Below are 57,671 nucleotides of genomic sequence, written 5' to 3' on the forward strand. Positions count from 1 at the left end.
ACATTATCCGCCAATGCACGCACCCGCGCGCCCATCGTCTCAACAATCTCCGACCGAGCCTCAACCGCCATCATCGATAACGCAATCCCAGCCGAAGGATGATTGGGTCGATCACAGATCGAAGCGCCTATGCAGAACATACCTTCGCGCAACTGGCCATCATCAACCGAATAGCCCCTCTTCTTTACGTCCGCTATTTCAGAACCAAGCTGCTTCAAAGATTGAACACTCGAAGGCGTAATAGGCGTCGGCCAATCGGAAGGTAGGTGGCGAGCAAGCTCCTGCTCAGACATTGCCGCCAACATCGCCTTACCCGTCGCAGTAAAGACAGCCGGTACGCGCATACCAATACGGAACGTGATACCAAGCGGTGCAGAAGAGTTGCGGCAGGACAGATAGATGACTTCTGGGCCTTCAAGGTGGGAAAGCGTCAATGTATATGCACCAAGCTCTTCCGCTTCTGCCACCGCTTCATGAAACGCATCCACAATATCGCTGCTTGCCAGAAAGACATTGGCCCAGCGAACCGACTGCGCGCCCATTGTAAAGCTTCCATCGCTATTGAGCTTCAATAACTTCAAATGCGCAAGAGTCTGGCAAAGACCGTGAACACTGCTTTTGGGCAGGCTGGTCTGGCGAACGAGATCGGAAAGTTTGATGCCTTCGCGGCTCTCGGCAACGCAATCAAGAATTTGCGCTGCCCTGACCACAGCCGGAACCAGTTTCAAGGAACTTTCTTCATCGAGTACGGTTTTGTCCATATGCCCTCTTTGACCAATCGACAGACGAATTGACTTTAGCGCTGTCGGCTGATTTATTCAGTATATCGTATGTCGTTCAATATAATGAACGACCGTCTGACGCAACATCGGGATGGAATATCAAATATGCTCGCTTTGAAAGACCCCTCACTGCTTAAATCGCAATGCCTTGTGGATGGAAACTGGATCGATGCAGCAGACGGCAAGACCATTGACGTAACCAACCCGGCAGATGGTTCTGTCATTGGCACCGTTCCTTCCCTCTCTGTCGATACTATTAAAGAAGCAATCAACGCTTCGAACAAGGCACTTCCGGCATGGGCTGCGAAGACCGCCAAAGAACGCGCTGGAATCCTGCGCAAATGGTTTGATCTGATGGTCGCCAATGCAGACGACATTGCCCTTATCATGACATCGGAACAGGGCAAACCACTCGCCGAGGCGCGTGGTGAAGTTCTTTATGCTGCATCTTTCATTGAATGGTTCGCAGAAGAAGCCAAACGCGTCTATGGCGACACAATTCCGGCAACACAGCCCGGCCAGCGCTTGACCGTCATCCGTCAGCCAGTCGGTGTGACCGCTGCAATCACGCCATGGAACTTCCCCGCGGCAATGATTACGCGAAAGGCAGCGCCCGCACTGGCTGCTGGCTGCACGATGATCGTCCGCCCGGCTGATCTCACCCCGCTAACCGCGCTTGCGCTTGGCGTTCTGGCTGAAAAGGCTGGCATTCCTGCAGGCGTTCTGCAGATCGTGACCGGCAAGGCCCGCGAAATCGGCGCCGAACTCACCAGCAATGACATTGTCCGCAAGCTTTCCTTCACCGGCTCGACCGAAGTTGGCCGCCTGCTGATGGCGCAGTGCGCCCCGACCATCAAGCGCATCTCACTTGAGCTTGGCGGCAATGCACCTTTCATCGTGTTCGACGATGCAGACATCGATGCTGCTGTGGACGGCGCGATGCTTTCCAAATATCGCAATGCCGGTCAGACCTGTGTTTGCGCCAACCGCATCTATGTTCAGCGCGGCGTTTACGACAAGTTCGCTGAAAAGCTGGCAGCGAAAGTGAAAGAGCTGAAAGTCGGCAACGGCACCGAGCCGGGCGTCGTCATCGGCCCGATGATCGAAGAAAAGGCCATCACCAAGGTCAAAGCGCATATTGAAGATGCGGTTTCAAAAGGTGCAAAGCTCATCTCAGGCGGCAAGGAACTGGGTGGCCTGTTCTTTGAACCGGGCATTCTGACCGGCGTCACCTCGGACATGCTTGTTGCCAAGGAAGAAACCTTCGGCCCGCTCGCACCACTCTTTGCCTTCGACACAGAAGAAGAAGTGATCGCTGCTGCCAACGACACGATCTTCGGTCTGGCTGCCTACTTCTATACCGAGAACTTCAGCCGCGCGATCCGCGTCAGCGAAGGCCTGGAATATGGCATGGTCGGACACAATACCGGCCTGATCTCCAACGAAGTCGCACCATTCGGCGGCGTGAAGCAGTCGGGCCTCGGTCGCGAAGGCTCGAAATATGGCATCGAGGAATATCTCGAAACAAAGTACATCTGCAGCGCCTACAAGCGCTGAAATTACGCTTAGCGACATTAAAAGGTGGCACGCATTGTTCGTGCCACTTTTTTTATTTATAGACGACGCAGACAATCCCTGGGTGCTTGCCCGCAAAAAATCCGGAAAACTTCATGCTGCGCCGACTCTATGACTGGACGATCTCGCTTGCTGCCCGAAAGTCTGCCGAATATTGGCTTGCTTTCATCGCTTTTGTAGAAAGCTCAGTGTTTCTGGTGCCAGCCGATGTGCTCTATCTGCCGATGGCGCTTGCCCGCCCGGAGCGAGCCTACCGCTATGCGCTCGTCGCAACCATTTTTTCCGTTCTTGGCGGCATAGCGGGCTGGTATCTCGGCTATCATGCCTATGAGCAGGTCGCAAAGCCTGTGCTTGAAATGTATGGCAAGCTCGACACGTTCGAGCAAATGCGCGGGACGACCAGCGCCGACATGATTCTGCTGATGCTCATCACATCAGGCCTCGCACATCTGCCGCCGATCAAGGTTGTCACCATTCTGTCAGGTGCTGCGGGCATCAATATCTGGCTGTTCATCGCATCGGCCATCATTGCGCGCGGCGCACGCTTCTTCTTCCTTGCATGGCTGTTGAAGCGTTATGGCGAACCAATCCGCGGCTTTATTGAAAAGCGCCTCGGCCTGCTGGCCGGTTTGGTTGCCGTCGTGCTAATTGCACTCTTTTTTGCGGTTAAGTATCTTCACGCCTGATTTTGCCTCAAGCCGGTCAAAATAAATTGCTTGGAGACGAAGCAGTATTTTTGATTAGTAGAGCGCATCCCGAAAAGTGGGAACCGGTTTTCGGAACAAGATGCGCGAAAAAATAGACAGAGCCAGTGTGGCGCAGGAAATTTCATATGGCATTTGCACTTAACAAACCGGTTGGCAAAACGCAGGCTTGGACCGCAGGCATCATGACGCTGGGCCTTGCCGCAACTGTTGGAACGGCTTTAGGCTTTGAGCATCTGGCTGGTTTCATGCCGTGCAAACTCTGCCTTGAAGAGCGCACACCTTATTATATCGGCGTCCCGGTTCTGGCTGCGGCCTTTATTTCCTATGTCTTGAAACTGCCACCGGTGCTGATACGTGGTCTCATCCTGATCGGCGCGCTGCTGATGACCTTTGGTTTAGCGCTTGCCATCTATCACACCGGCGTCGAACTCAAATACTGGCCAGGTCCGGCTGATTGCAGTGCGGCCACCATGAAGGTCACACTCGATGCAGGCAATCTGCTCGGCGATCTCAACGCGACCCACCCGCCTGCATGTGACAGCGCACCGGGCTTCTTCCTCGGCCTGTCATTTGCCGGCTGGAACGTCGTCGCAAGCCTGCTCTTTGCAGCGATTGGCTACTACGGCGCTTTTGCAAAAGGTGGGAAGTAAGAGCGAATTCTGAGGAAGTTTTTCTTTCTTCGCAAGAGCTCAAATATCTTGATCAAAAAACGGCAGGCCGTGGCGAAAATGGTGATTTTCGAGTACCGAAGCGGAGTGTACTTTTGGGTACATGAGCATCGGAACGCAGACCAATTGCCATTTGCAGACCGGCATGGCGACTTTTGGAACAGATACTAAGGCTCCAATTCGACATCCCAGTAAAGAAAGTCGAGCCAGCTGTCGTGGAGATGGTTGGGTGGGAAAAGACGCCCATTGTTATGCAGATCCTGCACAGTGGGCTGGACCGGCTTCTGGCGCGGCCACATATGCGCGCTTGCCGGCATCAAGCCGCCTTTGCGCAGATTGCATGGGGAACATGCGGCGACCACATTTTCCCACGTCGTCTCGCCGCCATGGCAACGCGGGGTGACGTGATCGAACGTCAGATCATGCGGTGAGCCGCAGTACTGACATTCAAAACGATCACGCAGAAAAAGATTGAAGCGCGTAAACGCCGGATAGCGCGGCGGCTTCACATAATCCTTCAGACAGATCACGCTTGGCAAACGCATGGAAAACGATGGCGAGGATACGACCTGATCGTATTCCGCCACGATATGCACACGTTCAAGAAAGACCGCCTTGATCGCATCCTGCCAGGACCAGAGCGATAAAGGATAATAGCTGAGCGGCCGATAATCCGCATTGAGAACCAGAGCAGGCAAACCACTGCTCGAAACGGTTCGGGGAGAGACGGCTACATTCAAGGGCGCACCTCCTTCAGAGCAACTCCGAAAGGAAAAGTGCGAATGGCTTTCCGTACGGAATTGCGCTCTTCATCGAAGCGCCGCGCGTCCATTCTGGGCGCAACCTACAACGCTCCAACCTTGTAATAGCATTCCCAGCAAAAGTGCGAAGCGGTTTTGCGTAGGATAATGCGTAGAAACAGATGGTTACAGCGGGGCCACCGCTGTAAGGCGGCAGTGCGATAGGCAGGATACCAAGTTTCTGCGAATCGAAATGCCGTCATTCACCTGATGCAAATAATGTAATCCCGACGTGACAGCATTGTGAAGCAGAAACGCATTTATGTCCCCGGAAACACGCAACTTTTACAGAAGGGGAGCCGCCTCCCGTCCCTTGATCGCAGCGTAATATGCCCAGAACAAACGTGCTGCCACACCGCGCCATGGCGCCCAGTCTTCCGCAAGCAAGCGAAGCGCCTTTGTATCCGGTCTCGTTTCATGCGCAAAAGCATGGCCGACAGCCGTTTGCAACGCCACATCGCCAGCCGGAAATACGTCGGGATGACCAGCGGCAAACAGCAGATAGACTTCAGCCGTCCATGGACCGATGCCCTTGATAGCGGTCAGCGCCTTGATCGCTTCTTCGGCAGGCAGATCGCACAGCCCATGCAGATCGATTGCTTCTTCTGCCAAAGCTTCACTCAAAGCAAAAAGCGTTCTCTGTTTTGGTCGCGAAAGCCCGGCAAAACGCCATGCCTCTTCCCCGCCTGCAATATAAGCCTCCGGTGTCATCGGATCGATCACCTGCTTAAACCGCGCCCATATTGCTGCCGCGCTTGCAGTTGAAACCTGTTGCGCAACGATAATCGAGGCAAGACTTTCAAAGCCCGGCTGAGACCTTCGAAGCGGAACAGCGTGGGACCGACTGCGGATATCAAGCAACCGTGCGTCGGCTAATCCCAGTGCTTCGAGCCCGGCTTCAATATCGTCCAATGTATCGATCCGCCGCATCGCCTGGCCTTTCATTTCAGTTAGAGCGCCGTGCGTCCTTTCGGACGCACAAAGGACGCTCTAAACTATTGAAACTACGCATCGTGCTTTCCGAAAATCGATTCCGATTTTCGGGCCGATGCTGTAACTGCAAAGTACCAATGCAATCAGATGACAATCAACTGACATGATCATGACCCAGCCCGTATATCGCTTCGCTCCAAGCCCCAATGGGCAATTGCATCTTGGCCACGCCTATTCCGCACTTCTCAATGCACAAATGGCACGGACAAGCGAAGGGCGCTTTCTGCTTCGCATGGAAGACATCGACACCGCCCGCTGCACACTAGCGCTTGAACAGGGCATCTACGATGATCTCCACTGGCTCGGGCTTGAATGGGAACAGCCGGTACGCCGCCAGTCAGAGCATTTCGGCGAATATCGCAACGCACTGACCAAGCTTGCCGACAAGGGGCTCGTCTATCCCGCCTTTCTGAGCCGCACAGAAGTGCGCGAGATCATCGGCGAAGCACATGCCAAAGGCCAGGAATGGCCCGCCGACCCTGACGGTACACCGCTTTATCCGCAGGGTGAACGAAACTTGAGCGAAAAGGAACAGATGGAACGCATCGTCTCCGGTGCCCCCTATGCATGGCGGCTCAATATGGAGAAAGCGCTCGAGATGGCTGGCGAAACGCTGTTCTGGAACGAAATCGGCACCCAAATCAGCACTGGGCCTATTGAGGCAAATCCTGCGCAATGGGGCGACGTGGTGATCGCCCGCAAAGATACCCCCACCAGCTATCATCTTTCCGTTGTGGTGGATGATGCGCTGCAAGGCATCACGCATATTGTCCGCGGATGCGATCTGTTTCATGCAACATCCGTGCATCGACTTCTGCAAAAGCTTCTGGGCCTGCCGGAACCGCTTTATCATCATCACGATCTGGTGCTGGGCGACGATGGTTTGAAACTATCCAAAAGCCGCAAGGATACGGCACTCAGCAGCTTGCGCGAACAGGGCTTTACGCCTGACGATATCCGCGCAAGACTGTCACTGTAAAAACTATTTTCGCCGCAGCGTCACAGATGATGTGCCCGCACGCTGATTGACGAAAGCGCGCTAAAGCGGTTCAAAGACAGCATGATAGCTGGCACTGAAGAGTGCTGGCGGTGATTTTGTTTATTTTGAAGGAGGCAGAGCCATGGTTTCTCAGAAAGCCGGTAACTACGTTGAGATAGAAGGCTTGCGCGTTGCCCCTGAACTGGTGGAGTTTCTGGCCAAGGAAGCCGCACCCGGCACTGGCGTTGAACCAGACGCCTTCTGGAAGGGCTTCGCCGCCATCATCCGCGATCTCGCACCGAAGAATCGCACCCTCCTCAAGAAGCGCGACGACCTGCAGGCCAAGATCGATGCCTGGTACAAGGACAATCGCGACAAAGGCTATTCGCAGGCTGATTACCAGCAATTCCTGAAAGATATCGGCTATCTCCTGCCCGAAGGCGGAGAGTTCAAGGTCTCGACCGCCAATGTCGATCCGGAAATCATGCATATTGCAGGACCGCAGCTTGTCGTTCCGGTCATGAATGCCCGCTATGCGCTCAATGCTGCCAATGCACGCTGGGGTTCGCTCTATGACGCGCTTTACGGCACCGATGCTATTTCTGAAGATGATGGCGCGGAAAAAGGCAAAGGCTACAACCCGAAGCGCGGCGAAAAAGTCATCGCATGGGCCAAGAATTTCCTCGACGAAAGTGCACCGCTCAATGCGGGCAAGTGGGCCGACGTCACCGGCCTTTCCGTCACGGACGGCAAACTCGCTGTAACGCTTGCCGACGGTTCGAGCACCGCCTTGAAGGACGGCAGCCAGTTCAAGGGATATAATGGCGATGCGGCGGCACCGACCAATGTGCTGCTGGCCAAGAACAACATGCATGTTGATATCGTAATCAATGCGGACAGCCCGATCGGCAAGACCGACCCGGCGCATATCGCAGACATGGTTCTGGAATCGGCCGTCAGCACGATCCAGGATTGCGAAGATTCGATTGCAGCAGTGGATGCGGAAGACAAGGTTGCCGTCTACCGCAACTGGCTCGGCCTGATGAATGGCAAGCTCGAAGACACCTTCGAGAAGGGCGGCAAGCAGATGACGCGCCGCCTTAATGGCGATCGCAGCTATAAGGCTGCCGATGGCTCTGAACTCAGCCTCAAGGGCCGTTCGCTGATGCTGGTGCGCAATGTCGGCCACCTCATGACCAATCCGGCAATCATTGATGCCGAAGGTCACGAAGTGCCGGAAGGCATCATGGATGCCGCCTTCACCAGCCTGATCGCACTGCATGATATTGGCGCGAATGGTCGCCACATGAATTCGCGCGAAGGCTCGGTCTATATCGTCAAGCCAAAGATGCACGGGCCGGAAGAAGTGGCATTCGCCAATGAAATCTTCACCCGCACCGAAGAGTTGCTTGGTATGAAGCCGAACACGCTGAAAATCGGCATCATGGATGAGGAACGCCGCACCACGGTTAACCTCAAGGAAGCGATCCGCGCTGCCAAGGAACGCGTCGTCTTCATCAATACCGGCTTCCTTGATCGCACCGGCGACGAAATCCATACCTCGATGGAAGCTGGCCCGATGATTCGCAAGGGCGACATGAAGCAGGCTGCCTGGATCGGCGCTTATGAACAGTGGAATGTCGATATCGGTCTTGAATGCGGCCTTTCCGGCCATGCGCAGATCGGTAAGGGCATGTGGGCCATGCCGGACCTGATGGCTGCGATGCTGGAACAGAAAATCGCCCATCCGAAGGCTGGTGCGAACACCGCCTGGGTGCCATCGCCAACCGCTGCAACACTCCACGCAACTCATTATCATCAGATTGATGTTGCAAGCGTTCAGGAAAAGCTGAAGAGCCGCCCACGCGCCAAGCTCGACGATATTCTGTCGGTGCCGGTCGCCCCTCGTCCAAACTGGACGCCGGAAGACATCCAGCACGAAATCGACAACAACGCACAGGGCATCCTCGGCTATGTCGTGCGCTGGGTTGATCAGGGCGTTGGCTGCTCGAAAGTGCCGGACATCAACAATGTTGGCCTGATGGAAGATCGTGCAACGCTGCGTATCTCGGCACAGCACATCGCCAACTGGCTCTATCATGGCGTGGTTTCGGAAGCACAAGTCATGGAAACGCTTAAGCGCATGGCAGCCGTCGTGGACAAGCAGAATGAAGGCGATCCGCTTTATCGTCCGATGGCCGCAAACTTCGACAAGTCGATTGCTTTTCAGGCCGCTTGCGATCTTGTTTTCAAGGGCCGCGAACAGCCGAATGGTTACACCGAGCCAGTCCTGCATCGTCGCCGGTTAGAGCTAAAAGCTCAGGGTTAATCAGGATTATTCAGACAGAAAGAATGCGGCGGGAGAAATCCCGCCGTTTCTGTTTTCGAAATCGCTTGACTCCATGATAATAGATATTAATTCTAAGATAATGGAAAATATAAATGAGCATCTAGACAACGCCATTGGCGAAAATCTGCGCCGCCTGCGCCTTGCGCAAGGTATGACGCTGGATACGCTTGGTGACGCGTCAGGTGTCAGCCGCGCCATGATCTCGCGGATCGAGCGTGGCGAAACCAGCCCGACCGCACAGCTTCTGGCGCGCATTTGTGCAGCGCTCGGCACATCGCTCTCAGCCTTCTTTGCCGATGCGGAAGCCCCCGCCTCTCCCTTGCTCACGCATGATCGCCAGCCAGTCTGGCGTGATCCGGATACGGGCTATATCCGGCGGTCTGTTTCACCACCGGCAACGGGGTCGAATGTCGACATGATCGAGGTCGAATTTCCCGCAGGCGCCAGAGTGACCTTCGCACCACAGGCGGCCAATGCAGGCATCACACAGCATTTGTGGCTCCTGAATGGGCAGATGGAAATCACCGTTGGAGCAACCGCCTATCAGCTCCATACCGGCGACTGTCTTTATATGCCGCTCGTTGAAGGCATCACCTTTCATAATCCCGGCACCTCGACCGCACGTTATACAATCGTACTCGAACGCCGCGGCAGTCTCTGAAAGTACAATATGATTCGTGTCCTTAACTACGAAGATGCTGGCTCCTCGCTTCTCCCACTGGCAGAAATCCTGACCGATTGCGTTAATGATGGCGCGTCAGTTGGTTTCATGGCGCCATGTGAATGGCAGGGCTTCATCCCGTACTGGAACCGCGTCTTTAATGAAGTAGAGCGAGGCGACGCGGCCCTTCTGGTTGCCGAACATAAAGGCGAAATCGTCGGTACGGTTCAGCTTGGTCTCACACAAATGCCCAATCAGCCGCATCGTGCCGATCTTAAAAAACTGCTGATCCATCGTAAGGCGCGCGGCCTTGGTCTTGCACGCAAGCTGATGGAAGCCGTTGAAGAAGAAGCACGTAGCCGACGCAAGACACTTCTCTGCCTGGACACCGCAACCGGCAGTCCGGCGGAAGCAATTTACACCCATCTCGGCTGGGAGCGGGTGGGCGTTATCCCGAATTACGCGCTTTATCCCGACGGAAGCCCCTGCGCGACCACACTTTTCTATAAAGGCCTCTGAAATGACCCTCACCATCCGCTTTGCCAACGAAGCTGACCTCCCTGCTCTGCTTGCGATCTACAATGATGCAGTCGAGAACACGCTCGCCATCTGGAACGAAACACTCGTCGATCTGGAAAACCGTCGCGAATGGCTCAAAGCCCGCAACCGCGACGGCTTTCCGGTTCTGGTGGCCGAACGCGAGGAACAGGTCGTCGGCTATGCGAGTTATGGCCCTTTCCGCCCGTTTGAAGGCTTCCGCCACTCATCGGAACTCTCTGTTTATGTGGCAAGCGATGCGCGCGGCGGCGGTATCGGACGCGCACTTCTGGCAGAGCTTGTGGAAGAAGCACGCGAGCGTAAAGTCCATGTGCTGGTGGCAGGCATTGAAGCAGGCAACACCGCATCCATCGCTTTGCACAAATCTCAGGGTTTTTCAGATTGCGGCACGCTGAAACAGGTCGGCCAGAAATTCGGACGCTGGCTTGATCTGACCTTCATGCAAAAGATACTCTAATCAGCACCGTGCAATAGAAAGCGCTGCGGGCCATTGCCCTGCTGCGCTTTTTTTGTTTATACAGGCGTATTCGCAAGGACCCGGTGAAAGCCCGGGTGGCTCTTCTGGCCGCCTATCCGCCAGACAACGCAACAACATCCCCCATTTTTACAATCGGCCATGTTGAATCGGACGGCTCTCAACGCCCGTCTTCTATTTGCGGAAAATTCAATGACAAGTCTTGCTGCCTACCGCCGCGAGTGGTTCTCCAATATTCGCGGCGATATTCTTTCCGGCATCGTCGTAGCACTTGCCCTTATCCCGGAAGCCATCGGCTTTTCGGTCATCGCTGGCGTCGACCCCAAAGTCGGCCTCTTCGCCTCTTTCGCCATTGCCTGTGTTTCCGCCTTCACTGGTGGACGTCCTGGCATGATCTCTGCTGCAACCGCTGCAACTGCTGTGGTGATGGTCTCGCTCGTCAAGGAACACGGGTTGCAATATCTCTTTGCAGCCACGATCCTGATGGGCATTCTGCAAATCTTTGCAGGCTTCCTCAAACTCGGGCGCCTGATGCGGTTTGTATCGCGCTCGGTCATCACCGGCTTCGTCAATGCGCTTGCTATCCTCATTTTCATGGCGCAGCTTCCGGAACTCATTCATGTTCCGGTTGAGACCTACTGGATGATCGCAGGCGGTCTCGCCATCATCTATCTCTTCCCGCGCTTAACCAAAGCCATCCCCTCGCCGCTCGTTGCCATTGCCGTGCTCACAACGCTTGCATGGACCAGCGGCATGGATCTGCGAACCGTTGGCGATCTCGGAGAGTTGCCATCCGCATTGCCGATCTTCGCGCTTCCACAAGTGCCGCTAACGCTGGAAACGCTGCAGATCATCCTGCCATATTCAATCACGCTGGCAGCTGTCGGCCTGCTTGAATCGCTGATGACGGCCCAGATTGTCGATGACATGACGGATACCAACAGCAACAAAAACCAGGAATGTCTTGGTCAGGGTACCAGCAATATCGCATCCGCCATGATTGGCGGCATGGGCGGTTGCGCCATGATCGGACAGTCGGTGATCAATGTGTCGTCCGGCGGTCGCGGCAGGCTTTCAACTTTTGTTGCTGGCTCTTTCCTGCTGTTTCTCATTCTCGTTCTCGACGATCTGGTGCGGATCATTCCGATGGCCGCACTGGTGGCCGTGATGATCATGGTATCGATTGGCACCTTCTCATGGCGCTCGATCCTCGATCTGCGCCGCAACCCGCCGTCCTCCTCCATTGTCATGCTGGCAACCGTCATAACGGTGGTTTCCACCCATGATCTTGCCAAGGGTGTTCTGGTTGGCGTGCTGCTTTCCGGTGTGTTCTTCGCAGGAAAGGTCGCCAAGATGTTCCGCGTGAGTGAAACAACGAGCGAAGATGGAACCGAACGCACCTATACCGTTCAGGGCCAGATCTTCTTTGCCTCGGCACAAAACTTCATTGCAGCTTTCGATTTTTCATCACCTGCAAAAAGGGTAACGATCGATGTCAGCCATGCCCATCTGTGGGACATCACCTCGGTCGGTGCGCTCGACAAAGTCGTGCTGAAATACCGTGCCAGCGGTACGGATGTTTCGGTGATCGGCTTTAATGAAGCAAGTAGCGATATGATCGACCGCTTCGCTGTCCATGATAAGGAAATCGGTGCCGCAAAACTGGCGGTACACTAGAGCATGTCTCCCAAAAGTGGGAACTGGTTTTGGTACAAAGACATGCTTAAAAACAAAGAAAAAGGGCCGCTTTTGCGGCCCTTTTTTATCAGTTCGGCTGTGGAACGGCAGTCCCGGTCGAAAGCTCGGTCAGACCGATATCACCTTCAACCTGATCGCTGCGGGCCATCAGGTAGAGGCCGAGCACAGAGGTCAGAACTGCGATGAACACCAGATACCAGGCGTGTGCCATCGGGTTGACCGCCAGAAGCGAGGTTACGATCACCGGCGTCAGTCCACCAAAAACCGCATAGGAAATATTGTAGGAAAACGACAGGCCCGAGAAGCGAACAGGTGCCGGGAATGCTCGCACCATCACATAAGGGACTGCGCCCACCATGCCCACCGAAAGACCCATCACCGCATAAAGCGCGAACAGAACAGGCAGGGAAACCGCCGCATAGGTGTAGAACACGAAAGTTGCAACACCGAAGAAAATGCCTGCAACCGCAAAGAAGCGGCCGCTTCCAATGCGATCAACGATCGCGCCCGCACTCACCGTTCCGAACATCAGAAACAGCGTGCCGAAGCTTGTGGCGGCAAGCGACTGCAAAGGCGTGTAGCCATAAAGCTTCTGCAGGAACGTCGCAGTCATCAATGTGGTGACGACGATGCCAGCCGACAGAATCCATGTCAGCAGCACGGAAATGATAACGCCATGCATGTGGTTGCGCAGAACAGTGCCGAGCGGCAGCTTATCTTTCAGAAGATGGCTGTTCTTCATCTCGGTAAAGATCGGCGTTTCAGCCAACCAACGGCGCAGGTAAACGGCGAACAGGCCGAAAATACCGCCGATGAAGAACGGAATGCGCCATGCGTAACCGGCAAGCTCTTCCGGCGTGAAAATCCAGTTGATGGCGGTCGCGATCAGCGAGCCGATCATGATGCCGAGCGTCAGGCCCGAGCACAGGAAACCACACGCCATGCCAACACGATTGGCGGGAACATGCTCCGCCACAAAGGTCCATGCGCCGGGGACTTCACCACCGATGGCAGCGCCCTGCAACATGCGGAAGATAATCAGCAGGATCGGCGCGCCAACACCAAGCGTTGCATAGGTTGGCAGGCAGGCCATGGCCAATGTCGAGATCGACATCAGAAACACCGAGAACGCGAAGACGCGCTTGCGGCCAAACTTGTCGCCAAAATGCGCCAGCACGATGCCGCCAATCGGGCGCACCAGATAGCCAGCTGCGAAAATGCCAAAAGTCTGGATCAGCACCAGCCAGTCCGGCATGTCGGGCGGAAAAAACAGATGTCCGATAACGCTCGCGAAAAATACGAAGATGATGAAATCATAAAACTCCAGCGCGCCACCCAATGCCGAAAGGCCAAGGGTGCGAAAATCCTGCCGGTTTAGCGGTCGGGGATTGATGCTTGTAGGGGAGTTTGTCGATGCCATCGATTCGTTCTCTTCTGATCGGGTATCCTGATATGAAGCCCTGTTGAAGGGCTTCGGTTTAATGCGCCAATTGTGCCTTCGCTGCAAGGCTTGACTTTAAGCCAACAAAACTTATTTTAGAATTATTCTAAACTATGGATTTGAGAAATGCTCAGCCGGTTCTTCAATAATGGTCGTCGCCCCTTTGATTCACTCTCCGAACAGGAGATTCTAGCGCTCGCAATTTCGTCCGAGGAAGACGATGCGCGCATCTATCTTGCCTATGCGGATGGGCTGCGCGACGAGTTCCCGCAATCGGCGAAAATCTTCGAACAGATGGCCGCAGAAGAGCATGAACATCGCGATGCATTGATTGAGCGGCACCGCGCACGCTTTGGCGACCGCATCCCGCTTATTCGTCGCGAACATGTCAGCGGCTACTACGAGCGCAAGCCGGACTGGCTGGTACGCCCGCTTGGCATCGACAAGGTGCGCGATGCAGCAGCGCAAATGGAAGAGCAGGCCTATCGCTTTTACATTGAGGCCGCAAAACATGTGACCGATGCACAGACCCGCAAGCTTCTGGGCGATCTGGCACAGCAGGAAAAGAAACACGAAGCCAAGGCTGAGTCGCTTGAGAACGAACTGACACCGAATAATGTGCAGGACGACGAGCGTGCGGCGGAACGCAAGCAATTCATCCTGACTTATGTGCAGCCGGGTCTCGCGGGATTGATGGATGGTTCCGTTTCCACCCTCGCACCAATCTTCGCAGCAGCTTTCGCCACTCAGGATACATGGCAGACGTTCCTCGTCGGCCTTTCAGCCTCGGTCGGTGCGGGTATTTCGATGGGTTTCACGGAAGCCGTGCATGATGATGGCAAACTTTCGGGCCGCGGTTCACCGATCAAGCGCGGCATTTCCTGCGGCGTGATGACGACACTGGGCGGCCTTGGCCACACCCTGCCCTATCTCATCAAGGATTTCTGGACCGCAACAAGCATCGCTGCAATCCTGGTTTTCTTCGAGCTCTGGGCCATCGCCTTTATCCAGAACCGCTATATGGAAACGCCGTTCTTCCGCGCAGCCCTTCAGGTTGTCTTCGGCGGCGCGCTTGTTCTGGCAGCAGGCATATTGATTGGTAGCGCTTAAACCCGCACTTCGTCACGAGGCTGAGAAACCGGGCCTTCAAAGACATCAATCGCAATGCGGCCCTGCCGGGAAACGGTGACGAAACTGTTTGCCGGCACAGCCATCCAGTTGGCAGCCTCACCGTCAAGCGGCTCGGATACAACACAGATGCCTGATACACTGCCCAGCGTCGCCGTATAAAGCGTCGGCGCAAAGGCATCGGTGGCATAACGGATTGCATAAAGCTGATTGCCATCCGAAAAAGCAGCCGTCAGTCGCAAGAATGGTGGCACCCCGGCGCGCACGGCCTCTTCCACGATTGTCCCGACCATGCGCTTCATAGCGAGAACCGGATCACTTTCGAGACCAAATTCCAGCATCAGCAGAAAGATCAGCTCGGAATCCGTTGCGCCATGCTTCTGAACATAAATCTCATCGCTCAGGTGGCTTTCAAGCCTGCGCCGCAGCCGGTCAAAATCCCCGATCTGTCCATTATGCATGAAGCTCCAGCGCCCCGAGACAAACGGATGGCAGTTGGAACGACTTGTCAGCCCACCTGTTGAGGCGCGGACATGCGCAAGAAAAAGGCGCGACCGGATTTGCCGTGCAAGGCTGCGTAAATTCTGATCGGACCAGGCGGGCAAAATATCCCGATAAAGCCCCGGCTCGCTTCGGTTGCCATACCAGGCGACGCCGAAGCCATCGCCATTGGTACGCGTTTTCGCTTCATGCGCGTCGTGGCTTTGCGCCACGAGCGAATGACATGGAGACGATATGATGTCTTCCAGATAGGTTTCAGGTCCGAGATAGGCGGCCCAACGACACATTTTCGATCCGGTGTTTACCGGCCCCGGTTATGAGTCCGCTCATAAAGCTGGCGAACGATTGTGCTCGCAGTCTTCTCGAACAAAAATGGCAAAATTGCATGAATGAGTGCGGCGAAGGCTGCACAAAAAAGCTTGAATGAAAAGCGACCAGCAAAGGCCATATGCTGAAAATAGGTTTCGTCAACTGACTCTGGATGTTCAGTAAAGAGGCGTGTGATGCGAGTGGTCATTGGAAATACTCCCGTCAATGAGCAATTCGTTCCCTTTTGTCCGGTGCTCTAAAGCGCCTTACTAGAAAATCATTCTAGCAAAAGCAGACGAGATGAAATCTCAATTTATCCTTGATAATTGACATTTTATGAGACAATCATCCCAATATGAAACTCAATTTAGACGAAATTGACCGCAAAATCTTGGATGAGTTGCAGATTGACGGCACTCTGTCTGTTGATTCTCTCTCCGAGCGCGTGCATCTTTCCCGCAATGCCTGCTGGCGACGGGTCAAGCGCATGGAAGACGCAGGGATCATCAAGGCGCGTGTCGCTCTGATTGATGCCGAGATGGCTGGTTGCGGCCTATCCGTCTTCATTCTGGTTCGCACATCGAGCCACGACCCCGATTGGCTTGGCAAGTTTCGCAGCGCCATGGCGCGCTTTCCGGAAATCGTCGGCGTCTACCGCATGACCGGCGATCTCGACTATGTGCTCAAAGCGCGCGTTTCCGACGTCAAAGCCTATGACCGCCTCTATCAGCGATTGATTGCCAGTGTACCCTTATCGGATGTATCAGCGTCTTTCGTCATGGAGGAGATCAAGGAAACGACAGCCGTGCCGCTCGATACGATTTGAGTGCTGCGCGACCGTCACGCAACAGCAAGGACATCCAGATGAGCCGGTTTCACAATAAGCGCATTCTGATCACAGGCGGAACGAGCGGCATGGGCCTGGCGGGTGCCCGCCGGATCATTGCTGAAGGCGGTCATGTTGTTCTGACCGGTATGAACAACGAACGAATTCACTCAGTCCGTCAGACGCTCGGTGAGAAGGCTGAAGTCATTCGCAATGACGCTGCCGATCCTGATGCAGCAAACAGTCTCGCTGAAGCGGTGAAAGCCATTGGTCCGCTTGATGGGCTTTGGCTGAATGCAGCCTTTGCTTCGCTGGGAGCGCCTGAAGACATCACGGCTGCGGATTTCGATGCCATGATGGCAACCAATGTTCGCGGGCCAATGCTCCAACTGGCCAGCCTTTCGCTATATCTCAATCATGGCAGCTCGGTCGTCGTCACATCGTCCAGCTCAACCTATGAAGGCGCTGCAGCCACCAGTCTTTACGCTGCAACCAAAGGTGCGGTCATTGCCATGACACGCTCCTGGGCGTCCGCGCTCGCACCCCGTGGCATCAGGGCCAACGTCATCGTGCCCGGACCAATAGAAACGAATTTCCGGCATTTTCTGCCCGATGAGGCGCGAAGCGGATTTGAACGTTTTGTCGTCGATCAGGTGCCGCTCGGGCGTGCAGGTACGGCTGATGAAGCAGCAGCCGTGGCTCTTTTCCTGCTTTCTGATGACGCATCCTATGTTACCGGCAGCCAGTATGCTGTGGATGGCGGGCTCATTAAATACTGATCCATCAGCAAAAAGCATGATCCTGTGCCGCACTATCATTGCAAAACTGAAAATAGGCGGTACACCTTTCATGTGTTTTCACGTATGAGCGTCGCCAATTTAACTTCACGTAGGAAAGGCCCCCTCATGACAGCACCAACGCTCGGCATCATTCGCCTTGAACATGCGGAAGGCCTTGAACTCCCCGCTTACGAAACTTCCGGTTCCGCTGGCATGGATCTTCGAGCCGCCGTTGCCGAAGACCGCCAGATCGTACTTCTGCCGGGTCGCCGCACTCTGGTGCCAACCGGTCTCATCTTTGAAATCCCGGAAGGCTATGAAGTGCAGATTCGCCCTCGTTCGGGCTTGGCTTTCAAGAACGGCATCACCTGCCTCAACACGCCCGGCACAATCGATTCTGATTATCGTGGCGAAGTGAAGGTACTGCTCATCAACCTGAGTGACGACGATTTCCGCATCGAACGCGGTATGCGCATTGCACAGGCCGTCTTCGCGCCAGTCGTCCAGCCAAAGATCGAAGAGCGCTCACAGGTCAGCGAAACCGCACGCGGCGCTGGCGGCTTCGGTTCAACCGGCACAGCCTGATTAGGCAATCCAACCATTATGATAAAAAGCCGGAACCTCGTTCCGGCTTTTTTATATGCACTCTCTAAAGCACCATTTTTAACAGAGCCCAAGCCTATGACCATTAGGCGCATGACAAATAATTAAGATGAATTCCTGAGTTGGTCGGCATAGATATCCGCAGAACACTATTTTTTATAATGAATTCTCAGGGGTTGCAGGGTGCTTAGATCCACCGATTCACAGGCCACAGGTCCAAAGACGACCGCATCAGGTAAACGCGCATCGCGTGGGCGTAACCGCTTGTGGGTCTGGCTGCCGATAGCAGCCATTGCCTTGGGTGCAGGCTGGTATTTCCTGAGCGGGCGAGAAGCCGGCAGCCAGAAAAGCACCTATCTGGCTGAAACCGTTGAACGCGGCAACATCGAAAACTCGATCACCGCAGTCGGCACCCTGAGTGCGCTGCGCAGCATCAATGTTGGCGCGCAGGTCTCGGGACAGCTGAAAAGCGTCAAAGTTGAGATCGGCGACGAGGTCAAGCAGGGCGATCTGATTGCCGAAATCGACCCATCACCGTTCGAAAAGAAGGTCGAGATTGCCAGCGCACAGCTCGATAATCTCAAGGCACAGCTTCTGAGCAAGCAGGCGCAGCTGACATTGAAAAAGTCCAATGCCGCTCGCCAGCGCTCACTGCTTGCGACCCGCAACGCATCGCAATCGACCATCGATCAGGCCGATGCCGATCTCGCCATGGCGGAAGCCGATGTGAAAGCCCTGAGCGCGCAAATCCGTCAACAGGAAGCACAGCTCGCCAGCGACAAGGTCGATCTCGGCTACACCAAGATCTACAGCCCGATGGTCGGCACCGTCGTCGATCAGAGCGCCAAGGAAGGCGAAACGCTCAACGCAGTGCAGAGCGCACCGACAGTTGTCACAGTCGCTGACCTCAAGGTCATGACCGTTGAAGCACAGGTTTCGGAAGCCGATATCAGCAAGTTGAAGCCCAATATGCCGGTCTACTTCACATTGCTCGGTCAACCAGACAAGCGCTTTACCGGAACTCTGCGTCAGATCAAGCCTACCCCGCAGACCGACAACAACGTCGTTCTCTACTACGCGCTGTTCGACGTTCCGAACCCAACCGGCGAACTCATGATCAATATGAGCGCACAGGTCTATTTTGTTCTCGACCACGCAGACAATGTGCTGATTATTCCAACTGCCGCGCTGAACCAGAAACGCGAAGGTACCGGCAAGCCACAAACGACCGTTCAGGTCGTGGATAAGAGCGGCGCAACCGCAGAACGCGTTGTGGAAATTGGCGTTCGTAATCGCGTGCAGGCAGAGGTTAAAAGCGGCCTTGAAGAAGGCGACAAGGTGGTCGTCACATCCGCATCTGCGACGGCAGGCTCAACCCAGCGCGGCCGCAGACCGGGCGGCATGTTCTTCTGATGAGCACCGCCATGAATGACGCGCCCCTCATCAGATTGCAGGACATCCGCAAAACCTATCACAATGGCGATTTAGCCGTTGAGGTGCTGCACGGGATAACGCTCGACATCAGGGCCGGTGAATTCGTCGCCATCAAGGGTGCGTCCGGCTCCGGCAAGTCAACACTGATGAACATTCTGGGCTGTCTGGACAGCCCCAGCGGTGGACAATATCTGCTCGATGGCGAAGACGTATCGACGCTTGATGCAGATGAGTTGGCAGCACTACGCCGCCGCACTTTCGGCTTCGTCTTCCAGAGCTACAATCTGATAGCAACATCGACCGCGCAGGAAAATGTCGAGGTTCCGGCTATCTATGCGGGTATGCCTGCCGCAGAACGTCACGAACGCGCAGCCGAGCTTCTGGGATCGTTGAAACTGGGTGACCGGCTGGACCATCGGCCCAATCAGCTTTCTGGCGGCCAGCAACAGCGCGTCTCGATTGCGCGCGCCTTGATGAATGGCGGACGCATCATTCTCGCCGATGAACCGACCGGTGCGCTCGATAGCCAGAGCGGTGAAGACGTCATGGCGCTTCTGCGTTCCATGCATGAGCAGGGTCATACGATCATCGTCATCACCCATGCGCGCGAAGTTGCGGAACGGGCTGACCGCCTGATTGAAATCCGCGATGGTCAAATCCTGTCCGACACCACCAAGCGTGAAATGCCGGATACTGATGCGCCTAAAACGCTGCAACAGATGACCCAAAGCGGCGCTGCTCATATCGCCGATATTTCTGAAGCGGTCAAAATGGCGATGCGTGCGCTGCGCGCCAATATTTTCCGCACGGTCCTGACACTGCTTGGCATCATCATCGGTGTTAGTTCGGTTGTCACCATGCTGGCAATCGGCACAGGGGCCCAGAACTCCATTCTGGATCGCATCAATGCGATGGGCACCGACCTTGTTCTCATTCGACCGTCGATGCCCGGCTTTCGGGGTTCTGGCTCCGTCGCAACACTTGTCCCAGCTGATGCCGATGCAATCCTGCAATTGCCAAATGTGAAGACAGCCGTCCCGGAAGTGACCGGCAGCGTAACCTTGCGGCGTGGCAATGTTGATTATCAATCGCAGGCCAATGGCACGGTTGCAGCTTTCTCTGAAGCCAAGTCGTGGAAAGTTACAACGGGTGACTTCATCACCGAACATGACATGGAAACCTATGCGCCGGTTGCCGTGCTTGGCTCGACTGTGGTCAAAACCCTGTTCCCTGATGGCTCGAACCCGATCGGCCAATATATCCTGATCCAGAAAATACCGTTTCAGGTGATCGGCACTCTGGAATCAAAAGGAGCAGGTTTCGGCGGTTCCGATCAGGATGACGTGGTTATCGTCCCGCTATCAACCGGCAATCTCCGGCTCTTTGGTCAGAAATATGTCCGCACCATCACGGTTCAGGTCAAAGATCCCGATCTGATCGACACGACACAGGACCAAATTCAGGAGCTTCTTGACCAGCGCCATAAGCAACGCGACACGATGATAACCAACATGTCGTCCATTCGTGACGATGCGGCAGCCATGGGCAGTACGCTCACACTGTTTCTGGGATCGGTGGCAGCAATATCGCTGCTGGTCGGCGGCATTGGCGTGATGAATATCATGCTTGTAAGCGTAACCGAACGCACCCGCGAAATCGGTGTCCGCATGGCCACAGGCGCGCGCCGGCGCGACATTCTGCTCCAGTTCATCACCGAGGCTCTTACAGTCTCTGCGATTGGCGGTGCGTTTGGCGTAATACTGGGTGTTGGTGCAGCAACCCTCATATCGCTTGCAGGCGTATCGGTAGCCTTCAGCGCAGGTCCTGTATTGCTTGCATTCACCTGTGCGTTCGCGACAGGTCTGGTATTTGGCTTCCTGCCAGCCCGCAAAGCTTCACGGCTGTTACCGGCAGTGGCACTGTCGTCTGAATAAAACCAACTGCATCCGGAACGTAAAAAGCCGGTCTGGAGACAGACCGGCTTTTTTATTGAGAGATTGCGTTGCTTACTTGAAAAGCAATGGCAGAGTAATCGGCATACGCGCTTTCGCTATTGCTGCAGGAGGTGCAGGAACCGGAGAGGCGCGGCGCGCAGCTTCCAGTGCCATCTGATCCACAGTTGGATCGCCCGATGACCCTGCAAGGCGCGCAGACAGCACGTTGCCCGACGGATCGATGACGAAAGTAACCTGCACCAGCCCCTTGGAATTTCTGCTCGCCTTACGCTGCAAGAACCGTACATTACGCGCCATATGGGCTTGCAGCTTGGAGGTCCACTTGGCGGAACTCACACCGGCTGAGGCATTATTCTCACCACGGCGATTGGCTGCAGCCCTGGCGCCGTTATCGGCATCCATACGCGGAGCGCTGGCCTGTCTGGTTTCCTTGGCTTTTTCAGCCTTTTTGGGCTTGGGTTTTTCAACCTTCTGCACCGGCTTAGGCTTTTCAGGCTTAGGCTTTTCAACTTTCTTTTCAGGCTTTGGTTCAGGCTTTTCAATCGGCAGCGGCACGGCCACTTCCGGCTTAGGCGCTTCAACCACATCCGGAACAACTTCTTCAGGTTCCTGAACAGGTTCTGGCTCAGGCTCCGGTTCCGGTTCCTTGATTTCTTCAGGTACAGGCTCAGGCTCGACCTGCTCTTCAGGCTCGGCAGCGGTTTCCTGCTGCGGTGCTTCTGATACCTGCTCTTCCATCGGCGCTTCGGGCTCGGGAGCAAGCTCAATCACCATCGCGGCGATCTGCGCGCCATCCGGCTGGTCTTCGTCCCTGGTCATATGCACGGCATAAGCGCCAGCCGCATGAACGCTGAGCACGATAATGCCTGCACCAAGCCAACGCCCTGCATCATGCCAAAAGGAATTATGATGGCTATCAGCCGACGCCACATTCTTTATTGGGGGATGTTCGGGCGGAAGCCTGCTCATTTTACTGTGCTCCCTGCGTCGCTGGAGCTTGTGTAGCGGGCGCTTGTGTAGCGGGAGCCGAACCATCGGGAGTCGTCGCTCCGAGTGTTTCAAGGCCCACCAGCGCAATCTTGAGATAGCCTGCTTCACGCAACAGGTTCATCACACGCATCAACTCGCCATAGCCGACATTTTTGTCGGCGCGCAGGAAGACGCGTGCTTCCTTGTTCTTTTCGGATACGACGTCGAGTTTTGGTCCAAGACCTTCACGAACCACAGTGTCGTTGCCAACGCTGATGCTGAGATCTTCTTTGAGCGTCACATAAATCGGCTTGTCAGGGCGCGGCGCAGGTGTTGCGCTCGAAGCAGGCAAGTCCACATTGATGTCAACCGTTGCCAGTGGTGCGGCAACCATGAAGATGATCAGCAGAACCAGCATGACGTCGATAAACGGCGTCACGTTGATTTCATGGTTCAGCTCCAGATCGTCGCCGCCGCCTTCGCGAATTTTGCCAGCCATATTGCTTACTCCGCAGCGTGTAGCTTGCCTTCAGACACACCAGCTGTTCTGAAGTCGAGATCACGGCTTACGAGGCGTTCAACGCCTGCCCCGGCATCAGCCAGCAGCGAGCGATAACCGGTGATGGCGCGGGCAAACACGTTATAGATCACAACAGCCGGGATAGCGGCAACGAGGCCAATGGCTGTTGCCAGCAACGCCTCAGCGATACCAGGGGCAACAACTGCAAGGTTGGTGGTCTGCGCCTGGCTGATGCCGATGAACGAGTTCATGATACCCCAAACAGTACCGAACAGGCCGACGAAAGGCGCGACCGAGCCGATGGTTGCAAGAACGCCCGTACCTTTGGAAAGGCGGCGGCCAGCCTTGGCTTCAATTCGCGACAGACGCGAAGAAACACGTTCTTTAAGTCCTTCGCCACCGGCGCGAGCCAGAGCAGGACCGGAGAGGCGCACTTCGTCTTCCGCCGCACGCACGAGGATTGCAGCAGGTCCTTTCGCACCTTCAAGCGAGCGAACTGCGTCTGACAGCGTTGCAGAATGTCCGATGATCTTCAAAGCGCGCTTGGCACGGCTGCGTGCGCCAGCCAGTTCGAGCGACTTGGCAACCCAGACGGTCCAGGTTGCAAGCGATGCAAGAGCAAGGCCGATCATGACCGACTTGACCACCCAGTCAGCCGCCATGAACATGCCCCAAGGCGACAGATCGTGTGGCAGTACAAATGCAGGCGCTTCTGCTGCAGGCGCAATTGGCTGCGCTGCTTCAGGCGCTGGCTGCTGTGCGGCGGCTGGTTCAGTCGCTGGCGCCGGATTGGCGGCAGGAGCCTGCGATGCAGGTTCCTGGGCAGCTGGCGCCGGGGTTGCAGGCGCTGGTGCCGGATTGGTCGGCGCTGGCGTTGCTGGCTCGTTTGCAGCGGGCGCTGCTGGTGCAGGACTGGTCGCAGCCGGATTATTGGTTGCAGGTTCAGGCGCGCTTTGCGCAAGTGCAGAACCCGCAAATGCCAGCAGCCCCACGCCCATCGCCGCAGCCGTGAAGCCTTTTCGCCAGAAACCAGTCATTTTGATCGCCTTTTGATTGTTCAGGTCCGAGCGCGCATAACAGATGGTCCATGCAGACCGTTGCGCCGCTTGTTGGGCCTTTTCTTACCTCTCATTAACATGATGATGCAAGTCATGTTTTGAATTTAGTGACAATTTCCCGCAGTCAGGAGCCCAAAATCTAGGTAGAGCACGTAAGAAATACCTATTGCATAAAAACTTCAAATCAGACGTGATATAGATAAGACGGACAGACCTGACATTTCTCATGAATTGCGCGGGTTTGCGTGAGGCTTGTGGAGGACATGCCAATGATGCTCAAGGATATTCAGGTGCTCGAAAATGCAGCACGCACAGCCATGGCAGGCAATGAAGATCCAATGCCTGTGCAGCAGCGCCTGCTCAAGCCAGCGCATTACGGTCTTGCAGTCATCACGATCCTCGGTGCTGCTTACCTGCTCTTCGCTTGATTAAAGCATTTCCAGCAAAAGTGCGAAGCGGTTTTGCGTCGGATAATGCTTAGAAACAAAAAGATAGAGCGGTTTCAATGATTCCTATTAAATGGAACCACTCTCAGTGAGCGCATCTGACGATATTTACCATGACTGATAGAAGGTCGTGCATTGAGTTGCTGTTGCGCCTCTTTGCATGCAACCATTGGGCCTGACCAACGTTATATTGGCTGAACAACAGATGTTGCAGACCAGTGATCGAACAGGAGGCCTGACATGGCGCGCGGAACAACCAATACGCGTAAGATCGAGGAAAAGATCGAAGAAGCACTGACCGATTCGACAACCGAAGACCTTCAGGCTCAGGTCGAACAGCTCAAAGAAGATATCGCAGCCATTGCTGCAACCCTGGCAAATCTCGGCACGCAGACGGTTCGCGACGCCAAGCGCACCGCCAAGGAAACCTATAAAAGCGCATATCATCAGAGCGAAGATGTTGTCGGCGACTTGAAGAACAAAGCGCAGGACGTCGAAGCACAGCTTACTGAAACCATCCGCGAACGCCCGATTGCATCGATAGCGACAGCACTTGGCGTCGGCTATCTTCTTGCGCTCCTCTCGCGCCGCTGATCCGCGCCATGCTGAAACTTCTCGCGCCAGTCGTGGCATCCCTTGCCGGTGAAGAGCTGAAGCTCCTCACCGGACGCGCCAAGCGCGCCGCTATTTTCGGTGCGGCAATCGCTGTCTTCGGCCTTATCGCGGTGGTGTTTCTTTGTGTTGCTGCTTTTCTGGCGCTTGCAGAGAATTACGGTGGACCGATTGCAGCGCTCATTCTGGCGGGCTTGTCGCTAATCCTCGCTCTGCTCATTCTCGCAGTTCTGAAAATTCAGGCTGCAGCTGAGGAGAAGAAGCGCAAACAACGCATCGAAGCAGATAAGTCGGCTTTGATGGCCACTGCAGCCATTGCAACTGTACCTTCGATTTTGAAACGGCCGATTTTGGCAGTCGCGTTACCACTTGCAGGTATTGCTTTGGTTAGTCTGCTTTCAGACAAAAAGAAGCGCAAATAATATCGGACGGCTATGGTCGATAATAGCCATAGCCGTCTTCTTCATTGCTAATCAATTTTACTTTGCTGTGTCTTCAGATTTCACGTTTGCGAGGGATGCGAGCCGCACGATGACGCGCGTGCCTGAGCCGTTCTCAGCCAAAGCATAGACCGGCTTTTCGCCAAACTGCATACAGAGCTGCTCGACAACCAGCGTTCCGAGACCCGTCTGTTCCTTAACATCCGCCGTGCTGTTCTTCTGCCAGCCCACGCCGTTATCCTCTACGATCAACGCAGGGGTTCCGGTATTGTCATCCAGCGTGAAGCTTACGGAAATCTCACCTTCGGAACGACCCTTGAAGGCGTGCTTGACGGCATTGGTTATAAGCTCGCCCAAAATGATGCCGATGGTGGTGACATCTCGCGCCTTCAGATCAAGCGGTGCAAAATCCGTATGGAAGCTGATCTTGCGGTCCTCGCCAATGGCATTGCGAATATCTTCGATAACAGTCTCGAGGAATTCATCGACACGGGTCGATTCCATATCTTCGCCAAGCCTTAGCCTGCGATGCGCCGTCGAAACGGTCTGAACTCGGTCGCGTGCAGCAGACAGCGCAGCGCGTGCTTCTTCACTCTGTGTCTGGCGCAATTGCAGCCCAAGCAGTGACGACACTGTTGCCAGCGAATTGCCGATGCGATGATTGGAATCCTGCAACAAAATCTCGACGCGCTTGCGCTCGTGTTCAGCGATGGCGCGTTCCTGTTCCAGTTCCATCGTCCGTTCTCTCACACGATCTTCAAGAAGCTCCTTCTCCGAGCGCAACACAGTCTGCCCTTCAATGAGGGCGCGCGCTGTACGCTGAACGCGTGTGAAAAGCAAAAAGCCCAGCATGACAGCCGATATCAGCGCAACGATCGACGCAGCGGTCATCCAGTAGCGCATCCGATCAATATGCGCGTTGCGTTCAGCCAGTTCACGTTCTTCGATATCGATAAACTGGGAAACGGTATCGGAGAGCTGGTCCATGAGGATTTTGCCCTCATCACCCCTCACCTTGTTGATCGCCTCCTGCACCTTACCGGCCTTGGCAAGATTAATCGTTTCACGCACGTCATCATGCGCGCGCTCGACCAGCGCTTTTATCTTTCGAACACGAGCATCCTGTTGTGGATTGTCCTGCGTCAGCGCCGCAAGATCGGACATGGTCTGATCGATGTTCACGATAGAGCGCTGATACAGTTCAAGATAGGTATCATCGAGCGTCAGAAGATAGCCGCGCCGGCTCATCTCGATGTTATAAGCAATTCTGGTCACGCGTCCGACTTGCTCACGCAGCTCGAAATTCTTCGATATATCAACGACCTGACTGTTAACGCCGGAAGAAAGAAACAGCGTTATCAATGCCGAAAGCAAAACCAGACTGAGCGACACGATAAGAGCAATCGGTCGCCATGACGGCTTAATAACACGGTTTGAAAAGGCTGCTGGCAAAGGTCGGTCCACGATAAATCTAATAGAGCATTTCCTGCTTTGATTGGATCATTGAAAATGCTCGATCCGTTTGTTTTTACGCGCATCTTGCTCCGAAAACCGCGTCGCACTTTTCGGAATGCGCTTTAAGCTTTGGCCTCGCGTTTCACGCATCCCTATCTGGTCCGCACGTCAACGTTTTGAAGCTGCAAACCAGCGCCAGAGAGCGTGAACGTTCTCTGGCGCTGGTATAGTTAACAAATATTAGTAAAGCGAAATCTTCAAGTCGATAAAGCCTACAGCATAATTCCTTAAACTTGAATCAGTTTAAGGTAAAATTATGCTGTAAATATAGGTGTTAGAGCGACCTTTGTGCGCCCAAGAGGGCGCACGGCGCTCTAGTGGCCGTTTTTAGTTCCAACATTTGCTCAGCGCATGAGCCGCAGGAGGCAAATGTTGAAGTCAGACGACGACTGTCAGGCAAAACTTCTCAAAGTTACGCGAGAGGAATCGGCATCCGGACCATAATCGCCATCGCCTTCGATCTTCAAAATCTCTTGCAGACGCGTACGGGCGCGGCTCACACGGCTCTTGATTGTGCCAACAGCACATCCGCAGATCTCTGCCGCTTCCTCATAGGCAAAGCCCGATGCACCAATCAGAATAATGGCTTCGCGCTGGTCATCCGGCAACTGTTCAAGAGCTGCCTTGAAATCCTGCAGATCTAGCGTGCCATATTGGGAAGGATGCACTGCAAGCTGTTCGCTGAAGATACCATCCGTATCTTGCACTTCGCGACCACGCTTACGCATCTGCGTGTAGAATTCATTGCGCAGAATTGTAAACAGCCAAGCCTTCATGTTGGTGCCCAACTCGAAAGAATCCTGCTTGGCCCAGGCTTTCATGATTGTGTCCTGAACGAGATCGTCGGCGCGGTCATGCTTACCGATCAACGATACTGCAAACGCGCGCAAGCTAGGCAAGGACGCGAGCAGTTCGCGCTTGAACTGCGCCAACTCCTCAGCCGACGGAACCAGTGTTCTGCTCACGCATACTCTCCTGTTCAACCTGATCGAGTTTTTCCAGCAAATCCAGAAAACGATCCGGAATGGTCTCGTCCTGTATCGAAGTATAAAGCGCTTTTAGTTTGAGACCCACTTCGCAGTTCGGACCCAAAATGTCCTTCCGGACGCGCCCGTTAAGCCGTAACCCGGCCCCGTTCGCATGAAGGTTTTTCTTTTCAGTCATCTCTAATTAAATCCAGGCATCAAGCCATGTTCCACTGTTACCAAGCCCCTGCTCGACAGCCTAAATGCACCCGATCTCAAAAAGTTCCCTAATTTATCGCATCTGCATGGAACTTTTTTAAATCCGTGGCGTTTTGAGTACCATAATGCCGCGCTCTATAACATTCTCCAGAAACTTTCGGGTTTCAGCGGTGTATGTAGAAAAACAAGAATTGCGGCAGTGAGGAGTCTCAGAATCATGACGTTATCGACGCGTATTGCGCCGCACCTTCCCTATCTTCGCCGTTTTTCGCGCGCCCTCACCGGGTCGCAGGCTTCGGGTGATGCATATGTAGCAGCCACATTGGAAGCCCTGATCGCAGATATAAGCATTTTCCCGCAAGCCTCCGCGGACCGGATCGCGCTTTATCGACTTTTCTGCAATCTTTACAAAACGGCCTCTGTTCAAATTCCGGAACCCGCTTCCGAGTTTGCATGGGAAAAACAGGCAGCGCGCAATCTCTCACATATTGCCCCCTTGCCGCGACAGGCATTTCTCCTCGTCGCAGTCGAAGGTTTCAACGATCGTGAAGCAGCCGAAATTCTTGAACTCGAAGATGGTGAGTTCGGGCGAATTCTTGCAGCAGCTTCCACCGAAATCTCGAAGCAGGTTGCAACCCGCATCATGATTATCGAAGACGAGCCGCTCATCGCCATGGATATCGAGCAGATGGTGGAGAGCCTCGGCCATGAGGTCGTGGGTATTGCACGCACCAAAGATGAAGCGCTTGAGCTTTATCGCAAAGAAAAGCCGCGCATGGTCCTCGCCGACATCCAGCTTGCCGATGGCAGTTCGGGTATCGATGCAGTCAACGAAATTTTGCAGGACGATACCGTTCCCGTGATCTTCATCACGGCCTTCCCCGAACGCCTCCTGACGGGAGAACGACCAGAGCCGACGTTCCTGGTGACGAAGCCATTTAACCCGGACATGGTCAAAGCGCTCATAAGCCAGGCTCTGTTCTTTGAGGAAGCTGCGCAGGTTGCTGCGTAAAGTTTCTGCACATAGAGCGACCTTTGTGCTGTAGCCGGTAAGTTAGCCCCCCCTGTAAAGATCCGCTCTTTTCAGGGGGATTGGCTTTAAAGCGCATAGCGAAAGACCTGAATTCGCTTTCTCATAGCTGCGCACGAGGCAAATAACCATCCGTTTGAAAAAGCGTGATTTTTTTGGGGGCGGGACCTGTAAATTGTCTATTTCGAGGAACCAAAAGCATAGATCGAACGTTTCTCTTTCAATCAGTGAAGAGGAGATTCAAAATGCTTTATTACGCTCTCGTTTTTCTCGTCGTAGCTCTGGTAGCAGGTGCTCTGGGCTTCGGTGGTATCGCCGGTGCTTCAGCAGGTATCGCCCAGATTCTGTTCTTCGTATTCCTTGCCCTGTTGGTCGTATCTCTGATCGCTTCGGCTATTCGCAAGGCGTAATAGACAGAAATCTGCTTACAGGCGGGGGGCGCTATATCGCCTTCCATAAGCCCAAAGAACCATCGCGCCGTTGTATGGCCTCAAACAACGGCGCGATTATTGGTTTTCATAACAAATCAAAACCTTTGAGTCCTATGACAGTCAGCATCCATCCAAACACAATGCCGAGTGTCGTTCATTTTTCCAGTACCAGCTTTTATAAATCACCAGTCAATTTTGATTCTAAAACGGGCGGCAGTTGAGGCATTCATGGCAGCATCACACCAATCCCTCAAAGACACAGAGCCCGATGCTTCACGTTTGCGCGCACTGCTGAGAGCTGTCCGTAACAGCAATGTTTGCGTTCTGTATCAGACGCCCGACCTTTTCTATGCCTGGGGTGAAAATATTCCATCCTACTGGCAGGAAAAATGGAGAGTTGGCGGTCAGGATTGCGATTTCATTTTCTCAACCTCCATGTCCCGGCTCGATCACGCCAAACGCACAGCGTTGGAAAGTGGAACCGCACAGAATGTCGAGCTCGCCATCAACGACGGCGACAAGCTGCGCTGGATAGAATTTCACATCGACTGCGATCGTGATTCTGAGGGCAATGTGCTCGGTCTTGTTACGACCGCACTTGAGATCAGCGAAATGAAACGCCGTGAGCAGGTGTTAAAAACACTGCTCCGCGAAGTCAGTCACCGCTCCAAGAATCTGCTCGCCATCGTGCAAAGCATTGCGAGCCAGACCGCTCGCTTCACCGATTCTGTTGATGATTTCCTTCTCAAGTTTCGCGGCCGCATACAGTCCCTCTCCTATTCACAGGACCTGGTGACGGATTCCAATTGGCACGGAGCGTTGTTTCTCGACCTCGTTCATTCGCAGATCGAGAAATATATCGACATCAATGATGACCGCCTGACTGTCGAAAGTGATAATCCCTATCTCTTCCCGGGCGCGGCTTTGCATGTCGGCTTGGCGCTGCATGAACTGATTATCAATGCGACCTCTTTTGGCGGCCTCTCTATCCCTTACGGTCGCGTGGTGATTTCTGCAAAAATCCACCGCTCCGAAAAAGGCGATGAAGAACTCGTCATCCATTGGGAAGAAACCAATCCGGCCATGCCAGAGGTTTATAATCATGACCCGCGCTTTGGCAGTGCAGTCCTGCAACGGATCGTGCCAGCAGCAGTCGGCGGCAAGGCAGATTACCGCGTTGATGGCGCAGGTGCCGTCTATTCCCTGACAGTGCCGGCCGAACAGTTCGATTCCTGAACTGCATATTTTAAACATCAATTATACCAAGGCGGCTCAAGATGCTGAGGCATCACGCGCGGAACAAGTGCAGTTGCCACTTGAGCTCGAACAAAACTCCATGAGTCATACTCGTGGAGTTTTTGCATTAACGCGCCTACCGGAAAGGGTTAAACGCGCTCTACGGCATAATTCCTTAAACTTGCATCAGTTTAAGGAATTATGCCGTAAATATAGAGTGTTAGAGCGACCTTTATGCACCCAAGAGGGCGCATGGCGCTCTAAAGCTGGATAAAAGAAAAGCCGTTATGGTCCTCACCACAACGGCTTTTCTTTGAATATGCGGAACGCCAGCTGCATAAACGGGGGCGTCTGCGCGGCATTCTCGCTGCCCACTTCATACGGGGAGATTGAAGCGGGCGATGAAGACCACTTGCGGGGCGGGTTGTGGTCTTCATATGCAAAACGCCGATGAGCGATTTTAGTTCCGTTAGGATTTTATTTTTTTACAATAAAGTTCGAGACGGTGATGAACGATCTCATAACCGAGCGTGCGGGCGATCTCTTCCTGCAGTTTTTCGATCTTGTCGGAGCGAAATTCGACGACCTCGCCACTGTCCATATCGATGATATGGTCATGATGGGCGCCACTCGCCTGTTCAAAGCGCGACGGCCCGCCAGCAAAAGCATGACGATGAATTGCGCCGCGCTCTTCCAGCAGCTTCATTGTCCGATAGACAGTCGAAAGCGAAATGCTGGTATCGATCTCGACCGCGCGCCGAAAAATCTCAAGCGCATCCGGATGGTCTTCCGTTTCGGTCAAAATATTGAGAATGATGCGGCGTGGCCGTGTAATTCGGACCCCAGCCTGCCGCAGCTCATACTCATAATCGGGTTTTTTGTGCGATTCACTCATAGCGCGATTATGCACCTCCCGAGCGCCAGTTGCAAATTTTCGCAACTGGCATTGGAACATCTCCCCAGACCATTTATCGCTCACGCCTGCTGAGGAACCCTTTTCATCGTGTAATCACAGATAGACAAGGGGCGAAAAGCTTAGAACCAGCCCTAGGAAAGCAACAGAGCTGCGCCAGTAAAACAGGCCCCAAAGACCAAAAAGGATCCCTACCGGCGCCGTATAAACACAGAAAATGACGAGGTAGCCGTCGCTACCCACGCCGAAGAAGACAATGTAATAGAAAATGAATGCCGTCACGGCCCCAAAAATCAGGGATATGATCGCCGCGAAGCACCAATTCCGCTTTCTGACAGATTTCGATTGGTTCATGCCCGGCCAGTTCCTCGATTAAGTTCCTGAGCAGAACATAACATAATGGCACGCCGGCAATATCAGCGGCTAAGGGGCACCCATCCGGAAATACGTGCCAGCCGCAGTGCCAAAGCCACCTGATGTTGTCTCATCGCAGAACGGTGTCGGAACATTGAGCGTGGCCCCGTCGAGACGCAACACCAGAGGGCCACCATCACCTTTGAATTCAGCCTCACTGGCTGATTTCTGCTCAAGCGCACCACTGAAGCTGCATACCCAGGTGCCGTTTGCCTGATCGGCAACATCAAGGCTCACGGTGAGCTTTCCAGATTGGTCCTTCTCGACATTAATGACGCCCCAGGCATTGCTCCATTTGCCTTCAAGCGAAGTGTTGTCGACAACCGACACCCAGTTCAGGAACTCTGCACGCATCTCTGTCCGGTCATGCAAGCCGGTCAGTCTGTTGTCCAGATTGGACAAATTGCTTTCAAATGCTTCAGACCGGGTCTTGATAAAGGCGGCCTGATCGTTGCGAAGCGCTGTCTTCAAGGCCGGGCTGGATCTCTCAAGCAGTGCAGAATAGGCCAGCGACATCGCGCGATCCGCTTCGGCAATATCCGGCTTAGAGCAAATTGCTTTTTCCGTTGCGCTCGAAGCTTTACCACAGTCGAACCCGGCCTGAGCCAGTGCCGGAACCTGCAAGGGTGCGTAAATTCCCAAAGCGGCGCTTAAGATAAAGGCGTATTTCGTAAGACGCATTTTTTCACTCTCAGTATTCTAGCGGTTCGACTTGTGTCGACCTGTCTTTAATCGGGAGTAGATTTGTCGCAAACATTATCAGTTACTTATTTCATTAAGCGACGTTGAGATGGAATGCTAGAGACATCAGGCATCTCAAAAAGTGCGCGTGCATGTTTGCCACAAATTGACGTCATATCAATTTGCAAGTCGATCGATTTGATTGAGGTTGTTGAAATGGCTGGTACGCCCAAGGGGAATCGAACCCCTGTTTGCGCCGTGAGAGGGCGCCGTCCTAACCGCTAGACGATGGGCGCGGAGCAAAAGCTACTGCCGATATAAGCCTGAAAAGGCCCGAGTGCAATCAAGAGCACAATAATATGATAAAATTGGAAAAGGCGGCATCGCTGCCGCCCTCAAACTCATCGATTACTCGACATTGCCGAGTTTAATACGGCCAACGATGCGAGATTCGCGATAGTCGTAAACGATAATTTCCGTGCCGCCATCCGGCAACAATGTTTCCAGCGAAAGCTGCTGACCAGAAAGGCTCTGTGACAACAGGCGTGTGCCCGGTGCAAGTTCGATCTGCGATTCGATCAACTTGACTGGTTCCGGCTGAGGGGGTGCAATTGCAGCCTGTCCTGGAATGTCGGAACGGGCAGCTTCGGTCTCTGTTGCGTCCGGAGCACGATTGATCTTGTAGACAACTGCGACAAGCACAGCCATAAGACCAATCAACATAACACCGATGGAAACCGCAAGCAGACGGATCATCTTGCGACGGACTTTCTCCATCGCTGGATCAAGCGGGGGTTCCGGCTGTTGCTCTTCCGGATAATAGCCCTGCTGATAGTCCTGATATCCGGAATCCTGCTGATTCTGATATCGGGGATAGTGTGGATCCTGCATTAAATGACTCCGGTTCATGCACCCGCGTGGGCGCGTGATAACGAAGGGAAGAGACAATTGAAAGAACTAATTGCCGACCTCGATGCTGCAGGCAAAAGATTAGACCAGTGGCTGGCCGCAGCATTGGGGCCGGAACTCTCCCGCAGTCGCGTCCAGTCCCTGATTGCTGATGGCCATGTGACCATCGATGATGTCCCTGCCAGTGGTGCAAAGCAAAAGCTGCGCGAAGGTATGAAGATTACCGTCGTGCTGCCAGAGCCTGAACCTGCCGACCCGCAAGGCGAAAACATCCCGCTGGATATTCTCTATGAAGACGATGATCTCATCGTCATCAACAAGCCCGCAGGCCTGGTTGTCCATCCGGGCAACGGCAACTGGACGGGAACGCTCGTCAATGCCCTCATATATCATTGTGGCGATAGCTTGTCCGGCATCGGAGGAATCCGTCGTCCGGGCATCGTTCACCGTCTCGACAAGGATACCAGTGGCGTCATGGTCGTTGCCAAGAACGACCATTCCCATCGGCATTTAAGCGAGCAGTTTGCCGATCATGGCCGTACCGGCGATTTGGAACGCGCCTATCTCGCACTTGTCTGGGGCATGACCGAGCGTCCGCAGGGCAATATCGACGCCCATCTTGGCCGCTCGCATCGCGACCGCACCAAACAGGCAGTCGTCAACGAAGAACGTGAAGATGCGCGCCATGCCATCACACACTATTCGACGATTGAAAAATTCGCCCCGCGCGAAGATGCGACAGCCTTGGCCTCGCTCGTCGAATGCCGCCTTGAGACCGGACGCACCCACCAGATCCGCGTCCACATGGCTCATATCGGCCATCCGCTCGTCGGCGACATGGATTATGGCAGCGCATACAAGACCAAGGCAAACAAGCTGCCTGAGCCACTGAAAAACGCGGTGCAGGGTTTCCATCGTCAGGCGCTACATGCCTTTTTGCTGGCATTCACCCATCCGACAACGGAAGAAATCATGCGTTTTGAAGCGGATGTGCCCGAAGATATGGAGCAGCTTCTGGAAAATTTCCGCCAGCACTCTATATAATATTGATAAATCTAGCAGTTTCACACTGCATGAAACGACCTGTAAAAACTGCATTTTCAGGGCGGAAACACGGTATCGTATGGCATTTCCAGCAAAAGTGCGAAGCGGTTTTGCGTCGGACAATGCGTAAAAATAGTTTCAGCGGTTCCAACGATTCAGTCTTAACTGGAACCGCTGTAAAAGGTTGCAGCCCATTCGGTGCGGCCCTTTAAGCTTGGGCAACTGTTCACATTCTAGTGACACATTGTTTCATGAGGTTAAGGATCGTGTTTTCGCCAAAATCATACCTATATATGTAAGCTCACGATGGAAGTGCAGGAGGCAGCCAGCGTGACAGGTTCGCCAAAAGGGAGCCTGAAATTATAAAGGAGGGTGCTCTATGGCCCAGGTTAATCTCCCAAGCATCACATCCGGTGACGGTGGCCTAACCCGTTATCTGGAAGAAATTCGCCGCTTTCCAATGCTTCAGCCGCAGGAAGAATACATGCTGGCGAAGCGCTATCACGAGCACACTGATCCGAAAGCCGCACACAAGCTGGTGACCAGCCATCTTCGCCTCGTCGCGAAGATTGCAATGGGCTATCGCGGTTATGGCTTGCCAATTGGCGAAGTCATCTCCGAAGGCAATGTCGGTCTCATGCAGGCAGTCAAGCGCTTCGAGCCGGAACGCGGCTTCCGCCTGGCCACATATGCGATGTGGTGGATCAAGGCTTCGATCCAGGAATATATCCTGCGTTCGTGGAGCCTTGTGAAGATGGGTACGACTGCCAACCAGAAGCGCCTGTTCTTCAATCTGCGCAAGATGAAGAGCAAGATTCAGGCGCTGGACGATGGCGATCTCAACCCGGATCAGGTCAAGCAGATTGCGACCAAGCTGAAGGTTAGCGAAGACGAAGTGGTTTCCATGAACCGCCGTCTGTCGGGTGACGCTTCGCTCAATGCGCCACTGCGCGCAAGCGAAGGTGAATCGGGCGAATGGCAGGATTGGCTCGTTGACGATAGCAGCAGCCAGGAACAGGTTCTGATCGAGCAGGACGAACTGGAAAGCCGCCGCTCGCTGCTTGAACAGGCCATGGACACGCTTAACGAACGTGAACGTCGCATCTTTGAAGCCCGCCGCCTTTCGGAAGACCCAATGACGCTGGAAGACCTTTCCGGCGAGTTTGGCATCAGCCGTGAACGCGTGCGCCAGATCGAAGTGCGTGCCTTTGAAAAAGTACAGGCTGCCGTCAAGGCTGCAGCTTTTAAACAGCAGAAGGCGTTGAACCATGTCGAGGAAGCTCACGCCTGAAACTGATAATTTTCAGACCCTTCTACTGCCGCAAAGTGGGAAACCGTTTTGCGGCAGTTTGCTTTTGAAATGTATCAAGAAAAACAAAGTCTGATTTTCATGCAGGATCGGGTTTCGATCCGCCGAAGCATCATTCGATGCAACCTGTCATCTAACCGATAAAAAACCGTCAAATAACTGTAATGGAATGGCTTTAGGCAACGTGACGTGTTTCACCGAAGCCTGAAGGTCTCCCAATGAAAAAGCTCCTGCTTGCTGCAACGCTCGCTCTTACTGCTGCCACTGCTGTATCTGCGTCTGAATATGTCTCTTATCTGGACTATCCTCAGAAAGAGCAGGACGGAAAAGAATTCTTCACTGCCATTGAAATCCCACAGGGCAGCTTCACCAAATACGAAATCAACGACAAGACCGGCCACATCATCGTCGATCGCTATCAGTCGATGCCAGTCGTCTATCCGGCCAATTACGGCTCGATCACCAGCACGCTGGCAGGCGACGGCGATCCGCTCGACGCGCTCGTCTACACCCGCGAACCAATCGTTCCAGGCGCAATCATCAAGGTTCGCCCAATCGGCGTTCTCAAGATGATCGATGGCGGCGAGACCGACGACAAGATTGTCGCTGTCCCTACCTCGAAGATCGACCCGACCTATGACAACATCAAGGAAATTGCTGATCTGCCAAAGATCGAGCAGCAGCGCCTTGAAGCTTTCTTCCGCGTTTACAAGCAGCTGCCGGAAGGCCGCAAGTCTGTTGAACTCGGCGGCTTCGATACTGCTGAAACCGCAGCAAACGAAGTAGCCAAGGCGATCAAGGCTTTCTCTGAAAAGAAATAATCAAGCGTATATCGCTGAAACGAAAAGGCCGCTCAAAGCGGCCTTTTTTATTTCGTCTCGTTTAGCTTGCGCCCAGAACGTCATTGAAGACTTTCTCGCCCGGAACACCTTTTTCAAGGCTGATCAGTGCGCGACGGCCATTGCGATAGGAAATCGGAATATCGATCCACTGCAAACGACGCATCAGCGAAAGATTGGTATCCTGTGCAGTCTTTGCGTCATTAAGCCAGATAATGAAGAAATTATCCGCAATCTTGGAAGGAACTGCAATCAGCGGATTGCCAGCTGCCTGTTCCGTATCTTTGAACGTTATACGCTGCACATTATCGACGACACCGCCGGCAAAATTATCCGGAACGGTGAAGACCATTTCGATCAGATGGCTCGCTGGAATCGACTGATCCGTATTTTTGCGAACCGTCATTTTCAGCTCAACCTTGCTGTCAGGCATGGTGACGCTGGCGCGAATAGCTGGAGCTGCAGGCTCACCTTCACTCGGGCTTTCCTGAATCTCCGACCAGACGACATTGCCACGTTCAACAGAACCTGATTCCGTGCCGCCACGCTCTTCATAAAGAAGCGCCTGCTGGCCAACGGCCACGGCCTGCTGAGGCTGCTGCTGATTCTGGGTATTGGTTTGTTCGGCACCAGGCGTTGAAGCCGCTGTCGACTTGCCTTCACCCAAACCGTTCTGACCGCCCGATGGACCGTCATCGACTTCGCTGCCATCCGGCATCAGACGCTGCGTCATCTTCTGTTCTTCAGGCGTTGACGGCTGCTGACCGGTTTGTGTCTCGCCCGTCTGCGGCTGTTCGGAGCCTGCAGTCTGTCCCGCCGGAGGCGTTTGCCCGTCAGGCTGTTGCGCTGTACCGCTATCCCCGCTTGCCGGTGCGTCGCTGCGACCAAGGCTTGATGCCAATTCCTGAAGCTTGTCCTTGTTTGCCCAAACGCCATAGCCTGCGCCACCAAGAGCGAGTACAGCAATAAGACCGATGATTAGCCCCTTGTAGGAACGCTTTTCCTTCGGGCTGCTGCGTTCGGTATATTCACCGCGACGTGCAAAGGCCTTCTCGTCTGCGCGATTCTGGTCGCGTTCCACTCCCCAGTCATCGCGACGATCGGGCTGAACCTGCGATGCTTCATCTTCTTTGTCATGGTCATCATCCGAGTAGCGGGGCTCGGTTGCGATCTGCGGTTCGCGATCAGCATAAGAAGATGCGTTTGCCGCACGCGTTGATTCGTGTAGAAAATCTTCCAACGGATCGGTCTGGGGTTCTTCAAAAGCCGCTTGGGAAGCTGGAGGCGCATAAAAGGCTTCAACTTCTTCAATAGCGTCTTCGAGGATTTTGCGCTGGCGAACAGCGACAACTTGCGAGGCATTCGCCGTCACAAGCTTCTGTTCAATCGTCGCGCGTGCCTTTGCATAGACACGCTGCCGCAGTTCAGGCGATTTGTCTGCCTGCGCATCGATTGTCTTTTTCAGAACCGCTACAAAATCCGCCATGCCGTTTTACCCAGTTTCCGCGAGTTCGAAATGCAGTAAATGTCTCAATAATCACAATAATCGATGGAAAGCAAAGGTTGCGGCAACGATTAAGTGAACGCTTTCAAAATGATCGCGAAAAAACCTTAAAAAAATACCCGGTCCGCCATGATGACAAACCGGGTGTTTTATTTTTGCAGAACCGAAGTTCAGATCAATCAATCCTGAAATGGATCGGTAACGAGGATCGTGTCTTCGCGTTCAGGGCTCGTCGAAAGCATTGCAACCGGCGCGCCGATCAGCTCTTCGATGTGGCGGACATATTTGACAGCCTGCGCTGGAAGATCGTTCCACGAACGCGCACCAGCTGTCGTTTCCGACCAGCCCGGCAGCGTTTCATAGATCGGCTTCACGCGAGCCTGCGCACCCATCGAGGATGGCAGATAGTCGATGCGCTTGCCATCAAGCTCATAGGCCACGCAGATCTTGATTTCTTCAAGACCGTCGAGAACATCAAGCTTGGTCAGTGCAATACCGGTGATGCCCGAAGTGCGAACCGTCTGGCGAACGATAACGGCATCGAACCAGCCGCAACGACGCTTACGACCCGTCACCACGCCAAATTCATGGCCCTTGGTGCCAAGGAATTCGCCGATTTCATCGTTGAGTTCGGTCGGAAACGGACCTTCACCAACGCGAGTGGTGTAAGCCTTGGTAATGCCGAGAACATAACCGATTGCTGTCGGACCAAGACCCGAACCGGCAGCTGCCTGACCGGCAACAGTGTTGGACGAGGTGACGAACGGATAGGTGCCGTGGTCGTTATCAAGAAGCGCGCCCTGCGCACCTTCGAAAAGGATGCGGTCGCCAGCCTTGCGGCGTTCGTCGAGAACGCGCCAGACCTGATCGATATAAGGGAGAATCTTGTCTGCAACCGAGGTCAGCTCTTCAATAATGGTCGCAACCGCGATTTCCTCAAGGCCCATGCCGCGACGCAGCAGATTGTGGTGAGCAAGCAGACGCTCAACCTTTGGCTCTAAGGTGTCTAGTTCGGTCAGATCGATGACGCGGATCGCACGACGGCCAACCTTGTCTTCATATGCAGGGCCGATACCGCGCTTGGTGGTGCCGATCTTGAGGCCTTCGGTAGCGCCTTCACGCATCGCATCCAGTTCGCGATGAACGGACAGAATAAGCGGTGCGTTTTCTGCAATACGCAGAACTTCAGGGGTGATTTCGATGCCCTGGCCGCGCAGCTTTTCGACTTCCATGACGAAATGATGCGGGTCAACCACAACACCATTGCCGATCACGCTCAGTTTGCCGCGTACAAGGCCGGATGGCAGAAGCGAAAGCTTGTAGCTGACGCCATCGATGACAAGCGTATGACCCGCGTTATGACCGCCCTGATAGCGCACGATCACATCGGCGCGCTCGGACAACCAGTCCACGATCTTTCCCTTGCCCTCGTCGCCCCATTGCGACCCGACGACAACTACATTCGCCATTGAGAAAACTCCTCGGTACGGCATCTCAGCCGTAAATATAGCCCAAGGATCGCAAGCAAACCCCGTCAATGAAACGCGGGGTGCTGATCCCTCGTCTCTATACAGACTCAATCCCGCTTGCGCGACTCTTTCATGCAGAAAATGCGAATATTTTCACCAAAACGTGGAAAAGCGGCTCGCAAAACGTGGAAAACCATGGCTAAGAGGTGTCAGGAATATGGCGATTTAGCGGCAAAACGCCTTTTAGCCGGCGCGGACCATATAGAGCGCCTCGTCCGAATAGCCTTTCAGCTTTTCTTCGAGTGCGATCACATCACGGGTAACAAAGCCCTTTTTCTCCCAGAATCCCTGAGAACCATTCACCGCAACAAGAGCCATGGTGACGAAACCATCCCGCTCTGCCTGAGCAGCCATCAGTTCGACCACACGCGATGCCTGACCGCCTGAGCGGACCACCGGCAGAAGTGCGATGTCGTGAATATAATAGGTGCTGGTTTCCTTCGGCAGCTCACCGAGAATCGAATTCAACGCAGGCACCGAATCGAGTTGCCATGGATGGCTGATGCCGTAACCGAGAATTTCGCTGCCATTGGCCAGCACAAAACAACCGGCCGGATAGACTTTGAAGCGGTCCCGGAAGACCGCCTCATCTTCGAAGAAGTCGGGATGAACGACATTGGCCACGGCTGTTACGCGCGCTATGTCCTGCGCTTGCATTCGCCGCCATTCTGCCTGTTCAATCCCGTCTGTCATGTCGCTCAAGCTTCCTCGATGTTAAATTCCAAAGGTCTTGCCGCCTTGATTGCCTCTTGAGCAATGAGTTCGTCAAGTGCTGCTTGTGGAATCCTGTCATCGACATAAAGCATCGCAATGGCATCACCGCCCGGATGATTACGTCCGAGAGCGAAGTTTGCGATGTTGATGTTGTGCTTGCCGCAGATCGTTCCGAGCAGACCGATCATGCCTGGAATGTCGACATTGGTGACATAAAGCATGTGCGGACCGACTTCCGCATCAAGGTTGATTCCCTTGATCTGGATGAAACGGGCCTTACCGTCAGAGAAGCACGTTCCTGCAATCGAGCGTTCACGTTCAGTGGTCTTCACGGTCAGCTTGATATAGCCGTCGAAGATACCGGACTTATCGCGCTTGATTTCCGAAACGATGATTCCACGTTCTTTCACCATAATCGGTGCGGAAACCATGTTCACATCAGCCACCTGCGGACGGATCAGACCGGCAAGTGCTGCACTGACCAGAGCGCGTGTGTTCATGCCAGCTGTGGAGCCGTCAAAAAGCACTTCGACTTCCTGAATTGGCTCGTCCGTCACCTGACCGACAAAAGCGCCCAGAACTTCTGCGAGCTTGACGAATGGCTTGAGACGCGGCGCTTCCTCTGCAGTGATCGACGGCATGTTGATTGCGTTGGAAACAGCACCCTTGACCAGATAATCCGACATTTGCTCGGCCACCTGGATCGCCACATTTTCCTGCGCTTCGGAAGTCGAAGCACCAAGATGCGGTGTGCAGACCACGTTGGGCAGATTGAACAATTCGTTGTCTGTTGCGGGCTCAGTCTCGAAAACATCGATACCAGCACCGGCAACATGGCCGGATTTCAGTGCTGCAACCAGATCCTTTTCAACGATCAGACCGCCGCGTGCACAGTTGATAATGCGGACACCCGGCTTGGTCTTAGCCAGTGCGTCGGCATTGATGATGCCGCGTGTCTTGTCGGTCAGTGGCGTGTGCAGTGTGATGAAATCGGCACGCGCCAGAAGCTCATCAAGCTCCAGCTTTTCGACGCCAAGTTCCTGCGCCCGCGCTTCCGATAGAAACGGATCAAACGCAACAACATGCATCTTGAGGCCGATACCACGCGCTGCAACAACAGCGCCGATATTGCCGCAACCAACCACACCAAGCGTTTTGCCTGTGATTTCCACGCCCATGAAGCGGTTCTTTTCCCACTTGCCAGCGCGCGTGGAAACGTCAGCTTCGGGAAGCTGACGCGCAACTGCAAACATCAGTGCAATTGCATGTTCTGCAGTGGTGATCGAATTGCCGAAAGGCGTATTCATCACAATAATACCACGGCGCGATGCTGCCGGAATATCGACATTGTCCACGCCAATACCGGCGCGACCAATGACCTTGAGCTTCGTTGCTGCTGCTATCAGCTTTTCCGTTGCCTTGGTGGCGGAGCGGATAGCAAGACCATCATATTGGCCGATGACTTCGAGCAGCTTTTCTTTGTCCTTGCCAAGATCTGGCAGGTAATCAACTTCAACGCCGCGGTCTTTGAAAATCTGAACGGCGGTCGGCGACAATTTATCGGATACGAGTACGCGAGGTGCCATAAGGGCCTCCTTCGAATTGTACGATAATGAAAGGCAAGCAGGCTATGGCCGTCCCAACTCCGGCCACAGCACTGTCATCGCTTGCGATTATGCAGCGGCTTTCAGAGCAGCTTTCTGTGCAGCAAAGGCCCAGTCGAGCCATGCAGTCAGGGCTTCAAGATCAGAAGCTTCAACCGTAGCACCCGCCCAGATACGCAAACCGGAAGGCGCATCGCGATATGCACCGATGTCGAAGGCAACGCCTTCTTTTTCGAGCGCCGAGACGATGCCCTTGGCAAAAGCTGCCTGTGCATCAGCCGAAAGCGCCGTCACTTCCGGATCAACAATCGTCACGCAAACAGATGTGTTGGAGCGCGTTTCAGGCTTCTGAGCCAGATTAGCGATCCATGGCGTCCGCTCGATGAAAGCATCAAGCACAGCGAAATTTGCATCCGCACGTCCGACAAGACCGTCGAGACCGCCGACAGAACGCGCCCAGCTCAGTGCATCGAGATAATCTTCAACGCAGAGCATTGAAGGGGTGTTGATTGTTTCGCCAACGAAGATGCCTTCGATCAGCTTGCCGCCAGAAGTCAGGCGGAAAATCTTTGGCAGCGGCCATGCTGGCTTATAGCTTTCCAGACGCGCAACAGCGCGTGGGGAAAGAATGAGAATGCCGTGTGCGCCCTCGCCGCCAAGCACTTTCTGCCATGAGAAAGTGACAACATCGAGCTTTGCGAAATCAAGGCGCTGCGCGAAAGCAGCCGAGGTCGCATCGCAAATGGTCAAGCCTTCACGATTTGCAGGAATGAAATCGGCATTGGGCACGCGAACGCCGGATGTGGTGCCGTTCCAGGTGAAAACGACGTCACGGTCGAAATCAACCTCAGCAAAATCAACCAGTTCGCCATAGGGCGCAACAAAGCTGCGGGTATCTTCCAGCTTGAGCTGCTTGATCACATCTGTGACCCAGCCGGAGCCGAAGCTTTCCCACGCGACCATATCAACGCCGCGCTCACCGAGCAGCGACCACAAGGCCATTTCAACCGCACCCGTGTCGGATGCAGGCACGATGCCAATGCGGTAATCAGCCGGAACGCCGAGAATTTCGCGGGTAAGGTCGATGGCTTCTTTCAGCTTGGTCTTGCCGATTTTCGCACGGTGCGAACGGCCAAGCGGCGCATCGGCAAGCGCTTGAAGCGACCAGCCGGGGCGTTTAGCACAGGGACCTGAAGAAAAATTAGGGTTAGCCGGGCGAACTGCCGGCTGCGCAATCGTCGTCATTTTGTTTCCTATCCTCTCAGATAGCACGCGCCTCGTTGGGGAGGCGTGGCCCGCTGATGAAAATATCGGAAAGCAAAAATTTCACAAGACCGTCCAAGGCTTATTTTTTCTAAAGCGCCATGTGCCAGAACAGGTGCACAAAGGTCGCTCTAACACGCTAAAATTACAGTATAATTTCACCTCAAACTGACTCAAGTTTAAGGATTTATGCTGTAAACCCGCCGAAATAGCACCGGCGGGTTCGAATGCCAGAGAATTTACTTCTCGGATGGCTTTTCTTTCATGCGCGCATAATAGCTTGCGATGAGCGCACCGGAAACATTGTGCCACACACTGAAAACGGCACTCGGAACTGCCGCCAAGGGTGAGAAATGCGCATTCGCAAGAGCTGCACCAAGGCCACTGTTTTGCATGCCTACCTCAATGCTGATTGCCTTGCGCTTTGCCAGAGAAAGGCCCGCAGCGCGTGCGGCGAAATATCCCAACAGCAAACCAAAGCCGTTATGCAGAACGACGACCGCGAAGATCAATGCACCAGACTGGGCAATTGCAACCTTATTGACCGCAACAACAGCTGCGACGATCAAAACAATGCCGATGACCGACACCAGCGGGAGCATTGGCACAGCTGCCTTCACAAGGCTTGGCATCAGCTTCTGCAGAATGAAACCAAGTGCAAGGGGTACGAGAATAACCTTGAGAATGCTGATGAACATGCTCATTGCGTCAACCGGCAAATACTGGCTTGCAAAGAACCAAACCAGAAATGGCGTTACCAGCGGGGCCAACAAGGTGGTCACGCTTGTGCAAGCAACGCTAAGGGCCACATCGCCTTTGCTGAGATAGGTCATCACATTGCTTGCCGTGCCACCCGGGCAACAGCCAACTAGAATTACGCCCGCAGCAACTTCCGGCGACATCGGAATAATGCGCGTCAGCAAAACTGCAAGGAGCGGCATAATCAGGAATTGGGCGAAAACACCAATCAATACTTCAAACGGTCGTTTGGCGACCTCCGCAAAATCCTTGGTCGAAATCGTAAGTCCCATGCCAAACATGATGATGCCCAGCAACACGACAATCCAAGGCGCGAAAACACTGAACGTCGATGGCAACAAAAAACCAAGTACGGCGAAGACGATAATCCAGACAGCAAAAGAGCGGCCGACAAAATCTGAAAAAGCTACAAGCGCTTTCATTTCTCTCCCTTCAGACTGCGTACAGTCTCGAAAAATGCTTCTATAAGGCAACGCCTCTCTGATGCGGCCTTCTAAGGGCATTTCGGAAGATATGAAATAAAAAATAGCCAGATTGCTAATTTATGGGCAATTTTGACGGGCTTATGGGATATAAAATGAAAAAAGCCCGGGAGGTTCCGGGCTTTATTTCAGGTTACAGTGTTTTAACCACCGAACATGTAGCGAAGACCCACACGGACATCGTGGATGTTCATGCCCTTGTCGTAGCCGTCGCCAACGCCATAGTTTCCGTTGAACATCTTGCCGCCGTTGATATGGCGGAAGCGATAACCAGCATCAAGCTTGAGATTGTGTGTCAGATCAACTGACGCACCAGCCATAAGCGCGTAGGTGAAGCGCCAGTCAGCATCACCTTCGAGAACACCACCATTGGTGGTATCGACTAGGTCGTTCCACTTGACGCGAGTGCCACCAATACCGGCACCGACGTAAGGTGTAACGCCGCCGAAATTGCCGAGATCGACATAGGCGTTAGCCAGAAGCGATAAAGCAGACATCTTGCTTTCATCGCGATCGCTCGTGAATTTAGCGCGCGTCATATAGTCGAGCGTCAGGTCGGTACGGAAATAATCAGTGACCTGATAACCAACACCACCGCCCAGCAAGAACGAACCCTTCAGCTTGCCGCCATGAATTTCTGGGTCGCCTTCACCACAGGTGTTACAGCCACCGCCACCCGGCAAGGTGTAGGTTGCGCCACGGAATTTCGCTGCGGAATAACCGATATCGCCACGCAAATACCAACCACCAACGGCTGGAGGAGCGACAACCACTTCCGGCACTGGCTCGATATAATCTGCAGCGAAAGCCGCAGGAGCCATTGCCGTCAGGGCAGCCGATACAGCAAGGCTTGCGCAAAAGGTTTTAATAAGACTGTTCATTCATCTGCCCCATCAATCTGTCACGCCACAACCGCGTCGGAACCGAGTTTTCAAAGGCAGAATATTCAGGAAAAGTTAAATACAACTTAACCTTGTTTTTTAACTACGTTTATTAACAGTTGCTAAACTACAACCTCTGCTGCACCGGACAAAAAAATAGCGCGGACAAGCCGCGCCATTTCTATTGAGATCGATGTTTTATCAGGCTGCAGCACTTTCCGAAGAAATCACGTTGATGATGTCATTGACGACCTTTTCAACGAGTGCGCGGTCATCGCCTTCCGCCATGACCCGGATGAGCGGTTCAGTTCCGGATGGACGAATAACCAGACGTCCCTGCGAACCCAGACGATCAGTCGCTTCGTCAATAGCGCTCTTGACCTTCTTGTTCTCAAGCGGTTTTCCGCCAGCAGTACGAACATTCTTGAGGAGCTGCGGCACTGGCTCGAACTTGCGACACAATTCGCTTAGCGGCTTGTTCTCTTCCTGGGCAACAGCAAGAATCTGTAGCGCAGACACCAGACCGTCGCCAGTCGTTGCAAAATCCGACAAAACAATATGACCGGACTGTTCGCCACCAACATTGAAGCCATGCTCGCGCATATGTTCAACCACGTAGCGGTCGCCAACCTTGGTACGGGCCAGCGTCATATTGTGATCATGCAGGAAGCGCTCAAGGCCGAGATTGGACATGATCGTCGCGACAATACCGCCGCCCTGCAGACGGTCCGATTTAGCCCATGATTCGGCAATAACTGCCAGAAGCTGATCGCCATCGATCACGGTGCCGTTTTCATCGACAAGCAGAACGCGGTCCGCATCGCCATCCAGTGCAATACCGACATCGGCGCGCACTTCATGCACCTTCTTCATAAGGCCAATCGGATGGGTCGAGCCGCAATCCTCATTGATATTGATGCCGTTCGGCTCATCATTGATGGTGATGACTTCTGCACCAAGTTCCCAAAGAGCTGCAGGCGCAACCTTGTAGCCCGCGCCATTGGCGCAATCGACCACAACGCGAAGACCATTAAGCGAGATATTGCGCGGCAGCGTGCGCTTAGCAAATTCGATATAGCGATAGATATCGCCGTCGACGCGCTTGGCCTTGCCCACTTCACCGTGGCTTGCGAGATGCGCGGACAGATCGCTGTCGATCAGGCTTTCAATCTTAAGCTCGATCTCATCGGACAGCTTGAAGCCATCAGGGCCAAACAGCTTGATGCCATTATCATAGAAAGGATTATGCGAAGCCGAGATCATCACGCCAATATCCGCACGCAAGGAACGGCAGAGCATGGCGACCGCAGGCGTTGGAATTGGACCAAGCAGAAACACGTCCATACCGGCGGCAGTGAAACCTGCAACCAGTGCGTTTTCCAGCATATAACCGGAACGGCGCGTATCCTTGCCGATCACGACGCGCGAGGCCTGGCCTTTGCGGCGGAAAATATGCCCGACAGCCATACCAACTTTCATGGCAATATCAGGCGTCATCGGAAAGCTGTTGGCCTTGCCGCGAATGCCGTCGGTTCCAAAATATTTACGTGTCATATTCTTAGCCTTGCGTTGCGCCATAGAGCTGTCTCGAACCAATCAAATACAGTCGCTGTTAATCCGTGAGACGGCAATGGCATCCGGGATTGTTAGCCCGGTAATCGATTGTCTGCGTTATTACCGCAAAACCACCTGTCATTGCAATTTCGCCTTTCGGAGAAACAAACTACTTTAAAGCGTGAAACTCCAAATCTTTCCTATGATGCGCCGAAATCATTAACCGAGCCTTTCTCATCTCGTCTGCCAAAAAAGCAGAAAAGCCGGACAGACTGCCCGGCTTTTCGTAATTTTTGCAGATGCTTATTGCGGCTGCGGGTTTGGTTCGATGCCAGGTTCACCACCTGGCTCCTCACCCTTGCGCTTGCGCGGGCTACCGGCTTTCGGCACGCCCGAACCGCGTGACGGCGTATCATTGCCCTGATCACGCGATGGCTTGTTGCCCGCAATCAGTTCTTTGATTTCATCGCCGCTCAGCGTTTCGTATTCGAGCAGACCTTCGGCCAGAGCAATCCAGTCCTCGCGCTTTTCAGTCAGGATGCGGGTTGCTTCGGCATAGGCTTCATCAACCAGACGACGCACTTCACCATCAATGATCTGCGCGGTTGCTTCCGAGATATTCTGCGTGCGCGAAACCGAATGGCCCAGGAACACTTCTTCCTGATTGTCGCCATAGGCAACGCGACCGAGCTTGTCGGAATAACCCCACTGCGTCACCATCGAGCGCGCAAGCTTGGTTGCCTGCTGAATATCAGAGGATGCACCGGACGTGATGTTTTCCTTGCCGAATTTCAGCTCTTCCGCAACGCGGCCACCCATCAGGATCGCAAGGCGCGATACCATCCAGGTATAGGTTGCCGAATAACGGTCGCCTTCAGGAAGCTGCATCACCATACCCAGCGCACGACCGCGCGGAATGATTGTCGCCTTATGAACAGGATCGGTGCTCGGTACGTTGATCGCAACGATGGCGTGACCTGCCTCATGATAAGCCGTATTGGCCTTTTCCTGCGGCGTCATGGCGGAACGGCGTTCCGCACCCATCATGATCTTGTCCTTGGCGTCTTCAAATTCCTGCATGGTCACGAGACGCTTGTTGCGACGCGCAGCCATAAGAGCAGATTCATTAACGAGGTTTGCAAGATCGGCACCGGAGAAGCCCGGCGTACCGCGTGCGACAACCTTGAGATCAACATTGGGTGCAAGCGGCACATTGCGCACATGCACTTTGAGGATCTGCTCACGACCAACGATATCCGGGTTCGGAACTACGACCTGACGGTCGAAACGGCCCGGACGCAAGAGCGCTGGATCAAGAACGTCAGGACGGTTGGTTGCAGCAATCAGAATGATTGATTCGTTTGCTTCAAAGCCATCCATCTCAACCAGAAGCTGGTTGAGTGTCTGTTCGCGTTCGTCGTTACCGCCACCAAGACCGGCACCACGATGACGACCGACAGCATCGATTTCGTCGATGAAGATAATGCAAGGCGCGTTCTTCTTGGCCTGTTCGAACATGTCGCGGACGCGGCTTGCACCAACACCGACAAACATTTCAACGAAGTCCGAACCGGAGATCGTGAAGAACGGAACATTGGCTTCGCCTGCAACAGAGCGCGCGAGCAAAGTCTTACCGGTTCCGGGAGGGCCTACGAGCAGAACGCCGCGTGGGATTTTACCGCCCAGACGCTGGAACTTCTGCGGATCGCGCAGGAATTCGACGATTTCTTCGAGATCCTGCTTGGCTTCTTCAACGCCTGCAACGTCCTGGAACGTCACACGACCATGCGCTTCGGTCAGAAGCTTGGCCTTCGACTTGCCAAAGCCCATCGCACCGCGCGAGCCACCCTGCATCTGGCGCATGAAGAAAATCCACACGCCGAGAATAAGGATCATCGGCAACCATGAAAGCAGAATGCCAAGGAGCGAGCTGGAGCCGTCGCTTTCAGGACGAGCGGTGATTGCAACGCCCTTCTCTTCAAGACGAGAAACCAGTCCGGTATCACCCGGCGAATAGGTCTGGAAGGTCGATCCGTTATCGGCAAACGTACCGCTGATCCGTTCACCAGTGATGGTGACCGCTTTCACGCGTCCGTTTGAAACGTCATCGATAAATTGGGAGTAAGAAACTTCACGGGAATTCGTGCGCTGGCCAGGACTCTGGAACAGGTTGAACAGCGCTATCAAAAGTAGAGCAATGATCGCCCAGAGGGCGAAGTTGCGATAGTTCGGATTCATATCGGGTCCAATCGATACCACGGCCACCCGAGAAAAGGGCGGTACGATGTTTCGGCTTAACATAGGATCGAAGGAAGGCCTTGCCAAGGCGCGAGAGCCCCCTCACCTTCGATTCTTGTCAATCTGGTTTATAAAAATTAGGACATTCACGGCCAAACCGCTTTTCAACGGCATTTGCCAGCCCAAAATCATAGCCCGGAAGCACATGATCGAAGATTGCGAAGTGTTTCTCGACAGTGATTCCTGCAGGCAGCTGCTGCCCGTTAACTGCTGGAAGTTGCAATAGTTTGCCGTTTTCATAGATAGCAGGCAAAACCAGCAAAGCGTCTCTTTGAACGGAATCGACGTCGAGTTCGGAAAGCTCTATGAAATCTGCCAGCTCTTGGCGATCCGGGCTCCGTATCTCCAGCGTGCGGTTGCCCTCATTTGTGAAACGAAACCGCCCGTCCCAGATAATCCGCTGACCTGTCTCAATCCGCATAATCGGCAGGTTGCGCCTCTCACGACGAAACCGGTGCGGCAATCCTCTTCGCCCAAGTTCGACGAGTGCTCCAAAAACCGTCATACGATCAGTTTTTTCATTCCCGGACAAAACTCTTTCAATGCGTGATCGCTCGGCATCGCCGGGGAGAAAACGTCGTCCGCCTGCAATAGATGCAAGCAGGCCTGAAAATAGACGTCGAACATTTTCTGGCAATGCTGCATAAATTTCCGCGTCGACCGAGATCGTGCCGAGAGGGCTCATCTTCACACAGTCTGGATCAGCCAGCGCTGACATCAGCGCCGCGTTGTCGCGTTTACGTGCAGCACCTGCCAAAGCGATCTGTGCGAGGATCGTTTCCGGATCTGCTTCTGCAGCGGAAGTAAGCCTTACACGCGGACGCTCATAGCTGGTATTGACGTTGCTTGGATCATCTATCCAGCGGATACCCTTCTTCGTCAGTTCATCACGTAACGTCATGCGCGACTGATCAAGAAGGGGGCGGATCAATTCAACAGAACTCTCCAGCCATGAACGGGGAGCCATGGCGGCAAGTCCACGCGCTTCCGAATGAGAGCTTCGCTCCTGACGCATCAGAAACGTCTCTATCTGATCGTCGCGCGTATGACCTGTCGCGATAAAATCAGCGCCCACTTCCTGTGCGGCCTGAACCAGCAAGCGGTAGCGCGCCGACCGCGCTGCTGCCGCAATGCCGGTCTTGGGCTTGGCTTCTTCCCAGGCAAAAACACGATGTGCAATGCCGTGAGCATGGCACAGTTTGCCGACATTTTCTGCTTCATCGGCGGATTCAGCGCGCAGGCGATGGTCGATGGTAACAGCTGTCAGTGGCGGCGGATTTTCCAATGTCGCCAGATGATCTTTGAGGAGGAAAAGGAGCGCAAGAGAATCGCTGCCACCTGAAACAGCAGCAACAATTCCTTTTGCACGCTCAAGTCCGAAGGGTTCAAAAATTTTGATCGGGGAAAGCCCCACTCATAGTCTCCAAAATCAGCATTTAATGCGCGTGCGCTCGTCCGTGACCCGCTTCAAAACTGCCGGCGCTGCATTCGGATAGCGGTCCGGAATCTGCTTGAACGTCGCACATGCAACATCGTGATTATCCATTTTCTCAAGCGTCATACCGAGCTTGAACATATTCTCTGGCGCGCGTTTTGAATCCGGATAATCGCGCTGCGTATCGATGAATACCGTCGCAGCTTCCGGGAAACGTGATTGACCGTAAAGCGATTCACCCAGCCAATAACGCGCCTCAGCTGTCGTGGGGTCCGCAGGGTAGCGTTTGATATGCTCACGGAAACCAGTCTCGGCGGCCTTGTAATCGCCCGACATCAGATACTGATAGGCAGCCTGATAGAGCGAGTTTGGATTGTCGTCGGTCGGCAGAGAAGCGACAGCCTGCCCTGCAGGAAGTGCTGGCCCATGTTCAACCGGGCGCGGCTGAGCATTGATCGTTTCGCCGATTACATTGCCATTGTTATCGAAACGAATGGAGCCGAGCGACTGTGGCGGCTCCCCACGCTGCGGGCCGCCCTGAGGAGCTGTGCCAGAACCAATAGCAGTGGAATCGGCGCCCGATGGATTGTTCGCCGCCGTTTGAGAAGAAGAACCGAAATTACCATCTGACGAAGCACCACCTGAAACCCCGTTATCGGGGTTTCCAGCCGGAGCTGCATCAGCCAGCGATGTACCGTTGTTGCCATCTGTCGGCGCACCAACGGCATCCGCACGACCACCATTTTCCAGCGCCTGGAAACGGCGTTCATTTTCTTCCTGCATCTTCTGCATCTGGTCCTGCAATTCGAGAACCTGGAAGTTCATGGCTTCAGCGCGAGCGCCAAGCGTATCGGCAATAGCTGTAGGATTCGGCATACCCTGTGCGCAAAGATCGCTGCCCGGCGGCGGCGTAACGGGAGCATCCTGACCAGCGCTTGCCTGTGCAGGTGTCGAACCGCCCTTTTTCTTTTCAAGCTCTTCAAAGCGGAACTGGTTGTCGTCCTGCGTCTTCTGCAGCTGTTCGTTGGTGAACGAAATCTGAGCATCCACATCCTCTACCTTACCGGTGAGATTGCGGATCACTTCCTGCTGCAAGCCGGGACTTTGCTGATAGCCACCCTGACCGCCAGCACCATTATCGCGCATCGCGTCGTCAAGAATAGCCGTTGAGCCGATGCTCACATGATTCTGTGCGCCGCCTCGGCCCTTTTCGAGTGCCTGAAAGCGGGTTTCATTGTCGCGCTGAATTTTAAGCATCTTGTCGCGCAACTGCAGAATGCGTGCATAAGACTGCGCATTCTGGTGCGCAAGATTACATACCTGCTGCGCGAACTGGTCACCGCCGGGATTACCCGCCTGCGCCAGCTGGATTTGCCCCTGCTGCGAAGAAACAGATGCCGCCAGAACCGGAGCACTTGCCAAAAGCGGCAACATGGCAAAAGCCAGTGTCACTTTCCTCATTGGTTTCCTCATTCCCTTTTGCCCCTATCGCTCATTTCCGAAAAATGATGGTGCCCTGAAATTATGGCCGCGATAAATATCGTCATGTTCCCGATGTTCAGGTATCGCGCCTGAATATTATCTGAACACCCGATTTCTCACGGCTCTTCTCAGCTTTTAGAGAAAATCCATAAAAAGCAAAGATGCTTTCCCTATGACACAGGCGACTTCGGCCAAAATTTGTCGAAGCGGCTAATATGCGCCTGCCAAAACGAAAAAAGCGGCCAAAAGGCCGCCTTTTCCGTATGAGTGTTGCGATATCGCATATCCAGTGAAGGCGCGAACGCAATCAAACGAGATGAGGTGTTAAACACCTCATTCTGTTTATTAGCTGCCAGCACCGTTAAGAACGGTAACGGCACGACGGTTCTGAGACCAGCACGAGTCGCTATCGCAAACAGCGATTGGACGTTCATTACCGTAGGAAACGGTACGCATACGGCTGGTTGGAACGCCACGAGCTGCAAGGAAGTCACGGGTTGCAGCTGCACGACGCTGGCCGAGTGCCAGGTTGTATTCGCGTGTACCGCGTTCGTCGGCATGGCCTTCAACAGTGATCGAGTACTGTGGGTAGCGCTGCAGCCACTGAGCCTGCTTCGACAAGGTCTGCTGTGCATCGGCACGGATCAGCGAAGAATCGAGATCGAACAGAATGCGGTCGCCAACATTCACAGTGAAATCCTGCGACGAGCCGGGCGTAGCAGCGCCACCAGCAAGGCCAAGATCACCGGCATTGTTTGGAAGGTTCTTCTTGGACGCACAACCAGCAACGGCGAGCGTCATGAAAAGGGCAATAGCGATAGGGCTACGTGCAATCGACTGGAAACGGCGCATGGGCCGGAGCTCCTTAAGATTTGATGTTCCTGCGTAACCAACCAATAATCATATTTAGGTTAAGGCAGGCTCAAGAAGTATGGTTAACGATTTCTTTCGGCCAAATGCAAACCGGTTTTTCCGGCAGCAATTCTGTTTCTAGCCCTTGATGGCTAAATGCGGCAGAAACACGGCCCAAAGGCTAAGATTGTGGCAATTTGAGCATAATCAGCCAATCTAGAGCTCTGTTCGCTCCTAACTCGCCTGTAGCTCTGTATTGGTCGTGCAAAATAAAAGGCGCGAAACAGAAGTTTCGCGCCTTGTTAAATATCAATGCAGCTGACGGCACTATTCGAGCAGTGGCGACCATGCCGGATCGGAACCGAAGTTCGGAGTCTGGATCTGGCGCTCGTTACGACCGGTCAGATCAATCGTGAACAGCTTTGGTCCACCAGCACCCGCAGCTTTGCGGAAGAACATCAGGACGCGACCGTTTGGAGCCCAGGTCGGACCTTCATTGTGGAAGCCAGAAGTCAGCAGACGTTCACCTGTACCATCGGTCTTCATGACACCGATCGAGAACTGGCCCTGCGACTGCTTGGTGAAGGCGATCAGATCACCGCGTGGCGACCAGACAGGGGTCGAGTAGCTGCCATCACCCGCCGAGATACGGCGTGGATTGGAGCCATCAGCGCCCATGACATAAAGCTGCGGACGGCCACCACGGTCGGACGAGAAGACGATCTGCGAACCATCAGGCGAATAAGACGCACTCGTGTCGATTGCCTGACTGCTGGTGAGACGGGTTGTCGAGCGATTACGCAGGTCCATCGTGTAGACGTTCGCACTGCCATCGTCCTGCAGCAGGCTCATTACAACTTTCTGACCATCTGGCGAGAAGCGTGGCGCAATCGACATGCCGGGGAAGTTGCCGACAAGTTCGCGCTGACCGGTTTCAAGCTGCAGCAGATAAACGCGCGGCTGACCACCAGCAAACGACATATAGGTGACTTCCTGACGGTTCGGCGAGAAGCGTGGTGTCAGAGCAATGTCACGGCCATCGGAAAGATAGCGCACATTCGCGCCGTCCTGATCCATGATCGCAAGACGCTTGACGCGCTTCTGTGCCGGACCCGATTCATCGACAAACACGATACGTGTATCGAAATAGCCCTTTTCACCGGTCAGGCGCTCATAAATCGCATCGGCGATGATGTGCGCAACACGACGCCAGTTATCCGGCGTGGTGAAAAACTGCTGGCCGATCATCTGCTGACCGCCAAACGTATCCCACAGGCGGAACTCAGCCTTCAAACGGCCATCTGGCTGCTTGGTAATGCGGCCCGTCACCAGTGCCTGCGCGTTGATAACTTTCCAGTCTTCAAAACGCGGCGATGCATCGGGATTGGAAATCTTTTCGATGAACGCGCCTTTGTTGATTGGCGCAAAAAGGCCAGAGCGCTCAAGATCCGCAGCAATGACAGAAGTGATGTTCGGTCCAAGCTGATCTGCCGACAGGAAGTCGGTGATAGCAATTGGCAGTGGCTCGACCACACCCTTGTTGATGTTGATTTCCACCACCGCGCGAGCAGGCATGGTGGAAACAAGACTTGCAGCGATCACACAGGCGAAAGCCGACAAGGCTGCGCGGATCTTTGTTTTCATGATGCCTATTTTCATATCTTCTGGGACCTCTTTTGTCCTTGGCATTCAACTTGTTTGCGACCGGAAATCCGATCAGAACATTTCGCTCGGGTCGAAGTTGACGATCACTTCCGACCATGAATCATATTTGTCTGCTGGCAGATTGTATGGTGCGCAACGCGCCACAGCGCGCTTGGCGCTTTCAGCTGCCGCACGGCCCACACCGTCACCACCGCCACCAGATGTTACCTCAGGAGAACCCTGGATAGAGCCGTCCTGATTAAGACGCATCTTCACCGTCACGACCAGACCTGGAGCGTCTGCCACACCGGCAGGCACATTCCAGCACTTGGAAATCGCACCACGAAGGGCATCCATTTCATTCTGGCTCAGCTTCGAGCCACCTGTATTCTTCTTGCCGCCCAACGATGCCTGATCGGTGGAACGCTTTGCGCCGCCGCCCGATGCCTTCTGCTTGTTGAGGAGTGCTGCCACTTCATCAGCAATGGCGTCATTCTTCGACTGCGAGGTCTGCGAGGCGGACTGCGTAGGCTTCTTTTCTTCCGTCGGCTTGCGATCAGGCGTCTTTGCCGTCTGCGCCTGCGGAGGTTTAGGCTTTGCCTGTGGTGCCGGAACATTATCCGGCAATTTTGGAGCCGTCTGATCAGGTGCTTCCGCCTGCTTCTCGATTGCTTCCGCAACCGGATCCGGCTTCACTTCCTGCTTTTCTTCAGGCTTGGTCTGAACTTCGGTCGCCGGCACCGGTGTCGGCTGTTCCTGCGGCTTGGGTTCAGGTTTTGGATCTGGCTTCGGTTCCGGCTTTTTCACCGGCTCCGGCTGTGCTTTTGGTTCCTCAGCCGCTTCAATGGGTTTCGCCTTGTTATCAGGCTTTGGAGGCGTCTGAAGATCGACGTCGTTGTCGCCGACGTTTTGAGCATCGGGAACGACATTCGGCTTTTTCGTCGGAACAGGTGCCGACTTTTCCTTCATCGGCGCAGTCTTATCGCCCTGCTGGATCTGGGTAATCGATTCGATCGGCACGATGTCGACCGGAAACGACTCCGAATCCTGCACGTCGAAAGCCTTCGGCGAGGAGAAGGAGAAAAGCCCCAACGCGATAACGACGGTATGGAGGGCTACAGAAGATGTCAGGCCAGCCTTCATGATGGCGTCAGCTATCCTGCTCCTGGAGTGTCACAAGGCCGATATTCTTGAAACCGGCGGCGGAAATGCGAGCCATGACCTTCATGACGGTGCCGTAATCGGCAGCCTTGTCACCGCGCACGAAAATGCGCTCTTCGTAACCGGTCTTGGCAATCGCCTGAAGTTTGGCAACAACTTCATCGAGCGGAATTTCAGTTTCCTGCAGATAGATCTTGCCGTCATTGCTGACCGATACAGTGATCGGCTGCGTGTCGGCATTCATGGCTTTCGCCTGCGTATCCGGCAGATCGATAGGCACGCCAACAGTCAGAAGCGGAGCAGAGACCATGAAGATGATAAGCAGCACCAGCATCACGTCCACGAATGGCGTAACGTTGATTTCGCTCATCAATGCCTTCTTGCGACCACGCCTGCGGCGTCCGCCCGATTGCATTCCCTGATTTCCAACTGACATGCCCATTTCAATATTCCCGAAGGCTCGATTTAGCTTTGATGCCGGAACGCTCTATTTTGTTTTCACGCTTGTCGTTATCGGAAAACCGGTTCCCACTTTTCCGCGACATGCTTTAGCTGCGCGGCGTCAGCTTCTCATCAATTTGGCGCGACAGTATGGCAGAGAACTCATCCGCAAAGCCTTCGAGCCTGCCATTGACCTTACCCGCGTCACTCGACAGCTTGTTGTAGGCAATAACCGCAGGGATAGCGGCCAGAAGACCGATAGCAGTAGCAAGCAGCGCTTCCGCGATACCCGGCGCCACGACGGCGAGATTGGTGTTTTTGGATGCCGCAATTGCCTGGAAGGAGGTCATAATACCGACAACCGTACCGAAAAGACCGATAAAAGGTGCCGCTGAACCAATCGTTGCAAGGAAGCCGAGCCGCGATTCCAGCTTTTCGCTTTCACGCGCCAGCGCCACATCCATCGCCTTGTCGATACGCATCTGAAGTGCAATCGGAGACCGCGCACCCTTCTCAAATGACTTTTTCCACTCACGCATGGCAGCCATGAAGATGGAGGCCATGCCCGTTGTGCGACGATCATTGAGATTGCGGTAGAGCTCTTCCAGCGACTGACCGGACCAGAAAGCCTGCTCGAAGCGATCAATTGCGCGGCGTGCGCGACCGTAAGCGACAATCTTGTCTACGATGATCGCCCAGGTCCAAACCGATGCAACGATCAGACCAAGCATAACAAGCTTAACGACCCAGCCTGCCTGCATGAACAGGCCCCAGAGGGTAATATCGGCGGCAGGGGCCGCAAGCGCAACATTTTCCATCGATCTACCGTCCTCGAATCCAAACGCCCGGCGTCATAACCGGGCGGCATCGCAAATTCTTCTAGAAACGTCCGTTTCCGAACGCCCCAACCTGCGCAGCTTTATCTAACGAGCTTTTTGCACACCCTGACGGATATGCTGACGCTCTGCGCCACAACCGCCATATCGGATTTCAACTTTAAATCCTCACAGCGCTTGTTACGGTTAATTTTGGTGAAAGGAAGGCGCTGCACTTCAACCCAGCCTCTCAACCGATTCCGTCAGCATGATTAATGGAATATTATGGTTAAGGATGCGTTATCATTTAAAGAGAAGCGCCATGTACCCGTTAATTATTGCGGGCGTTTCTGAAACTATTAGAACGCCTTGCACCCTCCTGGGCACACAAAGGTCGCTCTAACACTCTATCTTTACAGCATAATCTTACCTTAAACTGATCCAAGTTTAAGGAGTTACGCTGTAGTCAGCTTTCGTGAAA

57 protein-coding genes and 1 tRNA gene (2 of these 58 only partly in view) are annotated in these 57,671 nt (G+C 54.1%); 24 read left to right on the plus strand and 34 right to left on the minus strand.

What is annotated here, in order from left to right; all coding sequences use genetic code 11:
* Positions 1-761: the 5' portion of an IclR family transcriptional regulator gene (locus KMS41_08785; protein QWK77190.1), read on the minus strand. 40 nt of this gene lie to the left of the window's left edge; the window shows 761 of its 801 coding nt (coding positions 1-761); its start codon is at positions 759-761; the stop codon falls past the left edge of the window.
* Between the two features lie 126 nt (positions 762-887).
* Here KMS41_08785 and KMS41_08790 point away from each other — a divergent pair, with 126 nt between their 5' ends.
* The 3 genes from KMS41_08790 (at position 888) to KMS41_08800 (ending at position 3,714) form a co-directional block, all read left to right on the plus strand.
* Entirely contained in the window at positions 888-2,339 is a 1,452-nt protein-coding gene (locus tag KMS41_08790; protein QWK77191.1) for an NAD-dependent succinate-semialdehyde dehydrogenase, read from the plus strand.
* Positions 2,340-2,452: 113 nt separating this feature from the next.
* Complete coding sequence (locus tag KMS41_08795; GenBank protein QWK77192.1) at positions 2,453-3,043, plus strand: DedA family protein; 591 nt, start codon at positions 2,453-2,455, stop codon at positions 3,041-3,043.
* Between the two features lie 146 nt (positions 3,044-3,189).
* A complete protein-coding gene (locus KMS41_08800) occupies positions 3,190-3,714 on the plus strand; it encodes a disulfide bond formation protein B (protein QWK77193.1) in 525 nt (174 codons plus the stop codon).
* A 185-nt stretch (positions 3,715-3,899) separates the two neighbouring features.
* Here KMS41_08800 and KMS41_08805 read toward each other — a convergent pair whose 3' ends face one another.
* Both KMS41_08805 and KMS41_08810 read right to left on the minus strand, forming a co-directional pair.
* On the minus strand, positions 3,900-4,472 hold the full coding sequence (locus KMS41_08805; GenBank protein ID QWK77194.1) for an HNH endonuclease: 573 nt from the start codon (positions 4,470-4,472) through the stop codon (positions 3,900-3,902).
* Positions 4,473-4,817: 345 nt separating this feature from the next.
* A complete protein-coding gene (locus tag KMS41_08810) occupies positions 4,818-5,462 on the minus strand; it encodes a DNA-3-methyladenine glycosylase (protein QWK78823.1) in 645 nt (214 codons plus the stop codon).
* A gap of 172 nt (positions 5,463-5,634) precedes the next feature.
* On the opposite strand from KMS41_08810, the gene gluQRS reads away from it, so the two are divergent.
* The 6 genes from gluQRS to KMS41_08840 all read left to right on the plus strand — a co-directional run bounded on the left by gluQRS (position 5,635) and on the right by KMS41_08840 (position 12,225).
* A complete protein-coding gene (gluQRS, locus tag KMS41_08815) occupies positions 5,635-6,504 on the plus strand; it encodes a tRNA glutamyl-Q(34) synthetase GluQRS (GenBank protein QWK77195.1) in 870 nt (289 codons plus the stop codon).
* A gap of 142 nt (positions 6,505-6,646) precedes the next feature.
* Positions 6,647-8,833, plus strand: a complete 2,187-nt coding sequence (locus tag KMS41_08820) for a malate synthase G (protein QWK77196.1) — start codon at positions 6,647-6,649, stop codon at positions 8,831-8,833.
* Between the two features lie 109 nt (positions 8,834-8,942).
* A complete protein-coding gene (locus tag KMS41_08825) occupies positions 8,943-9,515 on the plus strand; it encodes an XRE family transcriptional regulator (protein QWK78824.1) in 573 nt (190 codons plus the stop codon).
* A gap of 9 nt (positions 9,516-9,524) precedes the next feature.
* Positions 9,525-10,034: a GNAT family N-acetyltransferase gene (locus tag KMS41_08830; GenBank protein ID QWK77197.1), complete on the plus strand. Its 510-nt coding sequence runs from the start codon at positions 9,525-9,527 to the stop codon at positions 10,032-10,034.
* A 1-nt stretch (position 10,035) separates the two neighbouring features.
* Complete coding sequence (locus KMS41_08835) at positions 10,036-10,530, plus strand: GNAT family N-acetyltransferase (GenBank protein QWK77198.1); 495 nt, start codon at positions 10,036-10,038, stop codon at positions 10,528-10,530.
* Between the two features lie 210 nt (positions 10,531-10,740).
* Positions 10,741-12,225, plus strand: a complete 1,485-nt coding sequence (locus tag KMS41_08840; GenBank protein QWK77199.1) for a SulP family inorganic anion transporter — start codon at positions 10,741-10,743, stop codon at positions 12,223-12,225.
* An 88-nt stretch (positions 12,226-12,313) separates the two neighbouring features.
* Here the strand turns inward: KMS41_08840 and KMS41_08845 are convergent, their stop codons facing one another.
* Positions 12,314-13,666: an MFS transporter gene (locus KMS41_08845; GenBank protein QWK77200.1), complete on the minus strand. Its 1,353-nt coding sequence runs from the start codon at positions 13,664-13,666 to the stop codon at positions 12,314-12,316.
* 147 nt (positions 13,667-13,813) lie between these two features.
* Here KMS41_08845 and KMS41_08850 point away from each other — a divergent pair, with 147 nt between their 5' ends.
* Complete coding sequence (locus KMS41_08850) at positions 13,814-14,797, plus strand: rubrerythrin family protein (protein QWK77201.1); 984 nt, start codon at positions 13,814-13,816, stop codon at positions 14,795-14,797.
* Here KMS41_08850 and KMS41_08855 read toward each other — a convergent pair.
* Both KMS41_08855 and KMS41_08860 read right to left on the minus strand, forming a co-directional pair.
* Positions 14,794-15,603 (minus strand): class II glutamine amidotransferase, encoded by an 810-nt coding sequence (locus tag KMS41_08855; protein QWK77202.1) that lies wholly within the window; start codon positions 15,601-15,603, stop codon positions 14,794-14,796. The genes KMS41_08850 and KMS41_08855 overlap by 4 nt on opposite strands.
* 14 nt (positions 15,604-15,617) lie before the next feature.
* On the minus strand, positions 15,618-15,833 hold the full coding sequence (locus KMS41_08860; protein ID QWK77203.1) for a hypothetical protein: 216 nt from the start codon (positions 15,831-15,833) through the stop codon (positions 15,618-15,620).
* A 147-nt stretch (positions 15,834-15,980) separates the two neighbouring features.
* Here KMS41_08860 and KMS41_08865 point away from each other — a divergent pair, with 147 nt between their 5' ends.
* The 5 genes from KMS41_08865 to KMS41_08885 all read left to right on the plus strand — a co-directional run bounded on the left by KMS41_08865 (position 15,981) and on the right by KMS41_08885 (position 21,201).
* Positions 15,981-16,451, plus strand: coding sequence for an Lrp/AsnC family transcriptional regulator (locus tag KMS41_08865; GenBank protein ID QWK77204.1), 471 nt, complete (start codon positions 15,981-15,983; stop codon positions 16,449-16,451).
* A 38-nt stretch (positions 16,452-16,489) separates the two neighbouring features.
* Positions 16,490-17,230: an SDR family oxidoreductase gene (locus tag KMS41_08870; GenBank protein QWK77205.1), complete on the plus strand. Its 741-nt coding sequence runs from the start codon at positions 16,490-16,492 to the stop codon at positions 17,228-17,230.
* 126 nt (positions 17,231-17,356) lie between these two features.
* Positions 17,357-17,815, plus strand: coding sequence for a dUTP diphosphatase (gene dut / locus KMS41_08875; GenBank protein ID QWK77206.1), 459 nt, complete (start codon positions 17,357-17,359; stop codon positions 17,813-17,815).
* Positions 17,816-18,016: 201 nt separating this feature from the next.
* The gene (locus tag KMS41_08880; GenBank protein ID QWK77207.1) at positions 18,017-19,246 is read left to right on the plus strand and encodes an efflux RND transporter periplasmic adaptor subunit; all 1,230 of its coding nucleotides are present in this window, start codon (positions 18,017-18,019) and stop codon (positions 19,244-19,246) included.
* 11 nt (positions 19,247-19,257) lie between these two features.
* Positions 19,258-21,201: a MacB family efflux pump subunit gene (locus KMS41_08885; GenBank protein QWK77208.1), complete on the plus strand. Its 1,944-nt coding sequence runs from the start codon at positions 19,258-19,260 to the stop codon at positions 21,199-21,201.
* Between the two features lie 72 nt (positions 21,202-21,273).
* Here the strand turns inward: KMS41_08885 and KMS41_08890 are convergent, their stop codons facing one another.
* Genes KMS41_08890 through exbB form a run of 3 tightly spaced genes read right to left on the minus strand, consistent with a single transcriptional unit; the run spans position 21,274 to position 23,748 of the window.
* The gene (locus KMS41_08890; protein ID QWK77209.1) at positions 21,274-22,191 is read right to left on the minus strand and encodes a TonB family protein; all 918 of its coding nucleotides are present in this window, start codon (positions 22,189-22,191) and stop codon (positions 21,274-21,276) included.
* 1 nt (position 22,192) lies between these two features.
* Positions 22,193-22,690 carry a TonB system transport protein ExbD gene (gene exbD / locus KMS41_08895; protein ID QWK77210.1) on the minus strand — a complete coding sequence of 166 codons (498 nt, stop codon included), beginning with the start codon at positions 22,688-22,690 and terminating at the stop codon, positions 22,193-22,195.
* 5 nt (positions 22,691-22,695) lie between these two features.
* On the minus strand, positions 22,696-23,748 hold the full coding sequence (gene exbB / locus KMS41_08900; GenBank protein ID QWK77211.1) for a tonB-system energizer ExbB: 1,053 nt from the start codon (positions 23,746-23,748) through the stop codon (positions 22,696-22,698).
* 290 nt (positions 23,749-24,038) lie between these two features.
* Here exbB and KMS41_08905 point away from each other — a divergent pair, with 290 nt between their 5' ends.
* The 3 genes from KMS41_08905 (at position 24,039) to KMS41_08915 (ending at position 25,249) form a co-directional block, all read left to right on the plus strand.
* Positions 24,039-24,197: a hypothetical protein gene (locus tag KMS41_08905; protein QWK77212.1), complete on the plus strand. Its 159-nt coding sequence runs from the start codon at positions 24,039-24,041 to the stop codon at positions 24,195-24,197.
* Positions 24,198-24,455: 258 nt separating this feature from the next.
* A complete protein-coding gene (locus KMS41_08910) occupies positions 24,456-24,809 on the plus strand; it encodes a DUF883 family protein (protein QWK77213.1) in 354 nt (117 codons plus the stop codon).
* 8 nt (positions 24,810-24,817) lie between these two features.
* Positions 24,818-25,249 carry a phage holin family protein gene (locus tag KMS41_08915; GenBank protein QWK77214.1) on the plus strand — a complete coding sequence of 144 codons (432 nt, stop codon included), beginning with the start codon at positions 24,818-24,820 and terminating at the stop codon, positions 25,247-25,249.
* A 57-nt stretch (positions 25,250-25,306) separates the two neighbouring features.
* On the opposite strand, the gene KMS41_08920 is transcribed toward KMS41_08915, so the two are convergent.
* The 3 genes from KMS41_08920 to KMS41_08930 all read right to left on the minus strand — a co-directional run bounded on the left by KMS41_08920 (position 25,307) and on the right by KMS41_08930 (position 27,946).
* Entirely contained in the window at positions 25,307-26,719 is a 1,413-nt protein-coding gene (locus KMS41_08920; GenBank protein ID QWK78825.1) for a CHASE3 domain-containing protein, read from the minus strand.
* Between the two features lie 455 nt (positions 26,720-27,174).
* Positions 27,175-27,747 (minus strand): RNA polymerase sigma factor, encoded by a 573-nt coding sequence (locus KMS41_08925; GenBank protein ID QWK77215.1) that lies wholly within the window; start codon positions 27,745-27,747, stop codon positions 27,175-27,177.
* A complete protein-coding gene (locus KMS41_08930) occupies positions 27,719-27,946 on the minus strand; it encodes an RNA polymerase (GenBank protein ID QWK77216.1) in 228 nt (75 codons plus the stop codon). Before KMS41_08930 ends, KMS41_08925 begins: the two co-directional genes overlap by 29 nt.
* Before the next feature lie 237 nt (positions 27,947-28,183).
* Here KMS41_08930 and KMS41_08935 point away from each other — a divergent pair, with 237 nt between their 5' ends.
* From KMS41_08935 to KMS41_08945, 3 genes are all read left to right on the plus strand, one after another.
* Positions 28,184-28,978, plus strand: coding sequence for a response regulator (locus KMS41_08935; GenBank protein QWK77217.1), 795 nt, complete (start codon positions 28,184-28,186; stop codon positions 28,976-28,978).
* Between the two features lie 263 nt (positions 28,979-29,241).
* Positions 29,242-29,406 carry a DUF1328 domain-containing protein gene (locus KMS41_08940; protein QWK77218.1) on the plus strand — a complete coding sequence of 55 codons (165 nt, stop codon included), beginning with the start codon at positions 29,242-29,244 and terminating at the stop codon, positions 29,404-29,406.
* A 249-nt stretch (positions 29,407-29,655) separates the two neighbouring features.
* Positions 29,656-30,663: a histidine kinase gene (locus KMS41_08945; GenBank protein QWK77219.1), complete on the plus strand. Its 1,008-nt coding sequence runs from the start codon at positions 29,656-29,658 to the stop codon at positions 30,661-30,663.
* A gap of 469 nt (positions 30,664-31,132) precedes the next feature.
* Here KMS41_08945 and KMS41_08950 read toward each other — a convergent pair whose 3' ends face one another.
* The 5 genes from KMS41_08950 to KMS41_08970 form a co-directional block, all read right to left on the minus strand.
* Positions 31,133-31,558 (minus strand): transcriptional repressor, encoded by a 426-nt coding sequence (locus KMS41_08950; GenBank protein ID QWK77220.1) that lies wholly within the window; start codon positions 31,556-31,558, stop codon positions 31,133-31,135.
* Positions 31,559-31,672: 114 nt separating this feature from the next.
* Positions 31,673-31,930: a hypothetical protein gene (locus KMS41_08955; protein QWK77221.1), complete on the minus strand. Its 258-nt coding sequence runs from the start codon at positions 31,928-31,930 to the stop codon at positions 31,673-31,675.
* Positions 31,931-31,999: 69 nt separating this feature from the next.
* Positions 32,000-32,671, minus strand: a complete 672-nt coding sequence (locus tag KMS41_08960) for a DUF1311 domain-containing protein (protein ID QWK77222.1) — start codon at positions 32,669-32,671, stop codon at positions 32,000-32,002.
* A 221-nt stretch (positions 32,672-32,892) separates the two neighbouring features.
* Positions 32,893-32,967: transfer RNA gene (locus KMS41_08965), tRNA-Glu, on the minus strand.
* Positions 32,968-33,079: 112 nt separating this feature from the next.
* On the minus strand, positions 33,080-33,562 hold the full coding sequence (locus KMS41_08970) for a hypothetical protein (protein QWK77223.1): 483 nt from the start codon (positions 33,560-33,562) through the stop codon (positions 33,080-33,082).
* Between the two features lie 3 nt (positions 33,563-33,565).
* Here KMS41_08970 and KMS41_08975 point away from each other — a divergent pair, with 3 nt between their 5' ends.
* The 3 genes from KMS41_08975 to KMS41_08985 all read left to right on the plus strand — a co-directional run bounded on the left by KMS41_08975 (position 33,566) and on the right by KMS41_08985 (position 36,754).
* Positions 33,566-34,624, plus strand: coding sequence for an RluA family pseudouridine synthase (locus tag KMS41_08975; GenBank protein ID QWK77224.1), 1,059 nt, complete (start codon positions 33,566-33,568; stop codon positions 34,622-34,624).
* 379 nt (positions 34,625-35,003) lie between these two features.
* Positions 35,004-35,915, plus strand: coding sequence for an RNA polymerase sigma factor RpoH (gene rpoH / locus KMS41_08980; GenBank protein ID QWK77225.1), 912 nt, complete (start codon positions 35,004-35,006; stop codon positions 35,913-35,915).
* Between the two features lie 236 nt (positions 35,916-36,151).
* Positions 36,152-36,754 (plus strand): inorganic diphosphatase, encoded by a 603-nt coding sequence (locus KMS41_08985; GenBank protein QWK77226.1) that lies wholly within the window; start codon positions 36,152-36,154, stop codon positions 36,752-36,754.
* 61 nt (positions 36,755-36,815) lie between these two features.
* On the opposite strand, the gene KMS41_08990 is transcribed toward KMS41_08985, so the two are convergent.
* The 17 genes from KMS41_08990 to KMS41_09070 form a co-directional block, all read right to left on the minus strand.
* The gene (locus KMS41_08990) at positions 36,816-38,258 is read right to left on the minus strand and encodes a transcriptional regulator (GenBank protein ID QWK77227.1); all 1,443 of its coding nucleotides are present in this window, start codon (positions 38,256-38,258) and stop codon (positions 36,816-36,818) included.
* Between the two features lie 197 nt (positions 38,259-38,455).
* Positions 38,456-39,745, minus strand: coding sequence for an adenylosuccinate synthase (locus KMS41_08995; protein ID QWK77228.1), 1,290 nt, complete (start codon positions 39,743-39,745; stop codon positions 38,456-38,458).
* Positions 39,746-39,988: 243 nt separating this feature from the next.
* A complete protein-coding gene (locus KMS41_09000) occupies positions 39,989-40,498 on the minus strand; it encodes a GNAT family N-acetyltransferase (protein QWK77229.1) in 510 nt (169 codons plus the stop codon).
* Between the two features lie 5 nt (positions 40,499-40,503).
* The gene (gene serA, locus KMS41_09005) at positions 40,504-42,105 is read right to left on the minus strand and encodes a phosphoglycerate dehydrogenase (GenBank protein ID QWK77230.1); all 1,602 of its coding nucleotides are present in this window, start codon (positions 42,103-42,105) and stop codon (positions 40,504-40,506) included.
* Between the two features lie 87 nt (positions 42,106-42,192).
* Positions 42,193-43,368, minus strand: coding sequence for a phosphoserine transaminase (locus tag KMS41_09010; GenBank protein ID QWK77231.1), 1,176 nt, complete (start codon positions 43,366-43,368; stop codon positions 42,193-42,195).
* A gap of 257 nt (positions 43,369-43,625) precedes the next feature.
* On the minus strand, positions 43,626-44,567 hold the full coding sequence (locus tag KMS41_09015; GenBank protein QWK77232.1) for a bile acid:sodium symporter family protein: 942 nt from the start codon (positions 44,565-44,567) through the stop codon (positions 43,626-43,628).
* A 203-nt stretch (positions 44,568-44,770) separates the two neighbouring features.
* A complete protein-coding gene (locus KMS41_09020; GenBank protein ID QWK77233.1) occupies positions 44,771-45,508 on the minus strand; it encodes a porin family protein in 738 nt (245 codons plus the stop codon).
* Positions 45,509-45,709: 201 nt separating this feature from the next.
* The gene (locus KMS41_09025; GenBank protein QWK77234.1) at positions 45,710-47,062 is read right to left on the minus strand and encodes a phosphoglucosamine mutase; all 1,353 of its coding nucleotides are present in this window, start codon (positions 47,060-47,062) and stop codon (positions 45,710-45,712) included.
* Positions 47,063-47,365: 303 nt separating this feature from the next.
* Positions 47,366-49,300, minus strand: a complete 1,935-nt coding sequence (gene ftsH, locus KMS41_09030; protein ID QWK77235.1) for an ATP-dependent zinc metalloprotease FtsH — start codon at positions 49,298-49,300, stop codon at positions 47,366-47,368.
* Positions 49,301-49,418: 118 nt separating this feature from the next.
* Entirely contained in the window at positions 49,419-50,774 is a 1,356-nt protein-coding gene (gene tilS, locus KMS41_09035) for a tRNA lysidine(34) synthetase TilS (protein ID QWK77236.1), read from the minus strand.
* Between the two features lie 15 nt (positions 50,775-50,789).
* Positions 50,790-52,268: a tol-pal system protein YbgF gene (ybgF, locus tag KMS41_09040; GenBank protein QWK77237.1), complete on the minus strand. Its 1,479-nt coding sequence runs from the start codon at positions 52,266-52,268 to the stop codon at positions 50,790-50,792.
* Between the two features lie 354 nt (positions 52,269-52,622).
* Positions 52,623-53,129 carry a peptidoglycan-associated lipoprotein Pal gene (gene pal, locus KMS41_09045; GenBank protein QWK77238.1) on the minus strand — a complete coding sequence of 169 codons (507 nt, stop codon included), beginning with the start codon at positions 53,127-53,129 and terminating at the stop codon, positions 52,623-52,625.
* Positions 53,130-53,456: 327 nt separating this feature from the next.
* Positions 53,457-54,788 carry a Tol-Pal system protein TolB gene (tolB, locus tag KMS41_09050; GenBank protein ID QWK77239.1) on the minus strand — a complete coding sequence of 444 codons (1,332 nt, stop codon included), beginning with the start codon at positions 54,786-54,788 and terminating at the stop codon, positions 53,457-53,459.
* A gap of 57 nt (positions 54,789-54,845) precedes the next feature.
* Complete coding sequence (locus tag KMS41_09055; protein QWK77240.1) at positions 54,846-55,916, minus strand: cell envelope integrity protein TolA; 1,071 nt, start codon at positions 55,914-55,916, stop codon at positions 54,846-54,848.
* A 7-nt stretch (positions 55,917-55,923) separates the two neighbouring features.
* On the minus strand, positions 55,924-56,376 hold the full coding sequence (gene tolR, locus KMS41_09060) for a protein TolR (GenBank protein ID QWK77241.1): 453 nt from the start codon (positions 56,374-56,376) through the stop codon (positions 55,924-55,926).
* Positions 56,377-56,482: 106 nt separating this feature from the next.
* Positions 56,483-57,193: a protein TolQ gene (gene tolQ / locus KMS41_09065; protein ID QWK77242.1), complete on the minus strand. Its 711-nt coding sequence runs from the start codon at positions 57,191-57,193 to the stop codon at positions 56,483-56,485.
* A gap of 444 nt (positions 57,194-57,637) precedes the next feature.
* Positions 57,638-57,671: the end of a YbgC/FadM family acyl-CoA thioesterase gene (locus tag KMS41_09070; protein ID QWK77243.1), read on the minus strand. It continues 425 nt past the right edge of the window; 34 of the gene's 459 nt are visible here — the last part of the coding sequence; its start codon lies beyond the right edge, outside the window; it ends in the stop codon at positions 57,638-57,640.

Origin of the sequence: Ochrobactrum sp. BTU1, from assembly GCA_018798825.1 — a bacterium.
GTDB lineage: Bacteria > Pseudomonadota > Alphaproteobacteria > Rhizobiales > Rhizobiaceae > Brucella.

Excerpts from the sequence above, each read along its gene's own strand:
- KMS41_08790 (QWK77191.1), top strand. The coding sequence starts at position 888 with ATGCTCGCTTTGAAAGACCCCTCACTGCTTAAATCGCAATGCCTTGTG.
- KMS41_08795 (QWK77192.1), top strand. The coding sequence starts at position 2,453 with ATGCTGCGCCGACTCTATGACTGGACGATCTCGCTTGCTGCCCGAAAG.
- KMS41_08800 (QWK77193.1), top strand. The coding sequence starts at position 3,190 with ATGGCATTTGCACTTAACAAACCGGTTGGCAAAACGCAGGCTTGGACC.
- KMS41_08810 (QWK78823.1), bottom strand. The coding sequence starts at position 5,462 with ATGCGGCGGATCGATACATTGGACGATATTGAAGCCGGGCTCGAAGCA.
- gluQRS (QWK77195.1), top strand. The coding sequence starts at position 5,635 with ATGACCCAGCCCGTATATCGCTTCGCTCCAAGCCCCAATGGGCAATTG.
- KMS41_08820 (QWK77196.1), top strand. The coding sequence starts at position 6,647 with ATGGTTTCTCAGAAAGCCGGTAACTACGTTGAGATAGAAGGCTTGCGC.
- KMS41_08830 (QWK77197.1), top strand. The coding sequence starts at position 9,525 with ATGATTCGTGTCCTTAACTACGAAGATGCTGGCTCCTCGCTTCTCCCA.
- KMS41_08835 (QWK77198.1), top strand. The coding sequence starts at position 10,036 with ATGACCCTCACCATCCGCTTTGCCAACGAAGCTGACCTCCCTGCTCTG.
- KMS41_08840 (QWK77199.1), top strand. The coding sequence starts at position 10,741 with ATGACAAGTCTTGCTGCCTACCGCCGCGAGTGGTTCTCCAATATTCGC.
- KMS41_08845 (QWK77200.1), bottom strand. The coding sequence starts at position 13,666 with ATGGCATCGACAAACTCCCCTACAAGCATCAATCCCCGACCGCTAAAC.
- KMS41_08850 (QWK77201.1), top strand. The coding sequence starts at position 13,814 with ATGCTCAGCCGGTTCTTCAATAATGGTCGTCGCCCCTTTGATTCACTC.
- KMS41_08855 (QWK77202.1), bottom strand. The coding sequence starts at position 15,603 with ATGTGTCGTTGGGCCGCCTATCTCGGACCTGAAACCTATCTGGAAGAC.
- KMS41_08860 (QWK77203.1), bottom strand. The coding sequence starts at position 15,833 with ATGACCACTCGCATCACACGCCTCTTTACTGAACATCCAGAGTCAGTT.
- KMS41_08865 (QWK77204.1), top strand. The coding sequence starts at position 15,981 with ATGAAACTCAATTTAGACGAAATTGACCGCAAAATCTTGGATGAGTTG.
- KMS41_08870 (QWK77205.1), top strand. The coding sequence starts at position 16,490 with ATGAGCCGGTTTCACAATAAGCGCATTCTGATCACAGGCGGAACGAGC.
- dut (QWK77206.1), top strand. The coding sequence starts at position 17,357 with ATGACAGCACCAACGCTCGGCATCATTCGCCTTGAACATGCGGAAGGC.
- KMS41_08885 (QWK77208.1), top strand. The coding sequence starts at position 19,258 with ATGAATGACGCGCCCCTCATCAGATTGCAGGACATCCGCAAAACCTAT.
- KMS41_08890 (QWK77209.1), bottom strand. The coding sequence starts at position 22,191 with ATGAGCAGGCTTCCGCCCGAACATCCCCCAATAAAGAATGTGGCGTCG.
- exbD (QWK77210.1), bottom strand. The coding sequence starts at position 22,690 with ATGGCTGGCAAAATTCGCGAAGGCGGCGGCGACGATCTGGAGCTGAAC.
- exbB (QWK77211.1), bottom strand. The coding sequence starts at position 23,748 with ATGACTGGTTTCTGGCGAAAAGGCTTCACGGCTGCGGCGATGGGCGTG.
- KMS41_08905 (QWK77212.1), top strand. The coding sequence starts at position 24,039 with ATGATGCTCAAGGATATTCAGGTGCTCGAAAATGCAGCACGCACAGCC.
- KMS41_08910 (QWK77213.1), top strand. The coding sequence starts at position 24,456 with ATGGCGCGCGGAACAACCAATACGCGTAAGATCGAGGAAAAGATCGAA.
- KMS41_08915 (QWK77214.1), top strand. The coding sequence starts at position 24,818 with ATGCTGAAACTTCTCGCGCCAGTCGTGGCATCCCTTGCCGGTGAAGAG.
- KMS41_08930 (QWK77216.1), bottom strand. The coding sequence starts at position 27,946 with ATGACTGAAAAGAAAAACCTTCATGCGAACGGGGCCGGGTTACGGCTT.
- KMS41_08935 (QWK77217.1), top strand. The coding sequence starts at position 28,184 with ATGACGTTATCGACGCGTATTGCGCCGCACCTTCCCTATCTTCGCCGT.
- KMS41_08940 (QWK77218.1), top strand. The coding sequence starts at position 29,242 with ATGCTTTATTACGCTCTCGTTTTTCTCGTCGTAGCTCTGGTAGCAGGT.
- KMS41_08945 (QWK77219.1), top strand. The coding sequence starts at position 29,656 with ATGGCAGCATCACACCAATCCCTCAAAGACACAGAGCCCGATGCTTCA.
- KMS41_08950 (QWK77220.1), bottom strand. The coding sequence starts at position 31,558 with ATGAGTGAATCGCACAAAAAACCCGATTATGAGTATGAGCTGCGGCAG.
- KMS41_08955 (QWK77221.1), bottom strand. The coding sequence starts at position 31,930 with ATGAACCAATCGAAATCTGTCAGAAAGCGGAATTGGTGCTTCGCGGCG.
- KMS41_08960 (QWK77222.1), bottom strand. The coding sequence starts at position 32,671 with ATGCGTCTTACGAAATACGCCTTTATCTTAAGCGCCGCTTTGGGAATT.
- KMS41_08970 (QWK77223.1), bottom strand. The coding sequence starts at position 33,562 with ATGCAGGATCCACACTATCCCCGATATCAGAATCAGCAGGATTCCGGA.
- KMS41_08975 (QWK77224.1), top strand. The coding sequence starts at position 33,566 with ATGACTCCGGTTCATGCACCCGCGTGGGCGCGTGATAACGAAGGGAAG.
- rpoH (QWK77225.1), top strand. The coding sequence starts at position 35,004 with ATGGCCCAGGTTAATCTCCCAAGCATCACATCCGGTGACGGTGGCCTA.
- KMS41_08985 (QWK77226.1), top strand. The coding sequence starts at position 36,152 with ATGAAAAAGCTCCTGCTTGCTGCAACGCTCGCTCTTACTGCTGCCACT.
- KMS41_08990 (QWK77227.1), bottom strand. The coding sequence starts at position 38,258 with ATGGCGGATTTTGTAGCGGTTCTGAAAAAGACAATCGATGCGCAGGCA.
- KMS41_08995 (QWK77228.1), bottom strand. The coding sequence starts at position 39,745 with ATGGCGAATGTAGTTGTCGTCGGGTCGCAATGGGGCGACGAGGGCAAG.
- KMS41_09000 (QWK77229.1), bottom strand. The coding sequence starts at position 40,498 with ATGACAGACGGGATTGAACAGGCAGAATGGCGGCGAATGCAAGCGCAG.
- serA (QWK77230.1), bottom strand. The coding sequence starts at position 42,105 with ATGGCACCTCGCGTACTCGTATCCGATAAATTGTCGCCGACCGCCGTT.
- KMS41_09010 (QWK77231.1), bottom strand. The coding sequence starts at position 43,368 with ATGACGACGATTGCGCAGCCGGCAGTTCGCCCGGCTAACCCTAATTTT.
- KMS41_09015 (QWK77232.1), bottom strand. The coding sequence starts at position 44,567 with ATGAAAGCGCTTGTAGCTTTTTCAGATTTTGTCGGCCGCTCTTTTGCT.
- KMS41_09020 (QWK77233.1), bottom strand. The coding sequence starts at position 45,508 with ATGAACAGTCTTATTAAAACCTTTTGCGCAAGCCTTGCTGTATCGGCT.
- KMS41_09025 (QWK77234.1), bottom strand. The coding sequence starts at position 47,062 with ATGACACGTAAATATTTTGGAACCGACGGCATTCGCGGCAAGGCCAAC.
- ftsH (QWK77235.1), bottom strand. The coding sequence starts at position 49,300 with ATGAATCCGAACTATCGCAACTTCGCCCTCTGGGCGATCATTGCTCTA.
- ybgF (QWK77237.1), bottom strand. The coding sequence starts at position 52,268 with ATGAGGAAACCAATGAGGAAAGTGACACTGGCTTTTGCCATGTTGCCG.
- pal (QWK77238.1), bottom strand. The coding sequence starts at position 53,129 with ATGCGCCGTTTCCAGTCGATTGCACGTAGCCCTATCGCTATTGCCCTT.
- tolB (QWK77239.1), bottom strand. The coding sequence starts at position 54,788 with ATGAAAATAGGCATCATGAAAACAAAGATCCGCGCAGCCTTGTCGGCT.
- KMS41_09055 (QWK77240.1), bottom strand. The coding sequence starts at position 55,916 with ATGAAGGCTGGCCTGACATCTTCTGTAGCCCTCCATACCGTCGTTATC.
- tolR (QWK77241.1), bottom strand. The coding sequence starts at position 56,376 with ATGGGCATGTCAGTTGGAAATCAGGGAATGCAATCGGGCGGACGCCGC.
- tolQ (QWK77242.1), bottom strand. The coding sequence starts at position 57,193 with ATGGAAAATGTTGCGCTTGCGGCCCCTGCCGCCGATATTACCCTCTGG.